The 57457-nt window shown below is 73.3% G+C and carries 50 protein-coding genes and 2 pseudogenes (1 of these 52 running past the window's edge); 21 read left to right on the plus strand and 31 right to left on the minus strand.

All coding sequences use genetic code 11. The annotated features are described in order from the left end of the window. Positions 1-3824, minus strand: the 5' portion of a protein-coding gene (locus ACERM0_RS04240; RefSeq protein ID WP_373677270.1) for a glutamate synthase-related protein. 877 nt of this gene lie to the left of the window's left edge; the window shows 3824 of its 4701 coding nt (coding positions 1-3824); the start codon lies at positions 3822-3824; the stop codon falls past the left edge of the window. Positions 3825-4097: 273 nt separating this feature from the next. On the opposite strand from ACERM0_RS04240, the gene ACERM0_RS04245 reads away from it, so the two are divergent. Continuing rightward, entirely contained in the window at positions 4098-5255 is a 1158-nt protein-coding gene (locus ACERM0_RS04245) for a nicotinate-nucleotide--dimethylbenzimidazole phosphoribosyltransferase (protein ID WP_373677271.1), read from the plus strand. Positions 5256-5327: 72 nt separating this feature from the next. Beyond that, positions 5328-6119, plus strand: a complete 792-nt coding sequence (locus tag ACERM0_RS04250; RefSeq protein ID WP_373677272.1) for an enoyl-CoA hydratase/isomerase family protein — start codon at positions 5328-5330, stop codon at positions 6117-6119. A 62-nt stretch (positions 6120-6181) separates the two neighbouring features. Here the strand turns inward: ACERM0_RS04250 and ACERM0_RS04255 are convergent, their stop codons facing one another. The 6 genes and pseudogenes from ACERM0_RS04255 to ACERM0_RS04280 form a co-directional block, all read right to left on the minus strand. Further along, positions 6182-6547, minus strand: coding sequence for a DUF2252 family protein (locus ACERM0_RS04255; protein ID WP_373677488.1), 366 nt, complete (start codon positions 6545-6547; stop codon positions 6182-6184). A 3-nt stretch (positions 6548-6550) separates the two neighbouring features. Next, positions 6551-6795, minus strand: a pseudogene (locus ACERM0_RS04260) (DUF2252 family protein); the annotation flags it as partial. Further along, positions 6792-7046 (minus strand): DUF2252 family protein, encoded by a 255-nt coding sequence (locus ACERM0_RS04265; protein WP_373677273.1) that lies wholly within the window; start codon positions 7044-7046, stop codon positions 6792-6794. The gene ACERM0_RS04265 and the pseudogene ACERM0_RS04260, both read right to left, overlap by 4 nt. A 141-nt stretch (positions 7047-7187) precedes the next feature. After that, on the minus strand, positions 7188-8411 hold the full coding sequence (locus ACERM0_RS04270) for an ABC transporter permease (protein ID WP_373677274.1): 1224 nt from the start codon (positions 8409-8411) through the stop codon (positions 7188-7190). Beyond that, positions 8411-9304 (minus strand): ABC transporter ATP-binding protein, encoded by an 894-nt coding sequence (locus ACERM0_RS04275; protein WP_373677275.1) that lies wholly within the window; start codon positions 9302-9304, stop codon positions 8411-8413. The genes ACERM0_RS04270 and ACERM0_RS04275 overlap by 1 nt, the downstream gene beginning before the upstream one ends. A 104-nt stretch (positions 9305-9408) precedes the next feature. Beyond that, positions 9409-11046, minus strand: coding sequence for an acyl-CoA dehydrogenase family protein (locus ACERM0_RS04280; protein ID WP_373677276.1), 1638 nt, complete (start codon positions 11044-11046; stop codon positions 9409-9411). 177 nt (positions 11047-11223) lie between these two features. Here ACERM0_RS04280 and ACERM0_RS04285 point away from each other — a divergent pair, with 177 nt between their 5' ends. Beyond that, a complete protein-coding gene (locus ACERM0_RS04285) occupies positions 11224-11688 on the plus strand; it encodes a cupin domain-containing protein (RefSeq protein WP_373677277.1) in 465 nt (154 codons plus the stop codon). A gap of 62 nt (positions 11689-11750) precedes the next feature. On the opposite strand, the gene ACERM0_RS04290 is transcribed toward ACERM0_RS04285, so the two are convergent. Genes ACERM0_RS04290 through ACERM0_RS04305 form a run of 4 tightly spaced genes read right to left on the minus strand, consistent with a single transcriptional unit; the run spans position 11751 to position 15227 of the window. After that, on the minus strand, positions 11751-12704 hold the full coding sequence (locus tag ACERM0_RS04290; protein ID WP_373677278.1) for an ROK family protein: 954 nt from the start codon (positions 12702-12704) through the stop codon (positions 11751-11753). Positions 12705-12761: 57 nt separating this feature from the next. After that, positions 12762-13742, minus strand: a complete 981-nt coding sequence (locus ACERM0_RS04295) for a DMT family transporter (RefSeq protein ID WP_373677279.1) — start codon at positions 13740-13742, stop codon at positions 12762-12764. Further along, positions 13739-14749 carry a TIGR03617 family F420-dependent LLM class oxidoreductase gene (locus ACERM0_RS04300; RefSeq protein WP_373677280.1) on the minus strand — a complete coding sequence of 337 codons (1011 nt, stop codon included), beginning with the start codon at positions 14747-14749 and terminating at the stop codon, positions 13739-13741. Before ACERM0_RS04300 ends, ACERM0_RS04295 begins: the two co-directional genes overlap by 4 nt. A 1-nt stretch (position 14750) precedes the next feature. Continuing rightward, positions 14751-15227 (minus strand): PaaI family thioesterase, encoded by a 477-nt coding sequence (locus tag ACERM0_RS04305; protein WP_373677281.1) that lies wholly within the window; start codon positions 15225-15227, stop codon positions 14751-14753. Between the two features lie 137 nt (positions 15228-15364). Between ACERM0_RS04305 and ilvD the strand changes: the two genes are divergently transcribed. Together ilvD and ACERM0_RS04315 are read left to right on the plus strand one after the other, a co-directional pair. Beyond that, a complete protein-coding gene (ilvD, locus tag ACERM0_RS04310) occupies positions 15365-17047 on the plus strand; it encodes a dihydroxy-acid dehydratase (RefSeq protein ID WP_373677282.1) in 1683 nt (560 codons plus the stop codon). A 26-nt stretch (positions 17048-17073) separates the two neighbouring features. Next, positions 17074-17556, plus strand: a complete 483-nt coding sequence (locus ACERM0_RS04315; RefSeq protein WP_373677283.1) for a hypothetical protein — start codon at positions 17074-17076, stop codon at positions 17554-17556. A gap of 28 nt (positions 17557-17584) precedes the next feature. Here the strand turns inward: ACERM0_RS04315 and ACERM0_RS04320 are convergent. The 4 genes and pseudogenes from ACERM0_RS04320 to ACERM0_RS04335 all read right to left on the minus strand — a co-directional run. Beyond that, positions 17585-19198, minus strand: a pseudogene (locus tag ACERM0_RS04320) (FAD-dependent oxidoreductase); the annotation flags it as partial. Positions 19199-19285: 87 nt separating this feature from the next. After that, complete coding sequence (locus ACERM0_RS04325) at positions 19286-20377, minus strand: hypothetical protein (RefSeq protein ID WP_373677284.1); 1092 nt, start codon at positions 20375-20377, stop codon at positions 19286-19288. Positions 20378-20558: 181 nt separating this feature from the next. Then, positions 20559-21125, minus strand: coding sequence for a mismatch-specific DNA-glycosylase (locus tag ACERM0_RS04330; RefSeq protein WP_373677285.1), 567 nt, complete (start codon positions 21123-21125; stop codon positions 20559-20561). Between the two features lie 137 nt (positions 21126-21262). Then, a complete protein-coding gene (locus ACERM0_RS04335) occupies positions 21263-23032 on the minus strand; it encodes a ScyD/ScyE family protein (protein WP_373677286.1) in 1770 nt (589 codons plus the stop codon). A 185-nt stretch (positions 23033-23217) separates the two neighbouring features. Between ACERM0_RS04335 and ACERM0_RS04340 the strand changes: the two genes are divergently transcribed. From ACERM0_RS04340 to ACERM0_RS04370, 7 genes are all read left to right on the plus strand, one after another. Next, the gene (locus tag ACERM0_RS04340; protein WP_373677287.1) at positions 23218-24039 is read left to right on the plus strand and encodes a metal ABC transporter ATP-binding protein; all 822 of its coding nucleotides are present in this window, start codon (positions 23218-23220) and stop codon (positions 24037-24039) included. Between the two features lie 2 nt (positions 24040-24041). Next, complete coding sequence (locus tag ACERM0_RS04345) at positions 24042-24899, plus strand: metal ABC transporter permease (RefSeq protein WP_373677288.1); 858 nt, start codon at positions 24042-24044, stop codon at positions 24897-24899. Between the two features lie 38 nt (positions 24900-24937). Continuing rightward, positions 24938-26134: a metal ABC transporter substrate-binding protein gene (locus tag ACERM0_RS04350; protein WP_373677289.1), complete on the plus strand. Its 1197-nt coding sequence runs from the start codon at positions 24938-24940 to the stop codon at positions 26132-26134. A 179-nt stretch (positions 26135-26313) separates the two neighbouring features. Further along, positions 26314-26982, plus strand: coding sequence for a hypothetical protein (locus ACERM0_RS04355; protein ID WP_373677290.1), 669 nt, complete (start codon positions 26314-26316; stop codon positions 26980-26982). Beyond that, positions 26979-27854: a type II CAAX prenyl endopeptidase Rce1 family protein gene (locus tag ACERM0_RS04360; protein WP_373677291.1), complete on the plus strand. Its 876-nt coding sequence runs from the start codon at positions 26979-26981 to the stop codon at positions 27852-27854. The genes ACERM0_RS04355 and ACERM0_RS04360 overlap by 4 nt, the downstream gene beginning before the upstream one ends. A gap of 157 nt (positions 27855-28011) precedes the next feature. After that, positions 28012-29280, plus strand: a complete 1269-nt coding sequence (locus ACERM0_RS04365) for an MFS transporter (RefSeq protein WP_373677292.1) — start codon at positions 28012-28014, stop codon at positions 29278-29280. Beyond that, positions 29277-30146 carry a polymer-forming cytoskeletal protein gene (locus ACERM0_RS04370; RefSeq protein WP_373677293.1) on the plus strand — a complete coding sequence of 290 codons (870 nt, stop codon included), beginning with the start codon at positions 29277-29279 and terminating at the stop codon, positions 30144-30146. The genes ACERM0_RS04365 and ACERM0_RS04370 overlap by 4 nt, the downstream gene beginning before the upstream one ends. Positions 30147-30195: 49 nt before the next feature. Here ACERM0_RS04370 and ACERM0_RS04375 read toward each other — a convergent pair whose 3' ends face one another. Both ACERM0_RS04375 and ACERM0_RS04380 read right to left on the minus strand, forming a co-directional pair. Beyond that, the gene (locus ACERM0_RS04375) at positions 30196-30654 is read right to left on the minus strand and encodes a DUF6544 family protein (RefSeq protein WP_373677294.1); all 459 of its coding nucleotides are present in this window, start codon (positions 30652-30654) and stop codon (positions 30196-30198) included. A gap of 34 nt (positions 30655-30688) precedes the next feature. Further along, positions 30689-31078 (minus strand): hypothetical protein, encoded by a 390-nt coding sequence (locus ACERM0_RS04380; RefSeq protein ID WP_373677295.1) that lies wholly within the window; start codon positions 31076-31078, stop codon positions 30689-30691. Positions 31079-31293: 215 nt separating this feature from the next. Here ACERM0_RS04380 and ACERM0_RS04385 point away from each other — a divergent pair, with 215 nt between their 5' ends. After that, positions 31294-32205 (plus strand): hypothetical protein, encoded by a 912-nt coding sequence (locus ACERM0_RS04385; protein WP_373677296.1) that lies wholly within the window; start codon positions 31294-31296, stop codon positions 32203-32205. A gap of 27 nt (positions 32206-32232) precedes the next feature. On the opposite strand, the gene ACERM0_RS04390 is transcribed toward ACERM0_RS04385, so the two are convergent. From ACERM0_RS04390 to ACERM0_RS04405, 4 genes are all read right to left on the minus strand, one after another. Next, entirely contained in the window at positions 32233-32880 is a 648-nt protein-coding gene (locus ACERM0_RS04390; RefSeq protein WP_373677297.1) for a PaaI family thioesterase, read from the minus strand. A 33-nt stretch (positions 32881-32913) separates the two neighbouring features. Then, positions 32914-34377 carry a hemolysin family protein gene (locus ACERM0_RS04395; protein ID WP_373677298.1) on the minus strand — a complete coding sequence of 488 codons (1464 nt, stop codon included), beginning with the start codon at positions 34375-34377 and terminating at the stop codon, positions 32914-32916. Then, the gene (locus ACERM0_RS04400; RefSeq protein ID WP_373677299.1) at positions 34374-35693 is read right to left on the minus strand and encodes a hemolysin family protein; all 1320 of its coding nucleotides are present in this window, start codon (positions 35691-35693) and stop codon (positions 34374-34376) included. Before ACERM0_RS04400 ends, ACERM0_RS04395 begins: the two co-directional genes overlap by 4 nt. Before the next feature lie 98 nt (positions 35694-35791). Beyond that, positions 35792-36349, minus strand: coding sequence for a TetR/AcrR family transcriptional regulator (locus tag ACERM0_RS04405; protein WP_373677300.1), 558 nt, complete (start codon positions 36347-36349; stop codon positions 35792-35794). A 204-nt stretch (positions 36350-36553) separates the two neighbouring features. Between ACERM0_RS04405 and ACERM0_RS04410 the strand changes: the two genes are divergently transcribed. Further along, positions 36554-38437, plus strand: a complete 1884-nt coding sequence (locus ACERM0_RS04410) for an acyl-CoA dehydrogenase (protein ID WP_373677301.1) — start codon at positions 36554-36556, stop codon at positions 38435-38437. Positions 38438-38675: 238 nt separating this feature from the next. Continuing rightward, positions 38676-41087 carry a transglycosylase domain-containing protein gene (locus ACERM0_RS04415; RefSeq protein WP_373677302.1) on the plus strand — a complete coding sequence of 804 codons (2412 nt, stop codon included), beginning with the start codon at positions 38676-38678 and terminating at the stop codon, positions 41085-41087. Positions 41088-41096: 9 nt separating this feature from the next. Here the strand turns inward: ACERM0_RS04415 and ACERM0_RS04420 are convergent, their stop codons facing one another. Next, positions 41097-41822, minus strand: coding sequence for an SDR family NAD(P)-dependent oxidoreductase (locus tag ACERM0_RS04420; protein ID WP_373677303.1), 726 nt, complete (start codon positions 41820-41822; stop codon positions 41097-41099). A 13-nt stretch (positions 41823-41835) separates the two neighbouring features. After that, complete coding sequence (locus tag ACERM0_RS04425) at positions 41836-42690, minus strand: alpha/beta fold hydrolase (protein WP_373677304.1); 855 nt, start codon at positions 42688-42690, stop codon at positions 41836-41838. Between the two features lie 77 nt (positions 42691-42767). On the opposite strand from ACERM0_RS04425, the gene ACERM0_RS04430 reads away from it, so the two are divergent. Further along, a complete protein-coding gene (locus tag ACERM0_RS04430) occupies positions 42768-43637 on the plus strand; it encodes a hypothetical protein (RefSeq protein ID WP_373677305.1) in 870 nt (289 codons plus the stop codon). A gap of 38 nt (positions 43638-43675) precedes the next feature. On the opposite strand, the gene ACERM0_RS04435 is transcribed toward ACERM0_RS04430, so the two are convergent. Together ACERM0_RS04435 and ACERM0_RS04440 are read right to left on the minus strand one after the other, a co-directional pair. Then, on the minus strand, positions 43676-44437 hold the full coding sequence (locus ACERM0_RS04435) for an SDR family oxidoreductase (RefSeq protein WP_373677306.1): 762 nt from the start codon (positions 44435-44437) through the stop codon (positions 43676-43678). A gap of 57 nt (positions 44438-44494) precedes the next feature. Beyond that, positions 44495-44794, minus strand: coding sequence for a 4a-hydroxytetrahydrobiopterin dehydratase (locus ACERM0_RS04440; protein WP_373677307.1), 300 nt, complete (start codon positions 44792-44794; stop codon positions 44495-44497). A gap of 173 nt (positions 44795-44967) precedes the next feature. Here ACERM0_RS04440 and ACERM0_RS04445 point away from each other — a divergent pair, with 173 nt between their 5' ends. Both ACERM0_RS04445 and ACERM0_RS04450 read left to right on the plus strand, forming a co-directional pair. After that, the gene (locus tag ACERM0_RS04445; RefSeq protein WP_373677308.1) at positions 44968-45588 is read left to right on the plus strand and encodes an LON peptidase substrate-binding domain-containing protein; all 621 of its coding nucleotides are present in this window, start codon (positions 44968-44970) and stop codon (positions 45586-45588) included. Between the two features lie 82 nt (positions 45589-45670). Next, positions 45671-46834 (plus strand): GNAT family N-acetyltransferase, encoded by a 1164-nt coding sequence (locus ACERM0_RS04450; RefSeq protein ID WP_373677309.1) that lies wholly within the window; start codon positions 45671-45673, stop codon positions 46832-46834. A gap of 66 nt (positions 46835-46900) precedes the next feature. On the opposite strand, the gene ACERM0_RS04455 is transcribed toward ACERM0_RS04450, so the two are convergent. Then, a complete protein-coding gene (locus ACERM0_RS04455) occupies positions 46901-48256 on the minus strand; it encodes a hypothetical protein (protein ID WP_373677310.1) in 1356 nt (451 codons plus the stop codon). 109 nt (positions 48257-48365) lie between these two features. Between ACERM0_RS04455 and ACERM0_RS04460 the strand changes: the two genes are divergently transcribed. Then, positions 48366-49058 carry an SOS response-associated peptidase gene (locus ACERM0_RS04460; RefSeq protein WP_373677311.1) on the plus strand — a complete coding sequence of 231 codons (693 nt, stop codon included), beginning with the start codon at positions 48366-48368 and terminating at the stop codon, positions 49056-49058. A 6-nt stretch (positions 49059-49064) separates the two neighbouring features. Here the strand turns inward: ACERM0_RS04460 and hemG are convergent, their stop codons facing one another. The 5 genes from hemG to ACERM0_RS04485 form a co-directional block, all read right to left on the minus strand. After that, positions 49065-50459 (minus strand): protoporphyrinogen oxidase, encoded by a 1395-nt coding sequence (hemG, locus tag ACERM0_RS04465; RefSeq protein WP_373677312.1) that lies wholly within the window; start codon positions 50457-50459, stop codon positions 49065-49067. Continuing rightward, positions 50456-51175, minus strand: a complete 720-nt coding sequence (locus ACERM0_RS04470; RefSeq protein ID WP_373677313.1) for a hypothetical protein — start codon at positions 51173-51175, stop codon at positions 50456-50458. The genes hemG and ACERM0_RS04470 overlap by 4 nt, the downstream gene beginning before the upstream one ends. Beyond that, entirely contained in the window at positions 51168-52277 is a 1110-nt protein-coding gene (hemE, locus tag ACERM0_RS04475) for a uroporphyrinogen decarboxylase (RefSeq protein ID WP_373677314.1), read from the minus strand. Before hemE ends, ACERM0_RS04470 begins: the two co-directional genes overlap by 8 nt. 103 nt (positions 52278-52380) lie before the next feature. Next, positions 52381-52863, minus strand: coding sequence for a cupin domain-containing protein (locus tag ACERM0_RS04480; RefSeq protein WP_373677315.1), 483 nt, complete (start codon positions 52861-52863; stop codon positions 52381-52383). A gap of 19 nt (positions 52864-52882) precedes the next feature. After that, on the minus strand, positions 52883-53326 hold the full coding sequence (locus ACERM0_RS04485) for an SRPBCC family protein (RefSeq protein WP_373677316.1): 444 nt from the start codon (positions 53324-53326) through the stop codon (positions 52883-52885). A 231-nt stretch (positions 53327-53557) separates the two neighbouring features. On the opposite strand from ACERM0_RS04485, the gene ACERM0_RS04490 reads away from it, so the two are divergent. Together ACERM0_RS04490 and ACERM0_RS04495 are read left to right on the plus strand one after the other, a co-directional pair. Beyond that, positions 53558-54109 (plus strand): N-acetyltransferase family protein, encoded by a 552-nt coding sequence (locus ACERM0_RS04490; protein ID WP_373677317.1) that lies wholly within the window; start codon positions 53558-53560, stop codon positions 54107-54109. Positions 54110-54212: 103 nt separating this feature from the next. Further along, complete coding sequence (locus tag ACERM0_RS04495) at positions 54213-57377, plus strand: DUF3604 domain-containing protein (RefSeq protein ID WP_373677318.1); 3165 nt, start codon at positions 54213-54215, stop codon at positions 57375-57377. Positions 57378-57457: the final 80 nt, after the last annotated feature.

Below are 57457 nucleotides of genomic sequence, written 5' to 3' on the forward strand. Positions count from 1 at the left end.
GCGGCGCGCCCCGCGAGGTCGTCGCGCGGCTCGAGCAGGTCGACCCGCCCGATGGCGTCGTCGAGGCTGCGCAGCCCGAGCTCGGCGAGCAGGTGACGGACCTCCTCGGCGACCATGAGCAGGTAGCCGGCGACCATCTCCGGGGTGCCGACGAACTTGTCACGCAGGTCCCGACGCTGCGTCGCGATGCCGACCGGGCAGGTGTCGCGGTGGCAGGCGCGCGCCATGATGCAGCCCTCGGCGAACAGCGCGGCCGTCCCGAACGAGTACTCGTCGGCGCCCAGCAGCGCGGCCTTCAGGACGTCGTGGCCGGTCTTGAACCCGCCGTCGACGCGCAGCCGCACCCGGCCGCGCAGCCCGTTCGCCCGCAACGTCTGCTGCACCTCGGCCAGGCCGAGCTCCCACGGCATGCCGGCGTGCTGGATCGACGACAGCGGCGACGCGCCGGTCCCACCGTCGTTGCCCGACACGTGGATCGAGTCGGCCAGCGCCTTGGCGACACCGGCGGCGATCGTGCCGATCCCGGCGGCGGCCACCAACTTGACGTCGACCTGCGCCTCGGGGTTGACCTGCTTGAGGTCGAAGATCAGCTGGGCCAGGTCCTCGATGGAATAGATGTCGTGGTGCGGCGGCGGGCTGATGAGGGTGACGCCCGGCGTCGTGTGCCGCAGCCGGGCGATCTCGTCGGTCACCTTGTGACCGGGGATCTGGCCGCCCTCACCGGGCTTGGACCCCTGCGCCATCTTGATCTGCACGACCTCGGCGTTCGCGAGGTACTCCGGGGTGACGCCGAACCGGCCGGACGCGACCTGCTTGATGCGGCAGTCGAGGTCGCGAGCGGTGCCGCGCGTACGGAAGCGAGCGGGGTCCTCGCCCCCCTCACCGGAATTGGCGCGGCCGCCGATCAGGTTCAGCGCCGCCGCCAGGGTCTCGTGCGCCTCGGCCGACAACGCGCCGTGCGACATCGCCCCGGTGGAGAAGCGCCGCGCGATCTCGTGGGCCGACTCCACCTCGTCCAGCGGGACGGCGCCGCCGGTCGCGCGGGGCCGCAGGAAGTCACGTGGATAGGCGGCAGGGCGGGACCGGACCGTCTCCGAGAAGACCTCGTACAGGTCCCAGCGGCCCTGCTCCGACGCGGCGCGCAGTACCTGGGCGGTGCGCCCGTCGACCTGGTCGGCCCCCGCGCCCGGGAGCACGTCCTGGGCGCCGGCACCGTCCACCACGAACGGGTCCGTCTTCGGCCGCCGACCGAGGCCCAACACGTCGTGCAGCGCGTCGATCACCGGCTTGTTCATGTCGTGGAACTCGCCGCCCTTGCGCCACTTGATGATGCCGGGACTGGGCAGGTCGGGCAGGTCGTCGTCCGCGACGCGGAACGCCTCGGCGTGCTGGCCGAGCACGTCCTGGGCGAGGTCGTCCAGGGTCAGGCCACCCAGCGTCGAGACGGTGCCGGTGAAGCACCGGTCGATCACGTCCGGGCCCAGCCCCAACGCCTCGAAGATCTGGGCGCTGCGGTAGCTGTCGAGCACCGAGATGCCCATCTTCGACATGATCTTGAGCACGCCGTCCTCGACGGCGGTGCGATAGCGCTCCTGGGCGACGCTGGCCGTGGGGTTGTCGCCGCCGATGCGGCCCTCGTCGGCCAGGTCGGCGATCGTCTGCAGCACGAGCCGCGGCACGATCGCGTCGGCGCCGTAGCCGAGCAGCGTCGCGGCGTCGTGGGTCTCGCGCGCCTCGTCGGTCTCCGCGACGATCGAGGTACGGGTGCGCAGGCCCTCGTCGAGCAGGTGGTGGTGCACGGCGCCGACCGCCAGCAGGATCGGCACCCGGCAGCGCTCCTCGTCCACGCCGGCGTCGGACACGACGACGATGCCGGCGCCAGTGCGTACGTGCGCTGCCGCCTCGCGACCGAGCCGCTCCAGCGCAGCCCGCAGACCGGTCGTGCCGTCGGCCACCGGGAAGGTGGCGTCGACCGCCTGCACCCCGAACGGGATGTCCGGGTCGAGCACGATGCGCTGCAGCCCTTCCGGGTACAGGAAGAACGACCCCAGCTCCAGCAGCCGGGCCGCCTCGGGCCGTTCGGTGAGGATCGGCTCGCGCGGACCGAGCAGGGTGCGCAGGCTCATGACCTGCGACTCGCGGTAGTGGTCGATCGGCGGGTTGGTGACCTGGGCGAAGCGTTGCTTGAGGTAGTGCGACACCGGCCGGCGGACCTGGCTGAGCGGCTCGATGGGCGTGTCGTCGCCCATGGACGAGATCGTCTCCTTGCCCTGCGTCGCCATCGGACGCAGGATCGAGATGATCTCCTCCTTGGAGAAGCCGAACGCGAGCTGCCGGCGCTGCAGGTCCGCCGGCGCGCCCTCCACCGGCAGCCCGACGCGGGCCTGGCGCAGATGCTCGTGCAGCCACGTCCCGTAGGGCCGTCGACGGCCGAGCTGCTGCTTGATCTCCAGGTCCTCCTGCAGCCCGCCCTCGTCGGGGTCGACGCACAGCATCTGGCCCGGCCCGAGCCGCTCGCGGCGGATGCCGCCGTGATGGCCGTCGTCGTCGGTGGGCAGCGAGGTCCGCACGGCGCCGACCTCGGAGGCGGCGACGACGGTGCCGTCCTCGCAGACGTGGTAACGCAGCGGCCGCAGGCCGTTGCGGTCCAGCGTCGCGCCCACGCGCCGCCCGTCGGTGAAGATCAGGCCGGCGGGGCCGTCCCACGGCTCGACGAGGCCGGCGTGGTAGCGGTAGAAGTCGCGAATCTCCGGGTCGAGGTCGCGGCGGGCCTCCCACACCTGCGGGACCAGCATCGCCTGCGCGTGACGGACGTCACGGCCCGCACGCACCAGCAGCTCCAGCGCCTGGTCGAGCTTGGCGGAGTCCGACTGGTCGTCGTCGACCACCGGCGCGAGCAGCTGCGGCTCCACCCAGTCGGTGCCGTCGATCGACAGCGCCCCCTCGACGAGCTGGCCCTCGCGCGCCCGCATCAGGTTGCCGTTGCCGGCGATGGTGTTGATCTCGCCGTTGTGGCACAGCATCCGGAACGGCTGGGCGCGCTCCCAGCTGGGCGTCGTGTTGGTGGAGAAACGCGAGTGGAAGACCGCCAGGGCGGAGGTGAACCGCTCGTCACGCAGGTCCGGGTAGAAGGCGTCGAGCTGGTCGGCGTCGGCCATCGCCTTGTAGGTGACGGTCACGAACGAGCACGAGGCGGCGTAGAAGCGCATGCCGCCGGCCTCGCAACGCTTGCGGGCACGCCGACGCAGGCGGTAGGCGACCCGCTCGGCCTCACGGTCGTCCAGGCGCGCCTGCCCGCTGGCGGGGCGGACGAACAGGGCCTGGACCAGCGCGGGCTGGACGGCGGCGGCCATCTCGCCGATGAGGCTGGGATCGTTCGGCACGTCACGCCAGCCGAGGAAGCGCACGCCCTCGCTGGCGCAGGCCTTTTCGAACGCGTCACGCGCGCCGGCCCGGTCCTGCTCGGCCGCGGCGTCGTCGCCGGGGGTGAGGAACAGGAACGCGAGCCCGAGGTCGGCCGCGTCGACGTCGTCGGCGCCCAACTCCGCGGCCCAGTCGGCCGCCAGCTCACGCGGGATCTGGGTGAGCACGCCCGCACCGTCGCCGGACAGCCCGTCGGCGGCGACGGCCCCGCGGTGCTTCACACCGCACAACCCCTGCAGCGCCAGGGCGACGATGCTGCGTCGTGGCCGACCGTCGACATGGGCGACGAAGCCGATCCCACACGCGTCGCGTTCGCCACGCGGGTCGAACGCCGTGGCACGGGCGTCACGACGGCCGGTCGGGGGGGCCGGCGCCAAAGGGATCGACGTCACGTCGGACACGCTGGAACTCCTGCTCGAGGTGCCGGGGCACCGGGACGGGCACGTGCTGCGACGCCGAGCAGGGCCACCGAGGTGGTCCAGGGATGCGGACGCGAAAAACGGCGCCCCGCCAGGTGTCGGGAGCGCCGTTGCTCTGCCGGGGAGCGTAACGGGCGACTCGGCTGATTGTCCATCCCGACGAATCGGACGGCTGACCGGACGAGGCGGCCGGGCCGGATGCGTGCCCGCGCCGATGTCACCGCTGCCATCATGCGCCTCGACCCAGGAGGCCGATTGAGCAGCCAGTCGGACCCGGCGCCCTCACCTGTTCCCGTGCTCACGGGGCCGAGGTGGGACGGCCCGTCGCCAGCCCCCGCGATCGACGTCGCGGTCGCCGTCGAGGACGCCGCGACGGAGTTGGCGCGCCTGCTGGCGCAGGTGACACCCGCCGACCACGAGGCCCACGGACGGGCGTCGCGGCATCTCGCCCGGCTCGCGACCCCACCCGGGGCGCTGGGGCACCTGGCGAACCTGGCCCTCGAACTCGCGTGCCTGACGGGGCATCCGCCGCCGGTCCCCTCCCGCCCGGCCCTGCTGCTCGCGGCCGGCGACCACGGCGTGCACCGGCACGGGGTGACGCCCTGGGCGCAGTCGACGACGCGGCGGCTGGCCGAGGCGGCGTTGGCGGGGCGCGCCGGGGTGTCCACCGCGGCCAGGACCGTCGGCGCACGGGTGTGCGTGCTCGACGTCGGGCTGGTCCAGCCGATCGCCGCGCACCCGGCATTGGTCGTCGCGCCGGTCGTGCGAGGCACCAGCGACCTCCACGAGCAGGATGCGATGTCCGTGGTCCAAGCCCGCCGCGCGCTCCTGCTCGGGGCGCGGCTGGCAGCGGGGCTCATGGCCGACGGTGCCGACCTGCTGGTGCTGGGTGACCTGGGCGTCGGCAACGCGACGGCCAGCGAGGCGCTAGTGGCCGCCACGACCGGTGTCGATCCGGACTACCTCACGGGTCGGCCCGTCAACGGCGCGGCCGAGCACGTCGCCGTCCGGCGGCAGGTCCTGCGCACCGCGATCCGTCGCGTCGGCCTGCGCTCGCCGCTCCAGACGCTGGCGGGGCTGGGCGGGGCCGAGCACGCGGCGCTGGTCGGCGCGATCCTCGCGGCGGCCGGACGACGCGTGCCGGTGCTGCTCGACGGTCTCGCGGACGCGGCCGCGGCCCTGATCGCGGTCGGGCTCGCCCCCGACGCCGGGCAGGCCCTGATCGTCGGTAGCGTCTCGCCCGAGCCGGCCGCCCGCATCGCGGTCGGTCACCTCGGTCTGCGACCGCTGCTCGACCTCGACGTCCGCCTGGGTGACGGCACCGGGGCACTGCTGGCGGTGCCGGCGGTGCAGGCGGCGGCCCGGCTGCTGCACGACGTCGCCACGCTCGAGGAAGCCGGGCTGGCGACGTGACGGGGCCGCTTCGTGCGCACCGGCACGGCAGGTCTAACGTTGCCGGCCCTGACCGCGACGAAAGGACACCGGGTGAGCGTGCGGACCGAACGCCGTGACGACGGGGTCGCGATCCTGACCCTGGACGACCCGGACCGCCGCAACGCCATGACGGTCGAGATGGGCGACGCGCTGCGCGAGGCGGCCGCGGAACTGCAGGACGACCGGGGCCTGCGCGCCGTCGTCCTCACCGGCGCCCCACCGGCGTTCTCGGCCGGCGGCGACCTCGGCATGCTCGAGGACCTCTCACGTCGGACCCGCGAGGAGGGGTTCGACGCCACCGACCACATGCGTGACTTCTACCGCCGGTTCCTGAGCGTGCGCGACCTGCCGGTACCGGTCGTCGCGGCCATCAACGGGCACGCGGTCGGCGCCGGTCTGTGCGTCGCCCTGGCCTGCGACCTGCGGGTCGTCGCCGAGGACGCCAAGGTCGGGCTGAACTTCTCCCGGCTCGGGCTGCACCCGGGCATGGGTGGCTCCTGGTTCCTGGCGCGGGCCGTGGGGCCGCAACGGGCGGCGGCATGGCTCTACACGGGCCGGCTGGTCTCCGGGCGCGAGGCCGCCGACGCCGGGCTGGCGCTGGAGGCCGTCCCGGTCGACGAGGTACTGCCACGGGCCATCGCGCTGGCCGAGGAGATCGCCGCCGCCTCCCCGGTGACCGTCCGGCAACTGAAGCAGACCCTGGCCACGACCGCGGACGCCGACCTCGACGCGGCGCTGGCACGCGAGGCCGCGTGCCAGGCGGTCAGCTACGGCAGCGACGACCTGGTGGAAGGCCTCGCCGCCGGCCGCGAGCGCCGCGCCCCCCGGTTCGCGGGCCACTGACCACGGCACCGGCGTGAGGGACCGGGTGGCCGGTCTTGGCGAAGCCGCGACGCCGGTCAGCGCTACAGGTCGGGACGCGCTTCGAGTTCTCCATCGGCGATGGCCTGACGGTGACGGTCGAGGTCCCGCTCGTTCTGGTCCGCGTAGCGCCGGGCGAAACGGATGTCGACACCGGCTTTCATGTCCCGCAACTGGCGCCAGTAGTAGTGCCGGCCGGTGACCGTGCTGCTCCACCCGAGGAAGATGTCGCTGGCGGCCTGCATCAGGAGTTGCCCCTGGACGACCCGCTGACCGTGGTGCGTATAGGCGGACCGCTGGACCACCACCTCGAGGACCGAGGCCGCCGCCTCTTTGGCCTGCAGCAGCAGCCCGACGTCGAGGTGGCCGTACCAGGTGTCCAGGAAACCCGCGCGCGCGAAGTCGCCCATCGCCAGCCGGGCCGCCGCCACGGTGGACACGAGCTCGGCGCGCTGCGCCGGCGGGAACTGCCGCAGCCGGCCGGCGATCTCGAAGCTGGTGGCCAGACGCTTGACGTCCCACTCCCATGGGCCGGGCAGCGTCTCGTCGAAGTCGTTGAGGTCGAACACGAGCCGCCGCTCCGGGCTCGCGTGGACCCGCAGTTGGCGAGGTGCGCGTCGCCGCACGATTGGACCTGGAAGCCGGTCGTCGGAGTCACGGCGAGGTCGTGTGTGCCATGATCGCCCCCGCTCCCCGATAGGAGGCGAACGGGTCGGCGGTCATCCGGCCGTGCCGGATCGGGACGAGGCCGGGGATCCGCGTGGCGTCCTGCTCGCGGAGGACCGCGACGGGGTCACCCCGCTGCGATGGTGCGTCCCACTCGGCGTGGTCGCGGCGGCGGACCGACTGGCGGGCGGCGCGGCCCGCCGACGACGCATGGATGGCACGGTCGTCCCCGTCAGCGAGCAAGCGGCTCCCCGTTTCCCGATCACGATCGTCTGCACTCGGCGGGGCGCCGCGGACTGCGCCGCCGTCACACACCCGCAGGATCGGGCTCTACGCGTCGGACGTCGTCTCCACCCACGGGCGGGTGGTCGAGCCAGCGAGGCGTCACTCCTTGGCGCTGCGCCAGGCGGTCCGGTACCCGACACGTCCGCCGGCGCGCAGGATCGAGCCCTCGTACAGGCGGGCGGCCAGCAACGTGAGCAGGGCGGCGCTCACCAGCACCACCGCGCCCGAGAGCACCGCCTCCCACAGGGGCAGCTCGACGAGGGCGAGACGCACCGGCACCACGAACGGGGCGGAGAAGGGCACGTAGGTGGCGACCACGGCCAGGGTGCTGTCCGGTGCGTTCAAGGTCGGGAACGCCAGCATGAAGGCGACGATCAGGATCGCCCACAGCGGCATGACCACCGCCTGCAGGTCCTCGATCCGCGACGCCATGGCGGCCAGGCCGCCGGTCACGCCCGCGTACAACGCGAAGCCGAGCACGAAGAACACGATCACCGACGCGACCGCCGCGCCGACGCCGGGCGGCAGCAGGTCGGGGTCGCGCACCAGCAGGAACACGAGCGCCGGCGCGACGATCGTGACGACCTGGGCCGTGCCGACGATCCCCAGGCCCAGCAGCTTGCCGCCGAGGAGCTGCCGCGGCGGCACGGCCGGCAGCATCAGCTCGACGACCCGGGAGCCCTTCTCCTCGATGACCCCGGTCGCGACGATCTGGGCGAAGAAGATCAGCGCGAGGTAGAGGAAGAACGACCCGACGTAGGCGACCGCGAACCGGGCACCGGCGGTCTCCGCGTCGACACCCGTGCCCGTCTCCACGATGTCCACCGGCACCGGCCTGGCATCCAGGGCCGTGCCGACCAGACCCGGATCGGCGCCGGCCGCCTCGAGCTCCTCGGCGACGCCGAGCGCTTCCGTGACCCCGAAGGGCACGGCCGGCGTGAACGGCCCGGCCGGCGTGGGTGCCAGCACCCGGGCGCCGTCGTCCACGATCGCGAAATCGGCTCCCTGTGCGATGGCCTGTCGGGCCGCGGCCTCGTCGGTCACCTGGCGGTAGGTCGGCTCCTGACCGACACGGGTGGCCAGCGCAGAGCGGGCCGCCTCCGAGAGTTCCCCGACGACGGCGACCTCCAGCCCGCTCGCGGCCGTTCCGGGCGCGGCGTCGGTGTCGCGGTCGCCGCCGAACAGGTCACCGCCGTTGGAGAACAGCACCGCGCCGACGAGCACCACGACGGCCAGCAGCACAGTGGTGCCCACCAACGCCTTCGACCGCACCCGTTGGCGGATCTCGCGGCCGGCCACGAGCAGGACCTGTCGGGTACGCATCAGGCCGGCTCCCCCACCGCGTCGCGGAACAACTCGGACAGTCTGGGTGGCTCGAGGCTCATCTGCAGGACCGGCCCGCTGCGTCGTGCGTGCTGGAGGACCCCGACCGCGTCGACGTCGTCCCCGAGTACGAGGGTCACCTCGCCGTCGCGGCGGGCCACCACCTGCACGTCGTCCGGGACGTTGGCGAGCCACCCGTCGTCGCCCTCGACGACGATGCGCAGCCGTGTCGGGCCGCGGCGTTTCAACTCGCGGACGTCACCGTGCAGGACCGTCCGGCCCCGGCTGACGATGGCGACCGTGGTGCACAGGTCCTCGACCAGGTCGAGCTGGTGGGACGAGAACACGACGGCGGCGCCACGCTCGGCCTGCTCGCGCAGCAGCGCCGACATCGTGTCGACGGCCAGCGGGTCGAGGCCGCTGAACGGCTCGTCGAGCACGAGCAGTTCCGGCCCGTGGACCAGGGCGGCCGCGAACTGCACCCGCTGCTGGTTGCCGAGGCTCAACGCCTCCGTCGGGTCACCGATCCGCTCGGCGAGACCCAGCTTGTCGAGCAGGGCCTCGACCCGCTCGATGGCCTGGCCCTTCGACAGCCCGTGCAGGCGGGCGAAGTAGGCCAACTGCTCGCCGATCGGCATCTTGGCGTAGAGCCCCCGCTCCTCGGGGAGGTAGCCGGTGGCGGCCCGCATCTCCGCGGTGATCGGCGCACCGTTCCAGCGCACCTCGCCACCGTCGAGCCGGGTCACGCCCAGCACGGCGCGCATGGCGGTGGTCTTGCCGGCACCGTTGGGGCCGAGGAAGCCGCACAACTCCCCCGGCCGGACGGCGAACGAGAGGTCGTCCAGCGCCACGACGTCGCCGAAGGCGCGCCGCAACCCATCGAGTTCCAGCACGTCGCCACGCCCCTGCTACCGGCCGGTCCCTGGAGGCGGGACCCTAGGCAGGGGCGGGTGCCGGCGCCAATCGGCAGCGGGCACCGCAGGCCGCAGGGCCCCGGTCAGCCCGCGAGGGCCTCGCCCAGCAGCGTGCGCGCGATGACCCGGAGGGCCAGCACCTCGTCGGCGCCCTCGAAGATCGACAGCACACGGGCGTCGACGAACAGGCGCGAGACCGTGTACTCCTCGGCATAGCCGTAGCCGCCGTGGATCTGCTGGGCCTCACGGGTGACCCATTCCGCGACCCGGCACGACAGCTGCTTGACCTGGCTCGCCGCCAGCTGCGCGCCCTCGTCGCCGCGCGCCAGCTGGCGGGCCACGTCGGTCGCGAAGACCCGGCAGGCCGCGATGACCGCCGCCATCCGGGCGAGCTTGATGCGGTTGAGTTCGTAGGCGGCCAGCGGCGTGTCGAAGACGTGCCGTTCCTTGGCGTAGCCGGTCGCGTGCTCCAGCGCCGACTGCATCACGCCGAGGGCCCGCGCGGCGGTCTGCAGGCGGGCGTTCGCGAACGCCTGCATCTGCAGGTAGAACCCGCGTCCGAGCCCGTCGTCCTCGCCGATCAGGTTGGCGTGCGGCACGCGCCAGCCGTCGAAGCTGATCTCGAAGGAGTGCATGCCGCGGTAGCCGAGCGTCGGGATGGCGCGGGCGTCCATGCTCCCGCCGCCGTCACCGTCCTGCTCGGCCCGCCACTCGTGGCCGGCGAAGGCCGGCTTCTCGACCACGAACAGGCTCAGGCCCCGGTGGCCGAGCGAGCGGTCCGGGTCGGTGCGCGCGAGCACCAGCAGGTACTCGGCGCGGCCACCGAACGTGCACCAGGTCTTCACCCCGTTGATGACCCAGTCGTCGCCGTCGCGGGTGGCGGTGACCTTGACGCCGGCGACGTCCGAGCCGTGGTCGGGCTCCGTGACGGCGACCCCGCACATCTTCTCGCCGGACGCGATGGCGGGCAGCCAGGTCGCCTTCTGCTGCTCCGTGCCGCCCTTCAGGATGGCGGTGCCGATGATCTCCGGGCGGGTGATCAGCGAGCCGGCGACGCCCAGGGAGCCGCGCGAGAGCTCCTCGGTGACCAGCACCATGTTGAGCAGTTCGTCCTCGCCGCCGGCCGAGAACCCGCCGTAGGCCTCGGGGATGGACAGCGCGAAGCAGCCGAGCTCGGCCAGGCCGGCGATGACCTCCTCGGGGATGTCCTGGTCGTGGCGGTGCACCTCTTCGGCGACCGGGACGACCTTGTCCTCCGCGAACCGGCGGAAGGTCTGGCGCACCATCTCCAGTTCCTCGGCGAGGTGGCGCGGTCCGGCCTCACCGGTGGCCAGCACCCGCTCGGCGAGGTCGTCGAGGAAGCCCGGATCGCGCCCGGCGGCCAGTGCCTCGGCGGCCTCGCCCAGCACGTCGACGTCGAGCCCCCAGTGGGCGGCCCGCCCGGCGACGCGCGCCTGCAGGTCGGCGGCCACGTCGGCGGCATAGGCGAGCGCGAGTGCCGCCTCCTGCTCGCCCTGCTCACCGTAGGTCAGCAGGTGCCGGGCAGCGGCGACGGCCGACGCGAGCGAGGCGAGGTCGTAGGCGACGGTCTGGTGTTGGTCGAGCAGGCCGGTGCTGATCCGGCCGTCCTTCTCGCTACGGGCGGCCAACGACGCGGCGGCGGTGTCCACCGCGTCCTGCAGGGCCGAGACCAGCGTGCGGGCGTGATCGAGATGGGACACGGGAGCGCTCCTTCGCCGGTCGCCCGCAGGGAGGCGGGGACCGCCAGAGCCTGCCATCCCGGATCGGCCGGCTCCAAGCCCACACGACGGCAGGATCCCCACCGGCGATCCGCCCCATCGAGCCTCGTCGGCAGTGATACTCGAACCCGACCCCGGTGGCGCGACGAGGAGGACCTCATGACCTACGTGGGAACCGGCGAGACCGACGCGCGGCTCGCCCCGCCGGCTCAGGTCCTCGACCTCGGCGCGACGCGGGTCCGGGTGCTGGCCGACGTGGCGGCGACCGATGGTCGCTACTCGCTGTACGGGCTGGACCTGCCGGCGGACGGTGGTACGGCCACGCCGCACTTCCACCGCACCTTCTCCGAGTCGTTCCTGGTGCTGGACGGCGAGGTGGAGCTCTACGACGGCCGCGAGTGGGTGGCGGTCGGCGCCGGCGCGCACCTGTACATCCCGCCCGGCTCCGTGCACGGCTACCGCAACCACAGCGGACAGCCGGCATCGATGCTGATGCTGACCTGCCCGGGGGCCCGGCGGGAGGACTACTTCGCCGCGCTGGCGGAGATCGCCGCCGGTGGGCGGCGCCCCTCGCCCGAGGAGTGGACGGCGCTGCTGGCCGCCCACGACCAGTACAGCGTCTGACGGCAACGCAGCCGGCAACGCCGGAGACGGACGACGACGGTCGACGACAGCCGGTGGCGGGGCTACGCGGCGTCGGCGGCCAGCAGCGCCGCGCCGATGGCCCCACCTTCGTCGCCGAGTTGTGCCGCGACCACGCGCACCCGGGGCGGCTGGAGGAACAGGTGGGGGCGCATGGCGGCGTCGACCTGCATCCGGAAGCGCTCGCCGAACCGGTCGGCGAGCCCGCCGCCGAGTACCACGACGTCGACGTCCAGCAGGTTGACGGCGCTGGCGATGCCGGCACCCAGGGCCTCGATGGCGTCGTCCAGCAGGTCGGCGACCAGCGGGTCACCGCGGTCGTAGGCCTCCTGGAACACCCCGGAGGTCGGCCGGGACTTGCCCAGTTCCTCCATGACGTCGAACAGGATGGTCGGCGTGCCGGCCGCCTTGGCCCGCTCGGCCGCCAGCGACATCGCCCGACGGCCCGCGTACGCCTCGATACAGCCCCGACGCCCGCAGGGACAGACGGCGCCGCCCTGCTGGACGACCATGTGGCCGAACTCGCCGGCGCCGCCGGCGCCGCCCTCGAACGGCCGGCCGTCGAGGATGATCCCGCCGCCGACACCGGTGCCGACGTGCACGCCGAGCACGTCGTCGGTGCCGCGTCCGGCGCCGAGCCGATGCTCGGCGACCGCGGCGGCGGTGACGTCGTTGGCCACCCGGACCTCGTGACCCACTTTCTGCTTGAACAGGTCCGCCAGCGAGAACCGCTCGAGGAAGCCGGGGACGTTGGCCGCCCCGCCGACGGTGCCGGCCATGACGATGCCGGGCGAACCGACCCCGACGCCGTCCACGTCGTCCATGGTGCGGCCCGCATCCCCGAGGGCGTCGCGGACCGCGGCGTCCATGACGTCGAGCACCCCCGTGCGGTCCCCTGTCGACGGAGTGCGCAGCTTGGCCCGTCCCAGTCGCTGTTCGCCGTCCAGCACCACCGCGTAGATGTTCGTGCCGCCCAGATCGATGCCGACCGTGACCACGCATGCCTCCGTGACGGGTGACCCGCGGCCCGTGACCGTGCCGCGGGAGGGCGCAGCCTAGCGCTCTGGCGCGATCCGGCCCCGGGTGGTGGCCTCGTCGGCCGTGCCGTCCGGCGGTGGCTCGGGCGACGATCCGGCGGTGCTCTGGCGCTCGTTCGCGCGTCGACGCCCGGCCAGGCCGAGTCCCACCGTGACGAGCACGGCACCGACCACGGCCGCCGCCGACAGCCGTTCCCCGACGACCAGCACGGCCAGCGCGGTTGCCGTCAGCGGCTCGGCCAGGGTGAGTGTCGTGGCGGTCGGTGCGTCGACGGTGCGCAGGCCGGCGGCGAAGAGCGTGTAGGCGGCCGCGATCGTGAAGATCGACAGCCACACGATCATCACGAGTCCGCGCGGTGTGACGGCCCAGCCGATGCTCTGTGGCAGCAGGGCCGGCGCCAGCAGGAGGCCGCTGGCGGCGAATGCGAGCGCCATGCCGCTGGTGCCGTCGACGCCACGTTCGACCAGTCGCTTGGACGCGACGGCGTAGGTGGCGTAGGCGGCGCCGGCCGTCAGGGAGGCGCCCACACCGAACAGGTCCACCCCGCTCGCGGCGTCGGGTCCACCGCCGAGGACCAGCAGCGCCGTTCCCGACACCGTCACCGCCGTCGCGACCAGCCACCGCAGGCCGGGCCGCCGGCCGGCGAGCGCCTCGAGCAGCCCCGCCCACACCGGTGCGCTGCCGATCGCGACCAGCGTGCCGACCGCCACCCCGGACAGCCGGATGCCGGTGAAGTAGCCGCCCTGGAAGGCCGTCATGGCGACGGCGGCCACCGCCAGCGGTCCGGGGGCGCGCCGGGCGGTGTCGACGACGACGGCCCGGCCGCGCCACAGCAGCACCGCGCCCGACAGCAGCGCGCCGCCGAGCAGGCTGCGCAGCGCGGCCACGGCCGGCGGCCACGCCTCCGGCGGCCCCAACTCCTGCGCCGCCCCTGCGGTGCCCCACAGGGTCGCTGCCGCCAGGACCAGCAGCGGGCCGCGGGCACCCGGCCCACTCACCGGCGCAGTCCCGCGGCCAGGTGCGCGACGTCCTCGGCGCTCGGCTGGAACGGCGTGTACAGGCTGACTCGGTCGGCGAGGTCGCCGTAACGGGCACGGATCGCCGCGCCGAGTCCGTCGGGGGGCGCGACGACGGCGAACGCGTGCAGCACCTCGTCGTCGACGAGTTCCGGCATCGCGTCCCACTCGCCGCGTAGCGAGCGCGTGTGGAGTTCCTCGTGCAGGTGGCCCCAGCCGTGCAGCTCGAGGACCGGCCGGTACGCGGGCGTCGACCCGTAGAAGGCCAGCTGCTGGCGCACGAATGCGTCGGCGCGGGCCACCTCGAGCTCGTCGTGGCCCGTCACGGCGAACACCGGCAGCGCCACCTCGACGTCGTCGCGGCGGCGTCCGGCACCCTCGGCGCCCGCCCCGAGTGCCGGCAGCGTGACCTCGCGCAGGTAGCGGTCGGTGGTGAAGCCGTGGCAGAGCACCCCGTCGGCCACCTCGCCGGCCACCTCGGTCATGCGCCGCCCGACCGCCGCCAGCCACACCGGCGGCGGGCCGTGCCCGTGCGCCGGCGGGGTGAAGAACGGTGTCATCAGCGTGTGCCGGTAGAACTCGCCCCGGTAGGCCAGCCGGTCGCCGGTCTCCCACGCGCTCCAGATGGCCCGCAGCGCCAGCACGAAGTCCCGCATGCGTGCCGCGGGCGCGGACCACGTCGCGCTGAAGCGCTTCTCCACGTGCGCCTTCACCTGGGACCCGAGGCCGAGCACGAAGCGTCCCCCGGTCAACGCCTGCAGGTCGTGGGCGGCCTGGGCGACGTGCATCGGCGAACGGGGGAACGCCACCGCGATCGCGGTCCCCACCTGCAGCCGCTCCGTGGCCACCCCTGCGGCCGTGCAGGCCAAGAGCGGCTCGTGGGCGGTCTCGCCCGTGAACCAGCCGTCGTAGCCGCCCACCTCCGCCGCGGCGGCGAGCCCTGCCACCTCGGCGAGGGGCGCGCCCAGGATCATGGCGTCGAGCTTCACGTCAGCCACCCACCTGGTCGGAGGCGACCGCCTGCACGCGCACCTGCCCGCGGGCGACGGGCTTGCCGTCGGACTCCCGGCTGACGACGACCTGCCACAACTGCTGGGTGCGCCCCACGTGCAGGGGCACGCCCTCCACCAGCACCCGCCCCTGCCGGTGCGGGCGGAGGAAGTCGGTCGTGTTGCTGACGCCGACGGCGAGCTCCTCGTTCGACGCAGCGTGCAGGGCGGCCCCGATCGAGGCGATCGTCTCCACGACCGCGCACCACACGCCACCGTGGACGATGCCGTAGGGCTGGTGGTGGCGTTCGTCGACGTCGAGGTGGGCCGTGACCCGCTCCAGCGACAGGGTGTCCCAGCGCAGGCCGACCACGTCGCTGGCGAAGCGGTCGGCCTCGAGCACCTCCAGCTCGTCGGCCGCGACCGTCTCGCCCACCTGCAGGCGGCCCAACAAGGTCTCGAACGCTGCCTCGGTCACCCTCGCCTCCGCTCCACGGGCCGATGTCCGGCGGCACGCTACCGGCGCGTTTCGACGTCCACGGCACCGTGTGGTCTGATGGGACCGGCGCGGGTCGCCGCCGAGGACCCCGCCTCGCCGCCCCGGAGACGACAACCATGGCCGACCACAAGCCACGCAGCCGCGACGTCACCGACGGGTACGAGCGCGCCCCGGCCAGGGCCATGCTGCGCGCCGTCGGCATGACCGACGAGGACTGGGGCAAGTCCCAGGTCGGCGTGGTGTCGTCGTGGAACGAGGTCACCCCCTGCAACCTGCCGCTGGACCGGCTGGCCAAGCAGGCCAAGGAAGGCGTCCGCGAGGCCGGCGGGTTCCCCATCGAGTTCGTGACCATCGCCGTGTCCGACGGCATCTCGATGGGCCACGAGGGGATGCGCGCGTCGCTGGTGTCCCGGGAGGTCATCGCCGACTCGGTCGAGACCGTCATGCACGCCGAGCGGCTGGACGGGATGGTGACCTTCGCCGGCTGCGACAAGTCCCTGCCCGGCATGGCCATGGCGGCCGCTCGCCTCGACGTCGCCAGCGTGTTCCTCTACGGCGGCTCGATCCTGCCCGGCCACCACCACGGCCGCGACATCACGATCCAGGAGGTCTTCGAGGCGGTCGGCGCCCGGGGGCGCGACCAGATCGACGACGACGAGCTCGCCGCCATCGAACGTGCCGCCTGCCCGTCCGAGGGTTCCTGCGGCGGGATGTTCACCGCCAACACGATGGCCTCGGCGCTGGAGGCCATGGGCCTGGCGCTGCCCGGCACCTCGGCGGCGCCGGCGACCGACCCGCGCCGCGACCACTTCGCCCGCGCGTCGGGTGAGGCGGTGGTGCGCCTGCTCGAGCAGGGCATCACCGCCCGCCGGATCATCACCCGCCAGTCGCTGGAGAACGCGATCGCGGTCGTGATGGCGCTGGGCGGCTCCACCAACGCGGTGCTGCACCTGATGGCGATCGCGCGTGAGGCCGAGGTGGACCTGACGTTGGAGGACTTCGACCGCATCGGGCGCCGCGTGCCGCACGTCGCCGACACGAAGCCGGGCGGCCGCTACGTGATGAACGACGTCGACCGCATCGGTGGCGTGCCGGTGGTCATGAAGGAACTCCTCGACGCCGGGCTGCTGCACGGGGACGCGCTGACCGTCACCGGTCGCACCATCGGCGAGGAACTGGAGGCGATGGAGGTGCCCGGCCCCGACGGCGAGGTGCTGCACCGCCTGGACGACCCCATCCACGCCGAGGGCGGGCTGGCCATCCTGCGCGGCTCGCTCGCACCCGACGGCGCGGTCGTGAAGATCGCCGGCATCCACCCCTCCCAGCACGAGTTCGAGGGCCCCGCGCGGGTCTTCGACGGCGAACAGGGCGCCATGGAGGCGGTCCTGACCGGCCAGATCGTCGACGGCGACGTGATCGTCATTCGCTACGAAGGCCCGAAGGGCGGGCCCGGCATGCGCGAGATGCTGGCCGTGACCTCGGCGGTGAAGGGCGCGGGCCTCGGCAGCACGGTCGCGCTGCTCACCGACGGTCGCTTCAGCGGCGCGACCCATGGGTTCTCGATCGGCCACGTCGCACCCGAGGCGACCGACGGCGGACCCATCGCCTTCGTCCGCGAGGGTGACCGGATCCGGATCGACGTCAGCAACCGCCGCATCGACCTGCTCGTGGACGACGAGGAACTGGCCAGCCGCCGCGAGGGCTGGTCCCCGCTGCCGCCGCGCTACACCCGCGGGGTGCTGGCCAAGTACGCCCGCACGGTGCGCTCGGCGTCCGAGGGCGCGACCACGTCGGTCTGAGCGGACGAACGCTCGAAGGGGGTCGCGTGCAGTTCGAGGAACTCCGCTACGTCTGCCAGGAGGCGGCGATCGACGTGGTGCGCACCAAGGGCCGACCGGTGCCGCCGACGATCGTGCTCCCGCGGGCCGACCGCACGCAACTGGTGGCCCTGCCGGACTTCCCGGACGAGGACGAGGCGCGCCACGCCCTGCTGGCCCAGTTCGCGGCCGACCGCATGACCCCGGACGCGATCCCGGCGTGGGGGTTCCTCGCGGAGGCCGAGGTCGGCGGGGCCGACGCGCTGGTGGTCGCGTTCGGTGCCCGGCGCCACGCACCGCACATCACGGCGTCATGGTTCGGTGACGACGGCGGCCTGGTCGAGTTCGCGCCGTCGGAGGAGCTCGATCCGACCGCGCTGCCGTTCCTGCACCCCCTCCAGCACGCCGTCGACGCGCTCCCGGCCCAGCCACCCGAGGGTGGTCCACCTGGCGACGTCCTCGGCGGCGGTCTGCCCCTGCACCCGGGCTGATCGCACCAGCGATCAGGAGGGCGTTGGATCAGCGGGCGTGGCGCCGTCCCGAGCCGACCGGGTGCCCCCGCAGGCCCAGCGCGGCGGCCGCCGCGTCCGCGAGCCGGAGCTTGGTCGGCCCGTCGTCGGTCGTGCGGGCCCAGGCGACGTGACCGTCCGGTCGGACCAGGATCCAGCCGTCGCGGCCATCCAGCAGCGACCGGAGCGTTCCCGTGCCGTCCTGATGGCCACCGGGGCCGATGCGCACGACGGCCTCCACCGGCAGGTCGGCTTCCTCCGCCGAGCTCGCATGGCTGCTGGTGACCGTCAGCAGTGCCGCACCGACAGGAAGCAGGTCGTGGAGCCGGCGCACGGTTCCGTCGGGCGCGCGGACCAGCGGGTCGGGAAGGCGGCGGCCGGCCCCCCGCTCTTCGCCGAGCAGCGGTGAGGGCGGCAGTCGCAGGTCGAGCATCGCGAACCGGCGCAGCGCGGCCCGGTGCAGGCGGCGACTGCGCATCGCGGTCCGTTGCACGGCGAAGGCGCCGCGACGTACCGGGCCCGGCACCATCAGGTAGACGCGTGTGAGCAGGTCGGTGAAGCGGGTCACGCCACCGACGACGACCTCCCGCCGCTCCACGTCGTAGGCCTCGAGGAGCCGTTCGGCGTCGCCGCCGCGCAGCGCGCCGGCCAGCTTCCAGGCCAGGTCGGCCGCGTCCTGGATGCCGGCGTTCATGCCCTGGCCGCCGACCGGACTGTGCACGTGGGCGGCGTCACCCGCCAGCAGGACGCGCCCCTGCCGGAACCGGGGGCTGGAACGTCGGTGGATGCGGAAGCGGCTGCGCCAGACGATGTCCACCGGCCCGGGACCGAGGACCGCCTCGGCCCGCTGCTGCACCTCGGCGTCGGGAACCTCCTCGCCAACGGCGGAGGCGCCGAGGTGGATGATGCGCCACAGGCCGGGTCGCAGCCGGATGCCGACCGTCAGCCCGTCGGCGCGGTCGTCCAGGCGCGGCCAGGGCAAGCCGTCGCGGGCGGCGTCGGCGACGGTGACGTCGGCCAGCAGCGGCCGCAGCCGATAGGTCCGCCCGGTGAACGGCAGCCCGAGCACGTCGCGGACGCGGCTGCTCGCGCCGTCGCATCCGACCACGTACGCGGCGGTCAGGCGGCCGCCCGTTCCGTCGCGGTCGAAGCGCACCTCGGTCGCGTCGTCACGCGGGTGCAGGCCGGTGACGTCCGTACCGAAGGCGACCTCGGCCAGGCCGGATGCGCGGACCGCCTCCAGGAGCAGGCGTTCGGTCTCGCTCTGTTCCAGCACGAGCATCCCGGGCCGCGCGGCCTCGTCGGCGAGCAGGCGGACGTCGAGGTGCAGGAGCTCGCGGCCGGTGCCGACGTCGTGCAGACGGATGTCCTCGACCAGGTTGCCCGCGGCGAGAAGCGGCTCCTCCGCGCCCCACCGGCGCAGCACCTCGCGTGTGCGTACGTGCAGGCCAGCGGCCTTCGAGTGCGGCTGAGCTGGCGGTGGCGTTCCAGCACGACGCTCCGGACGCCGTGGCGCGCGAGGCCGAGGGCGAGCGCCAACCCGACCGGCCCGGCGCCCACGATCGCGACCGGCACGTCGGCCGGCGGCGGGCTGGCCATCGTCTCGCCTCGGTTCCGGGGGCAGCGACGACGGTAGGAGCGCCCGCCCACGACCGCCAGAGGCGTGCCCGTCCGGCCGGGAAGACGATCGATCGTCGTAGGCGCCGGCGACCTATCGCGCGCGGATCTCCACGCGCGGGGAGACCCCGCGGGCGTTGGCGGCCCCCGCCGGGCGCACGACCCGGTAGGCCCATGTGCCCTTCGGCGGATAGACGTGCACCCGGTACTGGGACGTGTCGGAGAGCTTGCGCCGGGCCACCTCGACCCAGCGGCTACCGTCGTGGCGCTGGACCACGACCGTCTGGCCGGCGGCCTTCGGCGACACCTTGCCCGACAGCGTGGCGCGCGCACCCGGGCTCACCCGGGTCGCGGACGTGGCGATCGTGACCTTCGGACGCACGTTCACCGGCCGGACCGGCGACCGGTTGCCCGCCACGGCAGCGGTCGACGTGAAGTTGGTCCCGGCGGCGGACGCCGAGGTGCCGGGGCTGAAGATGCCGCTTCCGGCGAACCGTGCCTGGTACTCGGTGTTGCGCGTGGGCGTGACGTTGAAGACGGCGCGGCCGTTGGTGCTGCCGGGTTCGAGGTTGCCGGTGTTGCCGGTCGCGACGCGCGTCCATTCCTCCGTGCCGATCCGGCGGGCGTGCAGCGTCACCGGGCGGTCGTAGAGCGGCAGATAGCGCTGCTCGGTGGCGTCGTACCCCGACACACCGACCGTCAGACGCACCGTGTCGCCGACACCGATCTCCTCCGTCGACGTGGCCAGACTGACCCGCGAGGACCGGGCGGTCTCGCCGCTGAAGTACCCGATCCCGTGCTGCGAGCAGGACGGGTTGAGGGTGAAGAACGCCAGACCGTAGGAGCGGTCCTGCGGCAGCCCGCGCACCGTCACCGATCGGGTCGCCCCCGAGACGCCGTTGCCACCGTCGTCGAAGATCCGCAGGCCGTCGCTGGGCGTACGCGGCCAGGTCGCGTCCGCGGAGCGGTGCATCACGATCCGGTCACCGGCTGCGAGGCGTGGGTTCGTCCACTCGACGCGGAACCCGTCGGCCAGCACGACCACGTCGTCCGGCAGCAGGTCCGGGCGAGGGCAGGTAGGCGCGGCATCGGCGGGTCCGGCACTCGCCAGGAGCGCCAGGACGACGGCCGCCGTCATCATCGCCGCCGTCACCACCGCCGGCATGCCATGCGTGCGCCGCCCCATGAACCCCCTGTCGTCACGCCGCCCCTCGGCACGACGGTGGGAGGCTAAAGGAAAGCTGAAGGGCCTGGGCCGTGGCGGGTCGCGCTGCCCGCGACCCGGGCGCCGCCCGCGCGGCACCGCCTGCGCCCGCCAAGCGGCTGCTGGCAGTCAGCGAGCTGGCGGTCGTCGGACCTGGCGGCCGTCAGCAGATGCCGGCGGCCTGTGCGACCCGCCGGTACCAGTCGGCGAGGGTGTCGGTGGTCTCGTGCGCGTTCAGACCACTCGGGTTCGGCACGACCCACAGCTCGGCGCCGGCCAGCGGCTCGGGCTGGCGTCCCATGACGGCCTTGGGACGGCCGAACGCGGCCCGGTAGGCCGTCACCCCGGCGATTGCGACCACCTCGGGACGCCAACGTTCCAGGCGAGCGACCAGCCGCTCTCCGCCCGCGCGCAGCTCCTGGCGGGTCAGCTCACTGGCCGCGGCCGTCGCGCGCGGCACGACGTTGGTGATCGCGATACCCCGGTCGGTGAGCTGACGCCGGTCGGCGTCGGTGAGTCCGGCCGCGCGGTCCAGCACGCGGTCGGTGATGCCGGCGCGGTGCAACGCCGGGTAGAACCGGTTGCCGGGGTGGGCGAAGTGGGTCTGGGTGGCGGCGGTCCACAAGCCGGGGTTGATCCCGACGAACACCAGCCGAGGTGGCTCGTCGCCGACCAGGTCCGGCACGGTGGCGTCCCGGAAGCTCTCCAACTCCTCGCGGGTGAAGCCCACGTCCTCGGCCGCCTTCGTCGCTGTCGGGCGCGAAGCGTGACACCCAGGTCGGCCGGACGCGAAACCGATGGTGGGACGGGCCCCGGCGCGGCGGTCGCCGGGGCCCGTCCGGGGTGCGCCGGACACCGGTCGGCGAATCAGCCGGCCGGCGTCGTGAGCGCGCCGTCGGTGACGAGCGTGCTGGCGGTCCGCGCCAGCACGGACGCGGTCTGGCCACGGGTGATCGAACGGCTCGGCGCGAACCGGCTGCCGCCGACCCCCGCCACCCAACCGGCCCGGTGGGCCCGATCGATGTTGCGCTCGTGAGGGCTGCCGGCGATGTCGGTGAACGGGCTGGCGGGCGCGGCCGGTAGGTCGTCACCGACGAAGTCGTAGGCCCCGACCATCATCGTCACGGCCTGGGCACGGGTGATGTTCGCCTGGGGCCGGAACGTCCCGTCGGAGAATCCCTGCACGATGCCGGCCGTCGCCAGCTGCCGCACGGCCCTGCCGTGCACGTTGCCGGCGAGGTCGGGAAAGCGCGTCCGTGGTGCCGGCAGGTCGGTTCCCGTCGCCTCGATCAGCCGCACGACCGCGCTGGCGAACTGTCCGCGGGTGATCGAGTCGCCGGGCCGGAACGAGCCGTCCGTCCTGCCGAGGAAGACGCCGTACCACGCCATGCACAGGATGGCCTCACCGTGCACGCTGCCGCGCAGGTCGGTGAAGCCGCTGACCTCGAGCCCGTCCATCGGGCAGGCGGCGCGGATCGCCGGGTCGCCGGCCAACGACGGGTCGACGCGCAGCAGCGAGCCCGTGGGCAGGATCGCGCCCGCACTGACGTAGAGGAAGCCCCTGGAGTCGGCGGCGACGCCGTACGGCAGGACGAACTCCTGCGCGAACAGGTCGGCCCGGGCACCGTTCGGCCAGACCCGTGCGACGGCGCCACGCGGGTCCTGTTGCGCCTCCATGAGCCCACGGACGGCCAGCTGGACGGCGAACACGTCGGCGCCGCGGACCGCGACGCCGGTGACGCTGGTCAGGCCGGTCGTGCGCACCACGGGTTCGCCGACGGCCGGGTCCACGTCGTAGAGGTTCGCACCGCCCACCGGGAACGGGAAGCCGGTCAGCTCACCGACCACCAGGCGGCCCTCGACGTCCTGGGTGATCGACGTCGGCACCGACTGCATGGGGATGGGATCGTTGCCGGGCAGGAAGGGCGGCGGAGGCACGTCGCGGGTGGGGAAGAGCGCGAGCAGTTCGATGTCGCCGCTGTCGAGGTCCACGCCGAGCAGCGTGTTGCCCCCCGCATCGACCACGTACAGCGTCCCGTCGTCGACGAACAGGTCGCTCGGATTGCTGTCGGGGTCGGCCGGTGGTGCCTGATCGGGGTTGTTGTCCTCCTCCCACCTCGCGATGTCGGCCACCTCGGTCAGCGACCCGTCCCGCTCGAGGCGCTGCACGGTGCCGAACAGCGCCGCCGGCGGGAAGACGTCGGCGACGGCGTCCCGAGTCGAGGCCGACTGGCCCCAACCGAAGGCCACGTAGATCATCCCGTCCGCGGCGACCGCCACCGCCGTGGCGCCCACCGCCCCCTCGTCCCCCATCGCCAGCGACGGCAGGTCGTCGATGAAGTCCGCCTCCACGGTCCCGCCGGCCGTGACGCGTGTGATCGCCGAGGTGGTCCCGAAGCACACCTCGGCGCTCACGCCGTCCTCGCCGGGTACGTCGAGGCACACGTCGCCCCCGCCGCTGCCGGACTCCGCGACGTAGACGTTGTCGTCCGCGTCGACGGCGACCCCGCGCGGGTTCTGCAGGTCGTCGACGAGCACCGTGACGCGTTCGGCGTCCCGTGCCCGCGCCGGCGAGGCAACGGCCGCTGGCACCGCCAGCGCCGCCGCGAGCACGGCTGCACGCAGTCTCCCCCTCATCTTGCCCCCTTGGCGCGCCGCGACGCGCCGATCCGTGCCCCGGCGCCCGGAGCGATCGATGGACGCTACGGACGGCGCCGTCCCTACCGTGGGGCAGATGTCCCGCGGCCGCGGTTCGGGTGGGCGGTCCGGCCCGCCCGTGACGACCCCTTATACTGCGAGTCGCTCGCAACAGGATCGGTGGCGTGACAGCGGCAGCAACGGCTCCGGCCATCGAGCTCACTGGCGTGGTCGCCGGCTACGGCGGCCTGACGGTGCTCGAGCGGCTCGACCTGCGCGTCGAACGTCGCGAGCTCGTCGGGATCGTCGGCCCGTCCGGCGCGGGCAAGACCACCCTGCTGCGCCTGCTCACGGGCGACGTCCGGCACTACCAGGGCACCGTCCGCATGTTCGGCGAGCCGGTGGGGCGACGGCCGCCGCGACGGGTCGGTGTCGTGCCGCAACTCGGCGGCATCGACTGGGACTTCCCGGTGACCGTGCGGCAGGCCGTGCTGCTCGGGCTCGTGCCGCGTACCCGGCGACGGCCGTGGTTCGACCGTGGCGAGCGGCGCCGGGCGGACGCACTGCTCGAACGGCTCGGGATCGGGGAGCTGGGCAGTCGGCACATCGCCGACCTCTCCGGCGGGCAGCAGCAGCGGGTGCTGCTCGCCCGCGCCCTCGTGCGTGACGCGGAACTGCTGCTGCTCGACGAGCCCACCAGCGGGGTGGACCTCGCGACCCGCCACGACGTACTGCACCTGCTCGGCGACCTCAACGCCGAGGGCATCGCCGTCGTGCTCACCACCCACGACCTGAACTGGGTCGCGACGCACCTGCCGCGCATCGTCTGCTTCAACCGCGGCATCGTCGCCGACGGGCCCCCGGCCGACGTCCTCGATGCCGAGACCCTCCTGCTGACCTACGGAGCCCCGATGCGGGTCGTCCACGACGGCGGCACCGTCGCGGTCGTGGACGAGGAGCCGCTGCTCGGCGCCGGCGACGCGCTGCTGCGCCGTCCTCGGGTCTGACCATGGACGTGCTCACCGAGCCGTTCGCCTACGCCTTCTTCACGCGTGCCGCCGTCGCCGGCGTGCTGGTCGGGGCCCTGTGCGGCGCGCTGAGCATCTTCGTCGTGCTGCGGCGGATGAGCTACATCGGCCACGGGCTGGCACACGCCGTGCTCGGGGGCGTCGCCGTCGCGGTGGCGCTGGACGTCGACCTGTACCTCGGCGCGCTGGCGGCGACGCTGCTGTCGGCCCTGCTCATCGACCGCGTGTCGCGCCGGCGGGGCCTGCACGCGGACGCGTCGATCGGCATCGTCACCACCGCGATCTTCGCGCTGGGCATCCTGGTCGTGTCGGTCGTGCCGGTCCGTGTGAACCTCGAGGCACTGCTGTTCGGCAACATCCTCGGCGTCGCCGCGCAGGACCTCGCCGTCGCCGGCGGCATCGGGGTGCTGCTCGCGGGCGCGCTGTTCCTCGGCTGGAAGACGCTGGTGGCCGTGACGTTCGACCCGCAGGTCAGTCGCGTCCACGGCGTCCGGACGACCTGGGTGGAGCTCGGCTTCAACCTCCTCACGGCCGCGGTCGTGGTCGCCAGCGTGCGTGTGCTCGGCGTGCTGCTGATCGCGGCCGCCGTCGTGATCCCCGGGGCGCTGGCCCGGCTGGTGTCGCGTTCGATCGGCACCATGCTCGCAATCGCGGTCGGCGTGGGCGTCGCCGCCGCGATCGCGGGTCTGTACGTCTCGTTCCACGCCAACGTCGCGTCGGGCCCGTCGATCGTGTTGACGGGGGCGCTCGCGTTCGGCGTCGCGTACGCCGCGACGAGTGCGACCGCCCGACTGCGGACCCGCCGGGCGCGGGTTGCCGCCCGTGGCACGGCCCAGTAGCTTCTGTTGCGAATGATTCGCAACAAAGGACGTGGGGTATGCGGCAGCGCCGCCTGTGGCCGGGCGTGACGATCGGGGCAGCGCTGGCACTCCTCGTCGTGGCCTGCGGCGGGCCGGGCGCCGACGCACCGGATGGCGCCGCCCCGTCGCCCGGCACGGGGGCCGACGCGCCCGGCGGAGCGGACGGCCCCGACGCCGACGGTGGTGAGCCGAACGACCAGGAACTGGACACCGCCGAGCAGGTGCGCCTCCAGGTCGTCGCGACCGTCGCCCCGGTCGCGGACCTGGTGGCGCGCGTGGGCGGGCCGGGCGTCGAGGTCGACACGCTGGTCCCGGCCGGCGCCGACTCCCACACCTACGAGCCACGGCCGCAGGACGTGGTCGGCCTGTCCGAGGCCGACGCCTTCTTCGGGATCGGCCTCGATCTGAACCCGGCCAGCGTCGCCCTGGCGGAGACGAGCCTGCCCGACGAGGCACCACTCCTCCTGCTCGGCGAGCGCATCGACGGCGACGGCCTGATCTACGACCACGTGCACGGCGAGGACGGCCACAGCCACGGTGCCGACACCGGCCACAGCCACGGTGACGACACCGGCCACACCCACGACGACGACGGCCACACCCACGACGACGACGGCCACACCCACGACGACGACGCGACCGACGACGAGCAGCAGGCCGGCCCGAACCCGCACGTGTGGACCAGCGTGCGCCTGGCCGCCGAGCTGGTCGAGGAGATCGCCTGGGTCTTCGCCGACCTCGACCCCGACCACGCCGACGAGTACCAGGAGCGTGCCGAGGAGCTGCAGGTCGAGCTGGCCGACCTCGACCGCCGCATCCAGACGGCCGTCGGAACCATCCCCGCCGACCAGCGCACCCTGGTCGCCTACCACGACGCGTGGAGCTACTTCGCACGCGACTACGGCTTCGATCTCGTCACCGCGGTGCAGCCGTCGGACTACGCGGAGCCGAGTGCCGGCGACGTCCGCGCCGTCATCGACCTGATCCGCGAGCACGACGTGCCGGCGGTGTTCGGCAGCGAGGTCTTCCCCAGCGGGGTGCTGGACACGATCGCCGCGGAGACCGGCGCGACCTACGTCGGCGACCTCGCCGACGACGAGCTGCCGGGTGAGCCCGGCAGCGACGAGCACACCTACGTCGAACTGATGCGCCGCAACGCCGTCACGATCGTCGAGGCGCTCGGCGGCGAACCCACCGCCCTGACCGACGGCTGACACGCGGTGGTCCGCGCCTTCGGGCGAGAGGAGCCGGGATCCCAACCGTCTCGGACGGCGGGTCCCGTGCGCGTCGACCGGGTCGTTCGTTGCGCTGGACGTGCCGTCCGGCCCTGCCTGCCGCCGATCGCCATCGTCACGATCAGCACATGGCGCGCCGCCCGCGCGAGGGCTTGCTCATGTCGTCCGATCCGTTTGCGACCACCGGACCCGCGGTCGACCTGTACTGGCTTCCGCTGGGAGCCGGGGACCACGTGGTCAAGCACACCGGGCGGCTGTACGAAGCGGTCGTTGCCGCACGGCAGCGTCGGGCGCGCTGCGACCTGTACCACGCGGCCCTGGAGGTGCACCTCGACGGGGCCCGCTACGTGATCGAGTCCGCACCCGCGTGGGACCGGGCGGAACCGGACCGCGGCGTGGTGGTCGAGGGCCCGGTCGGCCTGGTCTGGCTCGGCCGCTCGAAGTGGTTTCGCTACGAGGTGCGGCGCTGGCGCGACGGGACCATCCCGGACGCCGCGGACGCGGTCGACAGCCCCCGACCGGTGAGCACCGACCGGCGCCACGCGGAGGCGATCCTCGAGCTCGCACCGAGGTTCCCGGCGCTCACCTGGGGTCGTGACGAGCTGGGCACCGGCGACATGTGGAACTCGAACTCGCTGATCGCCTGGCTCCTCGCGAGCAGCGGCCATGACCTCGAGGCGATCCGTCCACCGGTGCACGGCCGCGCCCCCGGCTGGTCCGCGGGCCTGATCGCCGCCCGCCGCCGCCCCACACCCTTCTCTCCTCCGCTGCGGAGCCCGAGCGGCGGCGCGGAACCGCCGCCGACCAACCGGGAGGCGCGGTCATGAGCGCAGCGGTCGGAACGAGCAGTCCCCGACGAGCGAGACGCCGCGAGGCGCTCCCCGTCCTGCAGTACTTCGTCCTGACGTACCTCTGGACGTGGGGGCTGTGGTGGGCCGCGGCCGCGAGCGGAGGGTCGTTCGGTGAGCCGACCGTCCTGCTGCTGTTCGTGACGGGTGGCCTGGGACCGCTCGCGGGTGCGTCCTGGGTGGTGCGGCGACGTGGTCCGTCCTACCGGCGCGAGTTCCTCCGGCGCGTTTGGGATCCTCGTCGGATCCCCGCCGCGTGGTGGCTCGCCCTCGTGGCCGTCGCGACCGGACCGGCGCTCGTCGGCGCCGCCGTGACGCGTGTGACCGGAACGGCAGCGACCGTGCCCGACCACGGTGTCGAAGCCGTCGCCGGCGTGGTCGTCTTCGCGCTGGCGGCGGGCCTGGTCGAGGAGCCGGGCTGGCGGGGCGCGGCGTCGGACGCCTGGCAGGCCACGACACGTCCGCTGTTGGCCGCGACGGGGATCGGGACCCTCTGGGCGCTCTGGCATCTGCCTCTCTATTTCGTCGATGGCTCCTACCAGCACGGTCTCGAGTTCGGATCGTTGCGGTTCTGGCTCACCAACCTCGTACTCGTGCAGCTCGGCGTGCTCTACCTGTGGCTGGCCAACGGTTCCAGGGGCAGCATCCTGGTCCCGATCCTGGCCCACGCGGGTTTCAACGTCGCCGGTGAGCTCGTTCCGCGCAGCACGACGGGTGACGTCGTCGCGTTCCTCGTCGTCACCGTGGCCACCGTGGTCGTCGTCGTGACCACGCGGGGACGGCTGGAATTAGATGTGGCCGGCCGGCGCGGGTCCGAGCCGGCCCGGTCCGCGTCCGTCGATGACGAGTAGTCCTATGGCGCCAGGCAGCGGACGGATGCGTCCGGCTCGCGTTGCTCGCGTCGCGTTCCAGGACAGGTGCCGGGTGAGCGGGTGGCCTTCGCCTCTGGCTGCCGAACGCCGTCGCCGGTGACCATGCGCGCAAGCGACCCCGGCGCGGTTGAGGGTGATGCAGCTGTTCGTGTACGTGCGTGAGCGCGACTGGGTGCCGGTCGTCGGCTATCTGTTCTATGTCGCGGCGATGGCGGCTGGCTACTACTACAACCTGACGTTCGTGCAGCTGGGGCTGGTGGACCTGGGCACCCGTCTGATCGGGATGACGCGCCAGGACGTCTCGATGGTGATGGCGGTGCTGGCGCTGGTGACGCTGGCGGTGGCGCTGGCCGCCGGAGTGGTGATGGACCGGCGCGGGTGGGGCGCCGACCTGCACGTCAAGATCCGGTTGCTGCTCGCGGTGCTGACCGTGCAGCTGGCGTTGACCGTCGTCGCACCGTCGATCAGTTCGGCGGCCGGGCTGCTGGTGTGGGTGCTGGTGTGTTCCCTCCCGCTGGGGGTGGGGATCCCGGTGATGTTCTCCACCATGGTCGACTTCGTCCCGGTACGGGACCGCGGCTATGTCGCCGCGGTCGTGGCCGGACTCTCGTTCTTCCTCGCCGCGCTGTATCCGTTCGAGTGGCGCATCGAGGAGTTCGCCGTCGTCGTGTCGGCCGCCATGGCCCCGGCGGTGGTCGTCCTTGCCGTGCTGTCGTGGCGACGGTTCGCGTTCCTCGACGCGCTGGCCGGCCAGCATCGCCGGTTCGGCACCGGCCGGTACTGCCGGCCGCGACCCGTGCGTACCGCCAGCCTGACGTTCTTCGGGTTGGTGGCGGTGATGTTCCTCGTGTTCTTCATCGACAGCCTCGGGTTCCTGCGCATCATCGAGACGCCCACGATCATGGCCGCCTCCTGGCAGTCCCCCGACGTCGGGGTACGGCTGTTCATCGCCGTCTCCCACGTCGTCGGCGCGTTGGCAGCCGGTGTGCTCTACACCAACTTCGGACGCCGCTGGCTGCTGCTGTGGATCGTCGGGCTGTTCGCGTTCACCCACCTGCTGGCCACCTTCGGGCTGCGGGTCAGCGGTGACGCACCGCCGCCGTTGACGATGCCGCTGTTCTACGTCCTGGCGGTCAGCTTCTACACCACGGTGAACTTCGCGTTGTGGCCCGATCACGCCACGCCGGCCACGATCGGGGTGCGCACGGCCATCGGTGTCGGCGTAGCGGGGTGGCTCGCGTCGTTTCTCAGCACCGCCCTGGCCCTGTACTCCGAGGCCGCCGGCGTGACGCTGCTCGATCACCTCGTCCACGTCAACGCGTTGGCCCTGCTCGCCCTGTTCACCCTTCCCGCGGTCTTCTACGTGCGGCGCATGGCCGTGCTCGCCCGGCAAGGAGCCCCATGAGCCTCGATGCCCTCGTGATGCTGGTCCTCTCCCTGCTGCTGCTCACCACCGGCGGCGACGACCCGCAGTCGGTGCAGCTGCTGCTGGCCGGACAGCACGAGACCGTCGGCGTCGACGGCGCGGTGATCGCCGTCGACGCGCAGGTGACGGTTCCGGCCGACACCGAGATCGGCGGGCCGGTCCACGTGATCGGTGGACACACCCGGATCGCCGGCACCGTCGACGGCGATGTCACCCAGCTCGGCGGCCGGCTCACCATCGAGCCGGGTGGTCGGGTCACCGGCACCCTCCAGCACGTCGCCGGCAGCCTCGAGATCGATGCGAACGCCGCCGTTGGCCGCCGTGCCGCAGTCCCGCTGACCGCGGCCGACCCGGACCCGGCCGCCCGGCTGCTCCCGGTCCTGGTGGCCACGGGGCTGCTCGCGCTGGTCGGGGCTCGCCAGGCACGCCGTACTCCACGCACCCTCGACAACGTCCGTGCGGCCATCGCCGGCCATCCGCTGGTGTGCGTCACGGTCGGCGTGCTCGTGGCCGTGACCGCCATCTCGCTGTTCGTGTTCATGGCCTTCACCCTGCTGCTGATCCCGGTCAGTCTGCTCGGACTGGGCGCCGGCCTCGTCGCGCTCGGCTACGGCGTCATCGCCCTCGGCTTCCTGGTCGGCCGGTGGCTGCCCGGGGTCGGCCCGGTCCCGGCCACCGCGCTCGGGGTCGTGGCGGTCATGGCAGCCTTGCAGCTCGCGGGCGCCATCCCGCTCGTCGGCGACCTCGCGGTCGGCGCGCTGCTGGCCAGCGGGCTGGGCGCCGTCCTGCTCACCTACTTCGGCCTGGCCCCGTTCACCCCGGCGCGGTTCCCCGACGACTCGTGACCTGGAAGCGGCTCTCGCCGTCGAAGGCTCGCTCAGCGCCGGAGCATGCTCAGGGACCTGCCTGCTCGATGGAGCGGTCCAGGTCGGCGTCGATGACGATCCCCTCGGTCCGGAGACGTGCCCAGGGCGTGCCTTCGTCCGCCCACGTCACCGCCGTACGCAGCGGGACCGGCATGCCGCCCAGCTCGTCCCAGTCCTGGGCCTGGTTCGTCCAGAGCACCTTCGCATCGTCCGTCTCGTCCTTGAACCGCATCGACTCCATACGTTCGAGCAGCCCCGTTCCCGGGTCGAAGGTCACCGTCAGGACCTCGGTGTCGTCGCCGAAGGGCACGATGAGCCGCGCCGAGGTCGTGTCCACGGGCTCCCACCGCGCCGAGCATCGGTCAGCCAGATCGCGGGGAACCAGACGGCTTCCGCCCACAGCGCGAGGTTCGCGCCCTGGTCGGTGTTGGGCCCCTCCACGACCCCGAACGGCAGGTCGAGCTTCGCGTGTCCGTCCAGGAACCACTCGTCCACCTGCAGCACGCCGCGGCGGAACCAGGTCAGCTCGATGTGGTGGCGTACGACCGTCCCGCGACGTGGCTGAACCGGAAGCGGGCCGGGAACGTGATGCCAGCGATCCTCGGGTGTCCGCGTCCGCTGATCACCACCGTCTCCACGACGGGGATCTGGTTTCCGTAGAGCGTCCGGTAGAAGCGGTCGACCGGTTCGGGCAGGCCGCCAGGGATCGGGAGGTGCGAGACCGGTGCCGAGGTGACCCCGGCCGACGGGAACGGGTCGGGCTCGAGGTGCAGACCCGCCCAGCCGATGGCACCGAGGAGCAGGACACTGCTGAAGGTGGAGGCGGCGAGCCGCACCGCTCGGCGGCGTCTCCGAGCAGGTGGTGGCCAGGGCGTGGAGTCTCGACGCTCGAGATGGAGCTCGGTCGCCATCTTCTGGTCCTCTCCGACCCTGACGGTCGGCCGTGGGCGGCTCGCTGCCGTACGACGTTGCGCCGACGCGGACATCCCGGCCAGGGGCGGTAGGTGACCGATCCTCGGGACCTCCGGCCCCGGCCGAGGACCTCCTCCTCTGGGAGCGTGCGGAGCGCTCGTGCGAGCCTGTGCTTCGGCCGAGGAGCCGCTCGGCCTCGACGGAGGAGGCGGTGGTGCGAGCGCAGGAGACGTCAGGCTCGGATGCGCGGGGCGTCACCACAGCGGCGCGCGACCAGGGGCAGGCGGTCGATCGTGACGGGCGACCGCTCCCGCTCGCGTACACCTTCGCGCTCGCGGCCGTCATCGTCGCCGCGGGGCTCTACGGCCTGTTCGTCGACGGTGCCTACCCCGCCCCGGAGGGCGTGCGGCCCACCCTGCCCGAGACACTGCGGGGGCAGGACGTGGTGAACCTGCTCGCCGCCGTCGCGCTCGTGTGGGGCGGCGTCCGCGCACACGCCGGCAGGCTCGGCGGCCACATCGTCTGGCTCGCCGTTTGCCTCTACGTCCCCTACACCTACCTGATGTACGTCGTCGCGCCCTACAACGATGCGCTGCTGCTGTACATCGCCGGCATCGGCCTGGGGACCTACGGGCTGGTCGACGGACTGGTACGGCTGGACGCGACCACCGTGGGTCGCGCCTTCGAGAACCTGCCCCGCCGTGGCCTGGCCTGGTTCTTCATCGCGCTCGCCACCCTGTTCGCCGCGCTGTGGCTCTGGGCCATCCTCTCGGTCTGGCCGGGTGGGATCCCCGAGGACCTGTTCGCCTACGACATCCCCAGCATCGTGCACGTCCTCGATCTCGCGATCGTGCTCCCGCTGCTGGCCATCACCGGGGTGCTGCTGTTGGGGCGCCACACCGTGGCGCCCGTACTCGCGGCGATGCTGCTGGTCAAGACCCTCACCCTCGGCCTGGCGCTGCTGTCGATGAACGCGTTCGTCGCCGCGTCGGGACAGCCGGTCGACCCCGGCGAGCCGATCATCTGGTCGGTCGTGGTCATGGCCAGCGTCGCGTGGCTCGTGCTCTTCGCCCGCCGAATGAGCCAGCCCGATCGGGCGTGGCTCCGGCCGTCGATCTGGTGCTGACCCGCCTGACAGGCGCGACGTCGCAGGTCAGGAGCGGAAGCGGGTGAGGTCGATCACGACGAAGGTCGCGCGGGCGGTGGCGACCGCGTCGCCCTCGCCGCCGTCGGGATCGATCACCCGCGCCTCGGCGGAGGTCAGCAGCTTGCGGCCGTCGCGCTGCTCGACGCGCCCCCGGAACCGCAGGCGCTGCCCGATCGGCGTGGGCGCCAGGTAGCGGACGGTCAGCTCCCCGGTGAAGCCGGGCTCCTGCCGTAGGGTCAGCAGGTAGCCGAGCACGTCGTCGAAGATGGCCGCGACGATGCCCCCGTGCGAGCGGTCCGGTGCACCCTCGAAGGCGGCGCCGAGCTCCACCTCGGCGACCGCCTCGTCGCCTTCGCGGTGGACCTCGATCGCGATGCCCATCGGGTTCCACGGCCCGGAGACGAAGCACTCGTCGAAGTGGACGACGGTGCCGCCGTCGGGCACCTCGATGTCGAACATGCGTCGCTTGAGCTCCAGCAGGTCCCGCTGACGCGGTGGCTGCCGTTCGAGGTCGGCGGCGACCCGGTCCGCGGTCACGGCGACGCGCTCGAGCAGTTCCTCGTCGGCCTCGTGCCCCATCAGCGCGTGACCGAGGCGCCGCAGCGCCGCGGCGGCGCGCGCCCGGACGTCGGCGTCGGTGTCGGTCTGGGACACGGCGGCTCCTCGCAACCTCGGGGCGGACCGAGACTAGTTGCCGGCCCCGCCGGAGCCGCCGTCGGCGTGGCCGGCCTCTGCGTGACCGGCCTCGTCGTGGGCGGCCCCGTCGTGGGCGGCGGCGCCGGCCACCTGCTCCGGCGCGCGCACCTCGATCTCCCCGGCGCGGCGACCCTCGAGGCTGAGCACGGTCAACTGCCACCCGTCGTCGGTCCGCAGACGGTCGCCACGCACCAGCAGACGTCCCAGCTGTTCGACGACCGCGCCGGAGATCGTCTCCGCGTCGCCACCGAGCTCCAGGCCCGTCAACCGCTCCAACTCGTCACGGCGCATGGTCCCCGGCACGACCCACAGCCGCTCGTCGTGGCGTCGGGCGTGCTGTTCGGCGTCGAACTCGTCGGCGATCTCGCCGACCAGCTCCTCGATGACGTCCTCGAGGGTGAGCATGCCGGCGGTGCCGCCGAACTCGTCCACCACCAGCACCGCGTGGCTGCGCTCGTCGAGCATGTCGCGCAGCAGCTGCTCGAGATCCCGGGACTCGGGCACGGCCGGGATCGGCCGCAGCAGGTCGGCGACCGTGAGCGCGACCAGCTCGGCGTCCTCGCGGATGAGCACGTCCTTGACGTGGACCAGGCCCACGACGTGGTCGATGTCGTCGTGGTAGACGGGGATGCGGGTGTGGCCGGTCTCGGCCGCCAGGGTGAGCACCTCGGGCAGCGTCGCCGTGTCCGGCAGGGCCGCGAGGTCGACCCGCGGCGTCATCGCGGCCTCGGCGTCGATCTGTGCCAGGCCGAGCGCGGCATCCATCACCCGGGCGTCCTGCTGGCTGATGGTGCCCAGCTGCCGCGACTCGGCCAGCGCCAACGACAACTCGTCGGGGGTGTGCACCAGCTTGTGCTCGTCCACGGGACGGACCTTGACCGCGCGCACCAACGCGTTCGCGAGCCCGTTCAGCAGCAGGATCAGCGGTCGCAGCGCGGTCACGAACCAGCCGAAGGGGCGGGCGAGCCGGAGCGCGACCGCTTCGGCCCGTGCCAGCGCGAGGTTCTTCGGCGCCATCTCGCCGATGACCATGTGCAGGAACACGACGATGGAGAGCGTGATGACGAGCGCGACGGCCGGGATGAGCCCGCTCGGCAGCGCCGTGACGCCCAGCCAGCGCACCAGCAGCGCCGCGACCGCAGGTTCGGCCACCGCACCCAGCGCCAGCGAACACATCGTGATGCCCAGCTGCGCCCCGCTGAAGGTGACGGACAGCTCGGTGAGCGCCTTGAGGGCGCGGCCGGCGCGGGCGTCACCGGCCTCGGCGGCCTCCTCGATGCGCGTGCGGCGGGCTGCCAGCAGCGAGATCTCGGCCGCCACGAACGCGCCGTTGGCGAGCAGCAGCAGCACGCCGAGCAGGATCGCCCACAGGTTGACGGGGCTGTCGGCGACGGCGGAGACGTCGACGGCCAGCGGCATCGAGGCCGTGGCGAGCGACGCGGCCAGTGGGGTCATCGGGGCACCGCCGCGTCCTCGGGCAGGCGCCGCAGCGCCAGCTCCGTGATACGCACCGCCTCGACCCGCGTGACGGTCAGCTCCCAGCCGTCGAGCTGGACCCGCTCCCCCGGCTCGGGGATGTGCCCGAGCCGGTCGAGGACGAACCCGGCGACGGTCTCGTACTCGCCGTCGGGGACCGACACGCCGAACAGCTCGTCCAGCCGCTCGATGCGCAGCGAGCCCTTCACGAGGTGGCGGCCGGCGCCGACCCGACGCACGTCGTGACCGTTGCGGTCGAACTCGTCCTCGATGTCGCCGACGAGCTGTTCCAGCACGTCCTCGACCGTGACGATGCCGGCGGTGCCGCCGTACTCGTCGATGACCAGGGCGAAGGTGCGCTGCTCGCGGCGCAGGTCGGTGATCAGCCGCCGGAGCGGTTCGCTCTCCGGGACGGCCAGCACGGGCGCGACGACCCGGGTGACCGGGGTGGTGGCGTGGCCGTCCAACGGCACCGCCAACAGGTCCTTCACGTGCACGGTGCCGAGCACGTCGTCCTCGTTGCCGGTGTGGACCGGGAAGCGGCTGTGCCCGGTGCGGCGGGCCTGCTGGCGCAGGTCCGCGAGCGTGTCGTCCCCGGACAGCCACACGACGTCGGGGCGCGGGACCATCACCTCGCCGACCCGGATGTCGCCGAGCCCCACCGCGCGGCGCAGCAGCTCCGTCTGCTCGATGGACAGGCTGCCCTCCGCGCCCGAGGCCGAGATGATCCGCGCGAGTTCGTCCAGGGAGTGGCCGCCCTCCAGCTCCGAGGGGGTGTCCACGCGGAAGACCCGGCGCGTCACGAACTCGGCGGCGCGGTCGAAGATCCGGATCACGGGACCGAGCACGATGCCGAAGACGCGTGTGATCGGTGCGACGGCGATCGCCACGCCGAGCGGGCGGGAGATGGCGAGGTTCTTCGGGAACAGCTCCCCCAGCACCATCTGCGCGATCGTGGACAGAAGGAAGGCCGCGGCCACGGACAGTCCCAGCGCCGCCGACTGCGGGATCCCGACGGCGTCGAGCAGCGGCCGGATGATCGTGTCGCCGATCGCCTGCTCGGCGACGTAGCCGAGGATCAGCGAGGTGGCGGTGATGCCGAACTGCGCCGAGGACAGCGCGAACGACAGGTGCGACAGTTCGCGCACCACCGCCCGCGCGCGACGGTCACCCGCCTCGGCCCGCTCCTCCACGATCGGCCGTCGCAGCGACACGAGTGCGAACTCGACGGCGACGAACAGCCCGTTGGCCGCGATCAGCGCGGCGACGAGCAACAGGGCGAGCGCACCGTTCACCGGCAGGCCGCCGGGCGCGGGTCGAGATGGGTCGCCACGTAGGGGCGGGGATGGCTGGGGTCGTCCACGCCGCTCAGGCTAGCGGCCGTGGGCCCCGGTCAGTGGTCGACCTGCTCGAGCAGTCGTCGGGCATGGGCGCGCATGTCGAAGTCGGGGTCGAGCAGCGACGTGATGCCGAGGCCCGTCAGCCCGGCGAGCAGGGTCTCCGCGAGCGCGCGGGCCTGGGCCTCGGACAGCGAGGGATCCTCGCGCTGCCAGGCGTCGGCGAAGCGCTCGACGCGGCGGCGGTGGCTGCGCAGGGTCCGCGCCCCGATGGCCTCGTCGGTCAGCCCACGTCCGAGGGCCAACTGCAGATAGATGCGGGCGATCGGCCCCGCGTCGGTGATGAAGGCCACGAAGGCGTCCACCAACTCGTCGAGCGTGTCGGTGCCCGCGCCGGCCGGGTCCGGGTCGACCGCTTCGATGGCCTCGTGCACCACCTCGAAGATGGCGGCTTCCTTGGAGTCGAACAGGTTGTAGAAGCTGCCGGCGCCGACCGTGGCCTCGTCGGTGATGGCCTTGAGGGTGACCCCCTCGACACCCAGCTCCGAGACCAGGCGCCGCGTGGCGTCCAGGATCCGCTCGCGCGTCTCCAGGCCCACCCGGTAGCGCGCCACCTCGGCTCCTCGCTCGTTGTCGTCGTCGTGTCGGCGTGCGGACCGTACTGCCCCGACGGGCCGATCCGATCGCCAGACTTGCAGAAGTGGAATGAACACTCCAATATGTAGCAGACGCTCCAAGTGAGGCGTCACCTCCCGTGCGACGGGAGGGTGCGCTCCCCGGCGACGGGGAGTTCTCGGGCACGACAGGGAGGCGGTCCGGTGAGCCATTACAAGAGCAACCTGCGCGACATCGAGTTCAACCTCTACGAGGTGCTCGGCGCGGAGGACTACTTCGGCACCGGCCCGTTCGCGGCCGTGGACGCCGACCAGGCCCGCATGCTGCTCGGTGAGCTCGAGCGCTTCACCCGCGAGTCGATCTGGGCCGATTCCTTCGTCCCCGCCGACCGTACGCCGCTCGAGCTGTCGCCCGAGGGCGACATCACGATCCCCGAGGAGCTCGACCAGGCGCTGCGGGCCTTCTACGAGGCCGGCTGGCACCTGCTGCCGCTGCCGACCCACCTCGGCGGCTTCGGCGCTCCCCCGACGATCCGGTGGGCGGCCTCGGAGCTGCTCGCCGGTGGACACGCCACGGCGATGCTGTGGCCGATCGGGGCACTGATGGGCGCGATCGTCGACCAGGTCGGCACGGAGGGCCAGAAGGCCCGTTTCGCCCGGCCCATGATCGAACGCTGCTGGGGCGGCACCATGGTCCTCACCGAGCCCGACGCCGGCTCGGACGTCGGCGCCGGCACCACCCGGGCGGTCAAGGTGGAGGACAGCGGCCCCGACGACCTCGGTGCCGTCTACCACCTCGAGGGCATCAAGCGCTTCATCACGTCGGCCGACGCGCAGACCCACGAGAACACCGTCCACCTGGTGCTGGCCCGTCCCGAGGGCGCCGGCCCCGGCACCAAGGGCCTGTCGCTGTTCATCGTGCCCAAGCGGCACGTGGACGCCGACGGCAATCTCGGTGAGCGCAACGGTGTCCGGGTGTCCAACATCGAGAAGAAGATGGGCATCAAGGGCTCGGCGACCTGCGAGCTGTCGCTGGGCCAGGACGGGACCCCGTGCGTGGGCTACCTGGCCGGCGACGTCCACGACGGCATCCGCCAGATGTTCCTCGTCATCGAGTACGCCCGCATGATGGTGGGCACCAAGGCGATGGCGACGCTGTCGACCGGCTACCTCAACGCGCTGGCGTACGCCAAGCTCCGCCAGCAAGGTGCCGATCTGACGCTGATGACGGACAAGTCGGCGCCGAAGGTGGAGATCATCAAGCACCCGGACGTGCGCCGCATGCTGATCGAGCAGAAGGCCCACGCCGAGGGCATGCGCGCCCTGGTCATGTACGCGGGCTGGGTCCAGGACCAGGCCCAGCTGCACGCCGACGACGCCGAGGAGCACGCCCGCTGGATCGCCCGCGAGGACCTGCTGCTGCCGCTGGTCAAGGGCTACTGCTCGGAGAAGGCCTACGAGCTGTTGGCGCTGTCGCTGCAGACCTTCGGCGGGTCCGGCTTCACGCAGGACTACCCAATCGAGCAGTACATCCGCGACGCCAAGATCGACACCCTCTACGAGGGCACGACGGCGATCCAGGCGCTGGATCTGCTGTTCCGCAAGATCGTCCGCGACCAGGGGTCGACGCTGACGTGGCTGGCCGACCAGGTCCGCGAACTGGTCAAGGGCGGCCGTGACGACGACCCGTTCGCGACCGAGCGCGAGCAGCTCGGCAAGGCGCTCGACGACGCACAACAGCACCTCGGAGTGCTTGTGCAGCACGCAATGGCGTCGATGGATGAGAGCAAGCGCACGGAGATCTACAAGACCGGCTTGAACACCACCGAGTTCCTGTACTCCCTCGCCGAGGTCGTCATCGGCTGGTTGCTGCTGCGCCAGGCCGAGGTGGCACAGGACAAGCTCGACGCCGGGGTGGCGGGCGCCCACGGAGGGCCCGCCGCCGACGGCGACACCGACTTCTACACCGGCAAGGTCGCCTCGGCCCGCTGGTTCCTGCGCACCGTGCCGCCGAAGATCGCGGTGCGCCGGCAGAAGGCCCACGACGAGGACGGCTGGCTGATGGAGCTGCCCGAGACCGCATTCTGACCCTGCTTGCTGGTGACCCGTCCCTGGGCCGCTCCCGCCCAGGACGCAACACGGGGGCATCAGCAATCCGCGGCCCGTTCCACGCTCCCAGGGAACGGGCCGCGACCCTTTCCGCCCGAGCCGCGCTCCGGCTGGCCCCCCGGTCGCTCTTCGCCGTCCGGTGCGGCGTGATTCGGTACCGTCCCCCGTCGCCACCGTCGCGGACCGCCACGGTGCCTCACGAAGGACCTGACGCCCCGTGGCCACTCGTTCCACGCCGTCGCGCAAGACCACGGCCGCGCGGGGCGCGACCCCGCGTGGTCGGCGCCCCGCGCCGCGCCAGAAGAAGCCGTGGTTCAAGCGCTGGTGGGTGATCCTGCTGGTGCTGCCCGCGCTCCTGCTGGGCGCGCTGGCGCTGCTCGTCTTCTACCTCGTCTTCTCGCGCGTGCCGCTGCCCGAGGACATCGCCGCCAACGCCTCGGTGGTCTACGACCGCAACGGCGAGGAGGTGGGTGGTTTCGCCGGACCCGACCAGGCCTCGCGCGAGGACGTCGGGATCGGGGACCTGCCCGAACACGTCGGGCAGGCCGTCCTGGGCGTCGAGGACCGCGACTTCTACGAGCACCACGGCGTGTCGGCCACCGGCGTGGCCCGCGCCCTGTTCACGAACGTCCGCGCCGGATCGGTCCAACAGGGCGGCTCGACGGTCACGCAGCAGTACATCAAGAACGCCGCCGTCGGGGCCGACCAGACCTACACCCGCAAGGTGCAGGAGGCCGCGCTCGCGATCAAGCTCGAGCAGGCGTACGAGAAGGACGAGATCCTCGAGTTCTACCTCAACACCATCTACTGGGGGCGGGGTGCCTGGGGGATCCAGGCCGCGGCGCGCAGCTACTTCGACGTGCCCGCCAGCGAGTTGACGCTGAACCAGTCGGCGACGCTGGCCGGGGTCATCGCGTCGCCGGAGAACTTCGACCCGCTGGAGAACCCCGAACGTGCCGACGCCCGCCGGCGGGTGTCGCTGGCCGGCATGCTCGAGAAGGGCTGGATCGACCAGGCGACCCACGACGAGGTCGCGGCCGCAGGCCTGCCGGACGTCCTCGAGCGCCGCAGCCAGGACCTCGGGCCCAACGCCTACTTCCTCGACGGTGTCCGCCGCGAGCTGGCCAACATCACGGAGTTCGAGGGCGGCGAGCTGTTCCGTGGCTATCGGGTCCATACGGAGCTCGACCCGCGCTTGCAGGAGCTGGCCCAGACGACGCTCACCGACGCGGTCGCGGACGGCCCGACCGACACCGGCGCGATCGTGACCCTCGACCCGGCCACCGGCGGCGTGCTGGCGCTGGTCGGCGGCCCGGACTTCGCCCAGCAGCAGCGCAACGACGCCTACCGGTCGGCCCGCCAGGTCGGCTCGACGTTCAAGGCCTTCACGCTGCAGGCGTTCGTCGAGGCCGGCAACGACCCCGAGTCACGCTTCCCGGCGCCCGCCGAGCTGGACATCTCCGAGCCGGACGACGACGAGCCGGTGCTTATCCGCAACTTCGGCGGCAACGGCTACGGCGAGCAGACGGTCCTGGAGGCCACCGCCTCGTCGACCAACACCGTCTACTACCAGATGCAGGAGGAGGCCGGTCGCGAGCGCGTGATCGACGCCGCCCGCCGCGCCGGTCTGCCGGTCGCCCGCGAGGTCAGCGAGGAGGGCGAACTGGTGCGCCGCGACACGATGTCGCCGGTGCGCTCGCTGACGCTGGGGGTGCACTCGTTCACCCCCCTGGAGATGGCCGGCGCGTTCGGCACCTACGCCGCCGAGGGCACCCACGTGCGCCCGCACCTGGTGACACGGGTGGAGACCGCGGAGGGCACCGTCGTCTACGAGGCGCCCACCAACGGGCAGCCCGACGTCGACGTCGAGGTGGCCCGCGCCGTCACCCAGGGGCTGCGGGGCGTGGTCGAGCGCGGCTCCGGGCAGGCGGCCCAGATCGGGCGTCCCGCAGCCGGCAAGACCGGCACCACCCAGAACAGCCAGGACGCCTGGTTCGTGGGCTACGTGCCGCAGCTGGCCACCTCGGTGTGGCTCGGCAACGCGGACAACTCCCCGATCGAGGGCGATGCGACCGGTGGTGGTCTGGCCGCACCGGTGTGGGGGCAGTACATGGCGCAGGCGGTCGAGGGGCTGGAGGTCCTCGACTTCACGCCACCGGACCTGGACCTCGAGGTACTCAACGAGGAGGTGCCCGAGTGCCCGTCCGGCTACGCCTTCGCGGACCCGCCGTCGGGTGACGCCGACCCGATGCCGGACGTCATCAGCGACATCACGAATGCCGACGGCCAGCCGTGCGTCGAACAGAACCCGGAGCCCGAACCGGAACCCGAGTGCCCGCCGGGCTACGTGTTCGCGGACCCGCCGTCGGGCGACGCCGACCCGATGCCGGACGTCATCAGCGACATCACCAACGCCAACGGCCAGCCGTGCGTCGAACAGAACCCGGAGCCCGAGCCGGAACCGGAGCCGACGGAGACCGAGGAACCCGAGCCCGAGCCGACCGAGGAGCCGGAGCCCGAACCCACGGAGACCGAGGAGCCCGAGCCCGAACCGCAGCCCACCGAGGAGCTGCCGGTCCCGGGCCCGACCGAGCCGGAGGAGACCGAGGACGCCGACGCCGACGCCTGACGCGCGACGTCAGGCCCGGTCGCGCAGGTCCAGCACGGCCCCGGTCGGCACGTCGGGATCGTCCAGGACGTCCCACAGCCGCCGGGCGACGTCGTCGGGGTCGAGCAGCTCGCCCGCGTCGTGGAGGGCCTGGAAGCGCTCCACGCCGGGGAAGTCGCTGGCGTCGGTGGCGCGGATGTGGGCCTGCATGGCGGTGGCGACCACGCCGGGTGCCACGGACAGCACCCGCACGCCACCACGCTCGGCCTGTTCCTCGCCGACCGCCCGTACCCACTGGTCGCCGGCCGCCTTTGCGGCGCCGTACGACGACCAGCCGGCGCGCGGGTTGGTCGCGGCTCCGGACGAGATCAGCAGCAACTCGCGGCGCGCGTCGCGGTCACGGACCGCCTGCAGGACGAGGTGGCCGAGTACCTGCCCGGCCGCACTGTTGAGCAGCACGTTGCGGGTGTAGGCGTCGGTGTCGACCTCGCCGGCGAAGCCGATGGGCTGCAGCGTGCCGGCGTTGTGGACGACCGTGATCCGGTCCCAGTCGCGTTCCGAGACCAGCCGCGCGAACGCCTGGCCGAACACCGGCCAGGCGGCTGGCTCGGCGAGGTCGAGCGCGAGGTGCGAACCGCCCTCCGGCGCGCGGCCGGAACGGGAGACGTCGACGCGGTGGGCGCCGGCCGGGGCGGCCGCCAGCAACGCGGCCCCAAGACCGGCCGACGCGCCGGTGACGACGACGAGATGGTCCACGGTGCGGCCTTCCTCAGCTGACGGCGGGATCTGCGGTCGGGTCCGGCTGGGCGCCGTGGGCGTCGAGGAAGGCCAGCACGCGTCGGGCGAACCGACCCGGTGCCTGCTCGGGGAAGCCGTGGGCGAGCCCGTCGAACACCTCGAAGGTGGCGTCGGGGATCGCGGCGGCCAGCTCGCGGCCGCGTTCCGGTGGGCACAGCGGATCGTGCTCGCCGGCCAGCACCAGCGTCGGACAGCGGATCGAGAGCACCTGCTCCCGGGCGTCGTGCGTCACCGCCGCAGCGGTCAGTGCGACGTGGCGGGCGACCCGGTCGTCGGGATGGCCCGGCGGGCTGGAGAGCCGCAGCAGCAACCGTCGGCGCGAGCGCTCCAAACCGGTGAACGACGTCGCCACCGCCGCGCGGGCGAACCGGTGCCAGTCGCGCGCCTCGACCGCGGCCTGCCAGTCCTGCAGACCACGCCGCAGGCGGGCATCGGCGCGTGCGCAGGTGGCCGACAGCACCAGGCCGGCGACCAGGTCGGGACGCGTGGCTGCGAGGTGCTGGGCGACCATGGCACCCATCGAATGCGCGAACAGCCACGCCGGCTGGTCGGTCACCGCGTCCAGGACGGCGGCGACCTCGCGTGCGAGGCCGGCCGTGGTCGGTGCGTCGGCGTCGGTCGGCCGGTCCGCATAGGAGACCACGAGGCACCGGAAGTGACGCATCGGCAGCGGCGCGTCGCGCATGAGCGCCTGCGTCGCCGGCAGCGTCACCGGCGCCAGTCCGTCGCTGAGGCCGGGCACCAGCACGGCCGGCGGTGCCGCCGGTGGACCGAAGGTGAGGACCGGAGCGCGGACACCGTCGGCGTCCACCCATCGCAACTCCATGCGTACCCCTCGCCGTGGGACCGCCCGCCCGCCGGACGGACGGCCGCGACCCTAGTGGCGGTACCGTCCGGCCCATCGTGACCGACCAGCCAGCCCCGGCACCGCCGACGCCACCCCGCGACGACGCGCGCCCCGCCCGGGGCCCACGGGTCGGCGCGGTGGTCGGACTGGTCGTGTTGGCGATCGTCGTCGCCGCGGGCGTGGTCGGGGTCGGCATCTCGCGCGGGCTGCCGACGTCGGTGCCCTCCCCCACCGGCGACGCCGTCGTCGACGCGCCGCATCACGGCGGGCCGGTCGAGGCCGGCGACGGCTACGCCGTCTGGGAGCGCAACGAGGACGGCGCCCCCATCCGCTGGGACCCGTGCAGCGACGTCGAGGTGGTCGTCAACCCGGAGGGCGCCCCCTCCGGCGCCGCGGCCGATCTCGAACGGGCGCTCGCGGAGGTGGCGGCCCACACCGGCTTGTCGTTGCGCGTCGTGGACGACACCGACGAGCGGCCGGCGGCCGACCGGGCCGCCTATCAGCCCGAGCGCTACGGCCAGCGGTGGGCGCCGGTGTTGGTGGCCTGGGCCGAGCCGCACGAGAACGGCGTGTCGCTGCGGGACATCGACCGGGGCCTGGCCGTGCCCGTGGCCGTCGGTGAGCCGGGCCAGCGGGTGTACGTGACCGGTCAGGTCGTCCTCAACGCCCACCGCGACGACCTGCGGCCGGGCTTCGAGGACCGGGCGGATTCCTGGGGGGCGACGCTGCTGCACGAACTGGCCCATCTGGTCGGCCTCGCCCACGTCGACGACCCGACCGAGTTGATGGCCATCCATCCCGGTGCCGGGCCGGTCGCGTTCGGTCCTGGAGACCGGGCGGGACTGGCGGCGGTCGGTGCGGCACACGGCTGCCTCGACGTGCCCCAGCCGCGACCGGTCGAGGTGGCCCCGCCGCCGGAACGCTGAGGGGCTCGGCCGCCGTGCTCGCCGACGCGAGCGTGGTGTCAGCCGGGCAGGCCGGCGGACGCCCCGGTGGCACCGCCGTCGACGGGCAGCACGACGCCGGTGATCCACGACGACGCGTCGGACAGGAGGAACAGCACGGCCCGCGCCACGTCGTCGGGGGTGCCCAGACGCTGCAGCGGGTGGGCCTTGGCCGCGGCCTCCTCGTCGGCCGACCACAGCAGCCGTGACAGGCGGGTCTTCACGACCGCGGCCGCGACCGCGTTGACCCGGACGTCGGGGGCGAGTTCCAGGGCCAGCTGGTGGGTCAGGTGGTGCAGCCCGGCCTTCGAGACGTTGTAGGCCCCGATCACCGGGCTCGGCCGCAGGCCACCGACCGAGCCGATGTTGACGATGGCGCCGCCGCGCTCGCGCATGGAGCCGTGCCAGGCGGCGCGCGACCACACCAGCGGCGCGCGCAGGTTGATCTCCCAGGTCTTGTCGACCGCGCCCATCTGCACGTCCATGAGCGGCCCGGCGCCCGGGTTCGTCCCGGCGTTGTTCACCAGCAGGTCGCAGCTGCCGAACCGGTCCACCGCCGTGGCGACGGCGGCTTCCGCGTGGTCGGGATCGGCCACGTTGCCGACCACCGGGACGACCCGGTCGCCCAGGTCGGCCGCCAGCGGCTCCAGGGTCTCGGCCTTGCGTCCGGTGACGACCACACCGACCACACCGGCGTCCAGCAGGTGCCGGACCACCGCCTCCCCGATGCCGCGGCTGGCGCCGGTGACCAACGCGACCCGACCGTCGACCCCGATCCGCACGCGCGCTCCTCCCTCTCGTGGGCGCGCGACGCTACACCTCGGCGGGCACCGACCCGCTCACGCGGGTTCGGCCCCCTCCCCGACCACGCCGTCGATGCGTTCCGCGAGATCGAGGTCGCGGCGGGTGATGCCCCCGGCGTCGTGGCTGGTCAGCCGCACCTCGACCCGCCGGTACGAGTTGAACAGATCGGGATGGTGGTCGGCCGCGTCGGCGAGGTCCGCGACCCGGCCGACGAAGTCGATCGCGGCGCGGAAGTCCGCGAACCGCAGACGCCGCACGATGGCGTCGCCATCACGTTCCCAACCGTCGAGGGCCGCCAGGCCACGGTCGACGGCCTCCGCATCCAGAAGGCTCATGACGCACGTGATACCACCTGGCCGCACGCCCCGCCAGAATCGGACGGCCGACCACTAGGCTGCCGCGGCTGCTGCCCGCGACCCCGGCCCCCGTGCCCGCGCAGACGCGTGCGTGAGCGACCCGCGTCGTGTGTGGCGACGAATTCCCTGCGACCCCGACGCCAGGTGACCGCGTGCGCACGCTGCCGATGTTCCCGTTGGGAACCGTCCTGCTGCCGCACATGGTGCTACCGCTGCACGTCTTCGAGCCCCGCTACCGCGAGCTCATGCGCCAGATCATGGCCGGCGACCGCGAGTTCGGCGTGGTCCTGATCCAGCGTGGACACGAGGTCGGCGGCGGCGACGAACGCTACGCCCTCGGCACGGTCGCGCGGGTCCTGGAGGCCGAGGAGCTGGACGACGGACGCTGGCTCGTCATCACGATCGGTACGCGCCGCGTCCGCGTGGAGCGATGGCTGCCGGACGCGCCCTACCCGCTGGCCGAGGTGACCGAGCTGGAGGAGGAGCGCGCGACGGCGCCGGCGGTGGCGCTGCGTGACACGCTGACCCCCCGCCTGCGCCGTGTGCTGGCCATGCAGCTCGAGCTCGGCCAGGACGGCGTCCCGCCGACGGTGGAGTTGTCCGACGATCCGGACGTCGGCTGCTGGCAGGTGGCCGTCGTGGCACCGCTCACGCCCCTCGACGCGCAGCGCATCCTGGAGACCGACGCCGGTCTCGAGCGCATGCAGCTACTCGACGGGATGCTCGTCGACCTCGAGGAGTCGCTCGCCTGGCAGCTGCGCGGCGACGAGTGACCGGCGTTCGTCCACGCCTTCCGGTCCGTCGGGCACGGCCGGTAGGTTCCGGGCTCCGCGATCGCTTCCAGGATGCTGCGCGTTGTCCCTCGTCACCTTCCACGGCGCGAACGGGTCCGAGCCGTACGCGTTCCGGCGTCGGATGGACCGCCCGGGGCGCGTCCTCGACCGTCTCGACGCCCTGCTCCCCCGCGACGCGACCGTGCTCGACGTCGGCGCCGGTGACGGCGCCACCGCAGTCCGCCTGGCCGAGCGCGGTCGCCAAGTCGTCGCCATGGAAGCCCGTGCCGCCCCGACCGAGCGTCGCCACCGCGACGTCACCTGGCTCCGCGGTCGAACCGGCGCCCTGCCCTTCGCCGATGGCAGTCTCGACGGCGCCTATGCCGCCTGGGCGTACTTCCGCCCGTCGGTGCTCGACCCCTCGCGCGGGCTGGCGGAACTGCACCGTGTCGTCCGCCGCGGCGGCCCCATCGTGCTCGTCGGCAACGCCGGCGACGACGACTTCACCGGCCCCGGCACCGCCGGGCGGGGCGAGCCGCTGGGCTGGTTCGCGGACCGGGGCTTCGCCGTGGACGTGATCGACACCCTCTCCGGGATCGACGACGCGGTCGGCTCGGCACCGGCGCGAGAGGTCCATCACCGCGTGTTCGTGGCGACGAAGGCGTCGCGCGGCCCCGGCGAGGTCCGCGTCCGCGGGATGCGGCGGTCCGAGGCACCGCGGGTCGGACGGTTGACGCTCGAGGCCTACGACCGGTTCGGGTCCATCGAGGGGCCCTACCGGGCGTTCCTCGCGGAACCGCTGCAGCGGCTGGACCGGGCATCGGCGCTGCTGGTGGCGGAGTACGAGGGCGAGGTGGTCGGCACGGTGACCTACGTGGTCCCCGGCGACGCCGAGTGGGAGGGCCCGGAGCCGGCGCATGGCGACGCCGGGTTCCGGGTTCTGGCCGTCGACCCGGACGTGCAGGGCCGCGGGATCGGACCCCGGCTGGTCGAGGCCTGCGTGCAGCGCGCCGGCGAGCAACGCCGCCACCGACTGTTCATCTCCTCCATGGTGTGGATGACCCGCGCCCACCGGATGTACGAGCGCGCCGGCTTCGTGCGCCGGCCCGACCTGGATGTCATGTTCCCGGCCGGTCCCGGCGTGGTCTTCACGCTCGACCTCACCGACGAGGCGGCCGACCGCTTCCCGCCGCCGGGTCCGGCGCCCAGCGAACTGCCCTGGTTCGCCGACGCCTGGGCCCACTGACCGCGAACGGCCCCGCTCCCGTGCGAGGGAAGCGTCCTGCCTCGGCCGGCAGGGCTGCAGGGCGGCCTAGGACAGCGCCACGAGACTCCGCAGCGCCGCCACCGCCAGGGGCAGCAGCACCGCCAGGGCGACGGCGCCCAGGATGCTGGCGATCAGCCAGCGGCCCGTACGCCGCGGTGGCTGGGCCGCCGGGATCGCGACGGTCGGCTCCGATGTCGGGATCGCGACCGTCGGCTCCGACGTCCCGTCCGCGACCGTGTCGTCGTCCCGTTCCAGCGTGGCGACCGGCACCCGCGCCGTGCGGTCGACGTCGTCCTCGTCCGTGGATCGCCACGCGGTCGCGTCGGCTGTCGGGACGTCGCCCTCCCCGGCCTCGTCGTCGCCGTCCTCCGGCGTGTCCCCGGCTGCCGTGTCGGTGGCCTGGCCGACGTCGTGGCGTGCACCGGTGTCGGCCTCGTGGTCCACCTCGCCACCATCGGGCTCGGGTTCGAGATCCAGCCACGACGGCGCCAGCGGCCTGGTGGCGTCGGCGTCCCTGGCCGCGGCATCGTCCCCGCCCGGGGCGGGCTCCGCCGCCCCGGCCGAGGCCGCGGTGGACGGCTGGAGCCGTGGGATCGGCTCGACGGGGTCGTCGACCGGCGTGGGCTCGTCGTCGGTGGCGAACAGCGGCTCGTCGAGCGTGTCCGCAGCGTGTGCGGTGCTACCGCGCGCCGCATGGGGGGCGGCACCCGGATCCTCGGCCACCTCGTCGTCGGCCAGGACCCACACCTCGCCGTCGTCCGGGTCGTCGTCGCGCGCGGCGGACCCGCCATCGGCCGCAGCTGCCTCGGCAGCCGGTCGCTCGGCGGCCGGCTCCTCGTCGTCGACCAGGCGGGGCAGCGGCTCGTCCTCGATGGTGACCGGGCGCCGGACGTCCACAGGGATGGGCGGCGGTCCCTCGGCGCCGTGCTGGGCCAGGACGGACGCGACGATGCGCCGCGCGATGGTCGCCGCGTCCTCGGCCACGTCGGCCTCTGCGGCAGGGGCGGCGGGACTGGGCTCGGCCGGCACGACGGCGGGACGGCCCGGGACCGGCTGCAGGACCGGGGTCGCGGGCGCGGGGCCGGGCTCCTCGGCCTCAGCGACCACCGGCAGGTCCTCGGCGAGCGAACGGCTGGCCTCCGCGTGCGCGGCGAGGACCTCGGCGACGATCCGCTTCGCCGCCTGGCGCGCAGGGCTGTCCTCCAGCGCGTCGGGCACGGCGGCGGGGTCGCCGACGTGCGGCCCGAGGCCCCCGGGGACCCCCGGCTCGGCCGGCGCGGGCTCCGCGGCGGGCGCCGACGTCGCCTCCTGACCCTGATGTAGGGCGTCGTCGGCGGCCTCGTGGGCGGCGAGCACCTCGCGGACGATCCGCTGCGCGATCTCGCGCGCGTCCTCGGACACGGCCGTGTCTCCTGGTTCGACAGCAGGGAATCGGTCCGGCCGACGTCCGAGCGTAGTCCGCATGACGCGGCCCGAGTACGTCCGGGACTGGCCGCTAGCCTGCTGTGCCATGTGTGGGCGATTCCTGTCCCTGACCCAGCCCGAGCAGCTCGCTGAGCAGTTCGAGGTCGACGAGGTGCGCACCGAGCCGCTGCCGAAGCGGTGGAACGTCGCCCCGACCCAGGACGTGTACGCGATCATCGACAAGGACGGCACCCGCCGGCTGGGCACCTTGCGGTGGGGTTTCGTGCCCTACTGGACCAAGCAGCTCAAGGGAGCACGCCAGCCCATCAACGCCCGCATCGAGACGGTCTCGACCACCAAGATGTTCGGGGACGCCTTCCGACGCCACCGCTGCCTGCTGCCCGCGGACGGCTTCTACGAGTGGCAGAGCCGTCCCGACCAGGACCGCAAGCAGCCCTACCACCTGGCCGACCCGGACAGTTGCCCCCTGGCCTTCGCCGGCATCTGGACGGTGTGGCGCGACCCGAAGGACCCGGACGCCGACCCGGTGTTCTCCACGGCGATCGTCACGACCGAGGCCAAGGGCCAGATGCGCGAACTGCACGACCGGATGCCGGTGATGCTGCCGCGCCGGCTGTGGGACGACTGGCTCGACGCCTCCGAGGAGGAGGCGCCCCACCTCGTGGATGCCGTCGCCGCCCTCGGTGCGCCGCGCCTGACCGCCACTCCGATCGTCGACCGGGTCAACAACGTCCGCAACGAAGGCCCGGAACTGCTCGAGCGCGCCGCCGAGGACTGACCGGGGTCATTCGCCGCGCGCCTCGGCGGCGAGCCGTTCGGCGTCCTTGGCCCGGGCCGCGATGCCCAGACCGTCCAGGCCCGCGCCCCCGACGTGCAGGCCCGGCACGGCCTCCAGAGCATGCCGGATGCGCTCCACCCGTGCCCGGTGCCCGATGTCGTACTGCGGCAGGGCGTCCCGCCACCGCTGCACGTGCCAGGCCCGGGCCCGTCCGCGGATGCCGGCGGCCTCCCGGACCTCCGCGTCCACCCGGGCGGCCAACTCGTCGTCGGCCAGGTCCAGCCCGGAGGCGTCGTCCACGCGCCCGACGCTGGCCCGCAGCAGGAACCGCTCGCGGTCGGCGTGGTGGGGCCACTTGCGCGAGGTCCAGGTCGCGGCCTTGATCAGCCGCCCTTCCGAGCGTGGGACGAGCAGTCCGCTGCCGCCAGGCACGTCGGCGGCGTCGGCATGGTCGTAGGCCAGCGCCACGACACCGACCGACGCGCTGGGAATCCCCGCCAACTCGCGGGCGGCGTCGTCACAGACCCCGACCAGCAGGCGGGCCGCCACCGCGGGCGGGACGGCCAGCACCACCCGGTCGAAGGTGACCTCACGGCCGGCGACGTCGAGGTGCCAGACGTCTTCCGCCCGCTGCAGGGCCTGCACGGGACGGTCGACGTGGACACGGTCGGCGAGGTCGTCGCGGAGGCGGCCGATGACCCGCGACATGCCACCGCGGACCGTCAGGAACACCGGCCGGGCGTCCGCCGCCGCCTTGACCCGGTGCTCGTGCAGGCCGCGCTGCAGCGACCGGTGCTCGCGGGCCGCGGCCCACACCGGCGGGACGGTCGCCTGGGTGCTCAGCCGGTCGGCCCGGCCGGCGTAGACGCCGCCCAGCAGCGGCTCGACCAGGGCGTCGACGACCGCCGGGCCGAACCGCTCCCCCACCAGGTCGGCGACGCTGCGGTCACCGACGACGCGGCGGCGCGGCAGCAGCGGCTCCATCGCCGCCCGGGCCAGCGCCGCAGGCGACAGGACCCCGGAGCGGGCCAGGGCGCGCAGGTCGGTGGGCACCCCGAAGACGGTGCCCGCCGGCAGCGGCCGCAGCCGGCCGCGCGCCCAGACGTGCACCTGCCCGCTGGCCGGGGCCACGAGGTCGTCGTCACCGAACCCGAGCGCGCGGACGAGCCGCTCCCCCTCCGGGTGCCGTGCCAGGAACGCATCGGCACCGACGTCCAGCGGGGCGTCACCGAGGTGGATGGTGTGCACCTCGCCGCCGAGGCGCCCGTCCGCCTCGAACACGGTGACGTCCATCTCGTCACGCAGGTGCCAGGCGGTCGCGAGCCCCGTGATCCCGCCACCGACGACGGCGACGCGCGTGCGACGACGGGCGGCCGCGGGGGTCGCCGGCGTCGCGCTCACGGCGCGTCCCCGCCGTCGTCGTCATCGTCCAGTCCGAAGGGGACGTCCGCCTCGTCGTCCAGTTCGTGACCCGCCACCGTCTGCACCACCGTGGTCAGCAGATCGAGTTGGGTGGCGCGGCCGAGGTCGACACAGGTCAACCGGATCCCGAGGCGGTCCGCGGTGGCGACCAACTGCGGATCGGCACCCGTGCCCGGTGCGACCGGGCACTCGACGACGTCGCGCCGGCCGTGGGCCTCGACGACGGTCGTGAGCGCATCGACGGCGGTCGGCGTGCGGGTCCGACCGCGCCAGGCGATGGAACGGGACGCGAGGTCGACGCGCGCCTCGATGGCGGCCGCGACCTCGCGCAGGAACATCAGGTCCTGGGCCTCGACGTCCTCACCCGGGTCCGGGGCGGTGACCAGCACGTGGGCGCCGTTCTTCGCGCCGGGGGCGACCGCCTGGGCCAGCGCGTCGGCGAGCTGCGGCAGTGCGTACCAGGACACCACCCCGGCGTAGGCAGGCAGCGTCGCCGAGCCGTCGGCGTGAAGGTCCGGCAGTACCGGCCACGGCACGGCCGCCATGCCGACCACCAGGTCCGCCTCCTCGCCGAGCCGGCCGGCGACCTCGAGGTGGTCGTCAGCGGTGGTGGCGACGACACGGGCGCCGGTGCGCTCGCCGAGCGCGCGAACCAGGCCGGCACCGCCGAGCAGGGCGATCGCGAACTCATCCATCGGCCGGCTCCGCGCCCCGGCCGCGCCGGTCGCCGACGCGGCCCTCACGGTGCACCAGCTCCACCACGTTGCGGAGGATGGCCGGATCCGTGGCCGGCAGTACGCCATGGCCGAGGTTGAACACGTGGTCGACGGCGCGGTCCGCGGCCGCGAGCACGTCCAGCACGCGCCGCTCGACACCCTCCCACGGTCCGAGGCAGACGGCCGGTTCGAGGTTGCCCTGCATGCCCACCCCGGTCGGGATGCGGCGGCGGGCGTCGGCGAGCGGGACGCGCCAGTCCACGCCGACGACGTCAGCGGCGCCCTCGGCCGCCATCGCACCGAGCAGTTCACCGGTGCCGACCCCGAAGTGGATGCGCGGTACCCCGAGTTCGCCGATCGCGTCCAGGATGCGGCGGCTGTGCGGCAGCACGTAGCGGGCGTAGTCCTCGGGATGCAGCGCACCGGCCCAGGAGTCGAACAGCTGGACCGCGCTGGCGCCGCGCTCGACCTGCGCCGTCAGCGACACGAGCGTGATGTCGGCCAACCGCTCCATCAGCACGTGCCAGGTGGCCTCGTCGGCGTACATCAGGGCTTTGGTGCGGCTGTACGACTTCGAGGGGCCGCCCTCGATCAGGTAGCTGGCGACCGTGAACGGTGCGCCGGCGAATCCGATCAGCGGGACGGGGAGCTCGCGGGCGAGGATCGAGACCGTCTCCAGCACGAAGGCCAGGTCGGTGTCGGGCTCCAGCGGCCGCAGCCGGTCCACGTCGGCCGGCGTGCGGAACGGCTGCTCGACGACCGGACCGACGCCGGGCTCGATCTCGACCCCGACCCCCAGCGCCTGGACGGGTGTGACGATGTCGGAGAACAGGATCGCGGCGTCCACCCCGTAGCGGCGCACGGGCTGCAGGGTCACCTCGGCGGCCAGCTCCGGCGTGTGCACGACCTCCTCGAAGGTGTGCTGGGCGCGGATGGCGCGGTACTCGGCCAGGGCGCGGCCGGCCTGGCGCATGAACCAGACCGGCACGTGGTCGTGCGGCAGCCCGCGGCAGGCGAGCACGAACGCGCTGTCGTCGTGTGGCCGGGCGGGCACGGCGGCATCGAGGTCGGTGACGGTCATGTCGGCCTTCGAAGGACGCGGGGATCGGGTCGCACCGTACCCGCGCGCCCACCCGCCCCTGCCGTCCGGTGCAGGGCATCACGGCCCGTGCCGTGGAGCAGGATCAGATCGGGTCGGAGACACCCAAGGGTGGCCCGCGGAACTCGAGGCCGTGGGCGAGCCCGAGTTCGGCCAGCGTTTCCGGAGCCGCCGGACCCGCGGGCGACCCGGCGGCGAAGTCCCGGAAGAACCGCTCCAGACCGGCCGGGGTGGTGACGATCAGCAATCGTCCTGGCTCGTCGCCGACGTTCTGGAAGCAGTGCGGGGTTCCTCGCGGCCCGTAGGCCATACCGCCGATCGACGCCTGGAGCATCACCTCGCCCACCTTGAAGCGGAACTCCCCGTCGAGGACGAACCAGAGTTCGTCGTCGTTGCGGTGCTCGTGCAGCGCTGGGCCCTGCTTGGGACCGATCACGAGCTCGATCACGGTCATCGAGCCGTTGGTCTGCGCCGCGTCGGCCTTGACCACGGCTCGGTCCCCCGTCGGCGTCTCCAGGACGCTGCCCTCGCCAGCCTGCACAGCGAAGGGTGGGTGGGGAGGCGACATGTCCTGCCTCCTGTCGATGTCAGGAACGACCCGACTCCAGATTGGCCTTCAGGCGTGCGAGGTCCTGCGTGGTGGAGCGACGCATGGCCGACTCCAACACTCCTGCGCCCAGACGCGCGAAGCCCGACGGCTCGCCGGTGTTGCGCAGCGTCATGCGGGTGCCAGCCTCGACGGGTTCCCACGTGTAGGTGGTCTCCATCGGGAACGGCCCCTGCGCGGTGCTCATCGCCAGACGCTCTGCTGGCACGAACGCCGTGACCCGGTAGGTGTAGCTGATCCGGCGGCCGAGAAACCGTGCGACGAAGTCCATTTCGGAGCCGACCACCAGCGGCGGCTCGGTACGCCACTGGATCGACTGGATGTTCACATACCACTCGGGCGCATGCCTGGGGTCGCTGGCGTAGGCCGCCACCTCCTCGACCGGGCGGTCGATCACGGTTTCCACCAGCACGTCGACGGGCATCTCGAAGCCTTTCCGCGGGCCCGGGGACCCGGACCTGGCGGGGCCACCTGCCGCGAGCCCGAGGGACCCGCGTGGGCCTCGTTCGCGCAACCACCTCCATCGTCAGCGGCTGGGGGCCAGCGGTCAACCCCAGGCGGCGACGAGGCTGGCAGCGTCGAGCGTCGACGGGTCCGCGGGGGTAGTCCCTAGCCTCGCAGCTGTCGGCGTACTCGTTCAGCACGGAGATCGACCATGCGTGGCGAGGGTCCTTTCGTCCGCGAGGCCGAAGTCGGCGATGCGGCTGCCATCGCCGCACTGCAGGTTCGCTCGTGGCAGGCGGCCTATCGCGGCATCGTGCCGGATGCCGTTCTCGACCACCTGACCGAGGACGCCTGGCGCCAGCGGTGGATCGATCAACTCACCGGAGCCGGACGTGACGGGGTCCATCGACTCGTCTCGAGCGACGCGGTGGACGGACCGGCACGCGCGGTCGCAGCTTGCGGGCCCGCGCTGGTGCCGTCGGTCGCGCTGACCGCCCAGCTCTACGTGCTGTACGCCGACCCACCGAGTTGGGGACGCGGGCACGGCGGCGCCCTGCTGCGCCGCGTCCACGAACTCCTCGCTGCCGACGGACACGCCGGTGCCCTGCTGTGGGTGGCCGCAGCCAACGACCGCTCGATCGGGTTCTACGAGCATCATGGATGGGCGAGGGACGGGGAGACCCAGCGTGAGGAGGTGGCGGGCGCGACGTTCGACGAGGCACGAATGGTGCGCGACCTCGCTGACTGGCGACCGCCGTCGTGATGTGCGGTGCCCCGGCGCACCCACCGCCTCGGGCGGGCCCGACGACGCCCGCCGAGAGCCTGCTCGCCAGAACCGACGCGCAGCAGGCCCCCTCGTCAGTACCGTGCCACCCGTCAACATCGGTGACGTTGATCGGCGGCGGCCCGTGGATCCCACCATCTCCAGCCCGGCGGACCGCCAGCCGCACCCGGCGGACCCGCTCCGGCCGCAGCCGGGAACCGCTGCAGACGCGCACGACGACGCGGCGCGACGCCGCGCGCTCGAGGAGGTCCGCGCGTTCAGCCGCCAGCTGCTCGCCGCAGCCGCCGCCGGCACGGACCTGACGACGGTCAACGACCGTCTGGATCCGGATCCTGCCCGGTTCTTCTGGATCGACGAGGGCGACGGCACGATTCCCGAGCTGCTCGCCGCCGCACGGCAGGTGTTGATGGAGGCCCCGCCGCTGCCCGGCCACGTGCGCCACCGCACCCGGCGCGTGCCCACGGGCGGCGCGGCGACACGCCCGTCGGTGGCGGTCGGCCCCGACGGTCGACGCGTGCTCGCCTGGATCAGCTGGCGACGCGGCGAGGGCGAGCACGTCGTGGCCACCGTCGCGGAGGCCGACGGCGCGCCCCTCGCCGCTCCCGCGCCCGTCTCTGGTCCGCCGACGGACGTGTTCCGCCCGCGCACCGTGGTCGATGCCGCCGGGCGCTGCTGGGTGGCATACGCGCGCGCGGACGGGGTCGCCGGGCCGGTGGCGGTGTACGCGCGCGTGTTCGACGACGGCGACTGGGGCGACGAGCAGCTCGTCAGCACGACCGCGCACCCGTCGTTCAACCAGGAGCTGATCGCCCACGCCGACGGCAGCGTCGAGGTCGTGTGGCAGGGCCGCGACCGCGACCGCTTCGGCATCCATACCCGGCGGTGGCGCGACGGCGCCTGGCAGGAGACGGTCCGGCTGGACGCCGACGTCGCCGGCAACGCCTGGGACCCGAGCCTCACCGTGGCGCCCGACGGCGACACCGTCTACGCCTGGTGCAGCTACCGGGGGGGTGCCTACGGGATCGTCACGCGGCGGGCCGGCGCCGCGGGCCCGGCCGTCGACCTCGGGCCGGCACGCCCGCTGACCGGCGGGACCGACTACGCGCTGCACCCGAGCCTCGCCACCGCCGGCGACGGGTCGGTGTGGTGCGCGTTCGATCTCGTCACCATCCACGGCCACGGCGGATCCGGGCCGACGGCGCTGCTGCCCACGGAGCGGCTCGCCTCGCCGCCGACGCTCGGGATGCGCGACGCCGGACGGTTCGTGCCGCCCGAGATGCGTCCGAACACTCGCGCGCGCGTCCACGCCGTGCGACTCACCGACGACGGCGTGGAGGAGGACCCCGTCCCGCTCGGCCGTGGGTTCGAGGTGAACCCGTCCGGAATGCCGCAGCTCGCCGCCACCGCCGGCGGTGGCGTGGTCGCCGTCTACCGGATCCTGCGGCGCCTGCCGCTGCTGCACTACTACTGGGAGGTCGCCGTCCAGCACCTCGGCCCGGACGGCCCCGGGCCGGTCGGGACGCTGTCGGACAGCGATGGTGGCATGGAGGAGCCCGCCGTCGCCTGGAGCCCCGATGGCGCCGTCGTGGTCGCGGCCACGGACCTGCGAACGACCCACGCGCTGTCCTGGGAGCACGGCTTCGGCGGTCGCCGCGACGCCGCGCTGTCGGTGCACGTCGGCGAGGTCGCCTGGCACGGCGTCCACGGGGACGGTGAGGTGGTGGTGGCCGACGTGCCGGGGGGGCCGCCACCTCGTCGCGGACGTACTCGACCCACCGTCACCGCCAGTGGACGCGAGGAGGCGCGCGCCTGGCTCGCGGGCCCTCAGGAGCGGTACCGCACCGAGGTCGAGGGGGTCACACGCAGCCTCTACTGGGGCGACCTGCACCGACACTCACTGATCAGCCGGTGCACCGCCGCCGACGACCCCGGCATCGACGACTTCTACCGCTACGCCTGGGACGTCTGCGACTACGACTTCTGGGCCGTGACCGACCACGCCGAGAACTCCTCGGACCACCAGTGGTGGCACATCCAGAAACTGGCCGATCTCTTCCACGTGCCCGACCGGTTCGTGCCGCTCTACGGCTTCGAGTGGACCAGCGACCACGGGCACCAGAACGTGATCTACGGCGACGTCGCGCGCGGCGCACCGATCCTGTCGTCGACCGACGAGGCGACCGACCGCCCCGACACGCTCTGGGCGGCGCTGCGGCAGTTCCCCCGGTACCCGGCCATCACCATCCCCCACCACCCGGGGGCGGCGATGGTCCACTACGACTGGAGCTACGGCGACGAGTCCTTCTTGCGGCTGGTCGAGGTCTTCCAGTCGTGCCGCGGCAACTACGAGCACGACGGATGCTTCCGCCAGTACATGGACGCGACGCTGCCCGGCACGTTCACGGTCGACGGCCTGCGTGCCGGGCACCGGTTCGGACTGGTCGCTTCCTCCGACCACGGGTACGGGGCCAGCTACGTCGGCGTCTACGCAACCAGCTTGCGGCGCGGTGACGTCTTCGCGGCGCTCCACGACCGCCGCACCATCGCGGCGACCGCGCGTGGCATCGTCGTCGACGCGCGGATCGGTGACACGTTCCTCGGCGGCGAACGACGCCAGAACGGTCCCGTGGAGCTGCAGGCGTACGTGCGCGGTTACCGCGACCTCGCCCGTATCGACATCGTGCGCGACGGTGAGCTCGCCCACGCCATCACGCCGCGGCTCGACCTTCCGCGCGGCTGGGTCGCCGCGCCGCTCCGGGTGGAGTGGGGTGGCGCCCGGACCGATCGGGACTGGAGCGGAACCCTGACCATCGACGGGGGCGAGGTGCTGCAGACGCCGTACTGGGCCCGCGACATCCGTGAGGTGTCGCGCGACCGGGTGCGATGGCAGGCGGCGACACACGCGTTCGGGGGCGGCGGCTGGTACGCGCCGACCCGGGGTGGGGTCGACCTGACCGTGGTCGGCCCGCCGCACGCCCATGTCGTCGTGGACACGGCCTCCGGCGTGGTGAGGGCCACGCTGCGGCAGGTGCGCAACGGCGTCGTGCACGCCGCCGGCGTCGAGGCGCCTCCCGACGGCACGCTGCGCCTGCAGCCGGGCACGGGCGGGCTGACGAGCCTGGGCGACCGCGAGCACACGCTCAGCTGGGTCGACCCCGCCGGCGGCCCGGCGTTCTACTACGTGCGGGTGTTCCTCGTGGACGGCGAGATGGCCTGGTCCTCGCCGATCTGGGTCGATCCCGGCTGAGCCACGCGCGATGAATTCGTCCGCCCCGACCCGTCAGAGACATGGAGGTGCCTGGCCGCGAGGCCTCAGCTGCGCGAGGT

This window comes from Egicoccus sp. AB-alg2, from assembly GCF_041821065.1.
GTDB lineage: Bacteria > Actinomycetota > Nitriliruptoria > Nitriliruptorales > Nitriliruptoraceae > Egicoccus.

What these genes read in the sequence shown, in the direction of transcription:
- ACERM0_RS04270 (WP_373677274.1), bottom strand. Translation starts at nt 8,411, where the DNA reads ATGCGTACCCGACAGGTCCTGCTCGTGGCCGGCCGCGAGATCCGCCAA.
- ACERM0_RS04470 (WP_373677313.1), bottom strand. Translation starts at nt 51,175, where the DNA reads ATGGATGAGTTCGCGATCGCCCTGCTCGGCGGTGCCGGCCTGGTTCGC.
- ACERM0_RS04490 (WP_373677317.1), top strand. Translation starts at nt 53,558, where the DNA reads ATGCGTGGCGAGGGTCCTTTCGTCCGCGAGGCCGAAGTCGGCGATGCG.
- ACERM0_RS04335 (WP_373677286.1), bottom strand. Translation starts at nt 23,032, where the DNA reads ATGAGGGGGAGACTGCGTGCAGCCGTGCTCGCGGCGGCGCTGGCGGTG.
- ACERM0_RS04255 (WP_373677488.1), bottom strand. Translation starts at nt 6,547, where the DNA reads ATGGGCGACTTCGCGCGCGCGGGTTTCCTGGACACCTGGTACGGCCAC.
- ACERM0_RS04355 (WP_373677290.1), top strand. Translation starts at nt 26,314, where the DNA reads ATGTCGTCCGATCCGTTTGCGACCACCGGACCCGCGGTCGACCTGTAC.
- ACERM0_RS04325 (WP_373677284.1), bottom strand. Translation starts at nt 20,377, where the DNA reads ATGGGGCGGCGCACGCATGGCATGCCGGCGGTGGTGACGGCGGCGATG.
- ACERM0_RS04485 (WP_373677316.1), bottom strand. Translation starts at nt 53,326, where the DNA reads ATGCCCGTCGACGTGCTGGTGGAAACCGTGATCGACCGCCCGGTCGAG.
- ACERM0_RS04440 (WP_373677307.1), bottom strand. Translation starts at nt 44,794, where the DNA reads ATGAGCCTTCTGGATGCGGAGGCCGTCGACCGTGGCCTGGCGGCCCTC.
- ACERM0_RS04480 (WP_373677315.1), bottom strand. Translation starts at nt 52,863, where the DNA reads ATGTCGCCTCCCCACCCACCCTTCGCTGTGCAGGCTGGCGAGGGCAGC.
- ACERM0_RS04360 (WP_373677291.1), top strand. Translation starts at nt 26,979, where the DNA reads ATGAGCGCAGCGGTCGGAACGAGCAGTCCCCGACGAGCGAGACGCCGC.
- ACERM0_RS04345 (WP_373677288.1), top strand. Translation starts at nt 24,042, where the DNA reads ATGGACGTGCTCACCGAGCCGTTCGCCTACGCCTTCTTCACGCGTGCC.
- ACERM0_RS04370 (WP_373677293.1), top strand. Translation starts at nt 29,277, where the DNA reads ATGAGCCTCGATGCCCTCGTGATGCTGGTCCTCTCCCTGCTGCTGCTC.
- ACERM0_RS04365 (WP_373677292.1), top strand. Translation starts at nt 28,012, where the DNA reads ATGCAGCTGTTCGTGTACGTGCGTGAGCGCGACTGGGTGCCGGTCGTC.
- ACERM0_RS04350 (WP_373677289.1), top strand. Translation starts at nt 24,938, where the DNA reads ATGCGGCAGCGCCGCCTGTGGCCGGGCGTGACGATCGGGGCAGCGCTG.
- ACERM0_RS04395 (WP_373677298.1), bottom strand. Translation starts at nt 34,377, where the DNA reads ATGACCCCACTGGCCGCGTCGCTCGCCACGGCCTCGATGCCGCTGGCC.
- ACERM0_RS04380 (WP_373677295.1), bottom strand. Translation starts at nt 31,078, where the DNA reads ATGGCGACCGAGCTCCATCTCGAGCGTCGAGACTCCACGCCCTGGCCA.
- ilvD (WP_373677282.1), top strand. Translation starts at nt 15,365, where the DNA reads ATGGCCGACCACAAGCCACGCAGCCGCGACGTCACCGACGGGTACGAG.
- ACERM0_RS04425 (WP_373677304.1), bottom strand. Translation starts at nt 42,690, where the DNA reads ATGGAGTTGCGATGGGTGGACGCCGACGGTGTCCGCGCTCCGGTCCTC.
- hemE (WP_373677314.1), bottom strand. Translation starts at nt 52,277, where the DNA reads ATGACCGTCACCGACCTCGATGCCGCCGTGCCCGCCCGGCCACACGAC.
- ACERM0_RS04285 (WP_373677277.1), top strand. Translation starts at nt 11,224, where the DNA reads ATGACCTACGTGGGAACCGGCGAGACCGACGCGCGGCTCGCCCCGCCG.
- ACERM0_RS04460 (WP_373677311.1), top strand. Translation starts at nt 48,366, where the DNA reads ATGTGTGGGCGATTCCTGTCCCTGACCCAGCCCGAGCAGCTCGCTGAG.